Genomic DNA, 56,482 nt, shown 5'->3' on the forward strand with positions numbered 1-56,482 from the left:
GGTCTCTATCCGCCGCGCGCGTCTAGAAACTTGAGGAAACCTGTCCCTAGTACGAGAGGACCGGGACGGACGAACCTCTGGTGTGCCAGTTGTCCCGCCAGGGGCACTGCTGGTTAGCTACGTTCGGAAGGGATAACCGCTGAAAGCATCTAAGCGGGAAGCCTGTTCCAAGATGAGGTTTCTCACCACCATGAGTGGTTAAGGCCCCCTACAGACCATGGGGTTGATAGGCCAGAACTGGAAGCCTGGTAACAGGTGTAGGTGACTGGTACTAATCGGCCGAGGACTTACAACAACACTCAACACCACAAAGACGTTGAGTAATAAAATTTGTTGCTCGCATCCACTATGACACTTCTGAAACAACACACAACAATAAACAAACCCGTCGTGTGTGGGTTTCACAATGTTTCGGCGGCCATAGCGGAGGGGAAACGCCCGGTCCCATTCCGAACCCGGAAGCTAAGCCCTCCAGCGCCAATGGTACTGCACCCTAACCAGTGTGGGAGAGTAGGACACCGCCGAGCACAATTTGAGCTACGGCCCTGTATTCGATACCACTTCGAATACAGGGCCGTTGGCGTTTGAACGCCGAATCCGTACTCTTTTCGTTGCGGGATCGGCGAACATGGATGGTCCCGTGAGAACCGACCACCCGAAAGACTCCGAGGCATAGATTGGCTGGCTATGAGTGACCGTGACCGTACCCCACGTCGTGATGCCGGACAGCGTCGTGACGGGGGTGACCGCCGAGACGGGGGTGCTCGTCGCGATGGTGCGCCCCGCCGAGAGGCCGCTCAGGATCGGTACGGCCGACAGGGTGCGTCACGACGGGACGGCGGTAACCGGGGCTCGGCACGTCCGGATCGTGGGACCCGGGGGACCGGCTCGGCCGGCCGGCCAGATGAACCGGCGCTGCCCGAGGACGTCGCCGCGTCGGATCTGGACTCGGAAGTTCGTCGAGATCTGCTCACGTTGGACAAGACGAATGCGGAGAACGTGGCACGGCACCTGGTGATGGTGACCCGTCTGCTCGCCGACGATCCGGCAGCCGCCCTCCTACATGCCCGGGCCGCGCGCCGTCGTGCCGGCCGGGTCGGGTTGGTTCGTGAGACCCTGGGCATCGCCGCCTACAGTGCCGGTGAATGGCAGGAAGCGGTTTCCGAACTCCGTGCAGCTCGCCGAATCACCGGTAACCCGGGTTTGTTGCCGCTGATCGCTGACGCCGAACGTGGCCTGGGTCGACCGTCACGGGCGATCGAGATCGCTCGGAGCGACGACGGGCAGGCATTGACCGGTGAGGATCGCACCGAGATGCGGATCGTGGAGAGCGGCGCGCGCATCGACCTCGGAGAGGCCGACAAGGCCGTCGTCACCCTGCAAAACGAGGATCTTTCGCCCGGTCGGGCCGGCACGCCGGTCGCCCGCCTGTACTACGCCTACGCATCTGCGCTGCTCGCCGCGGATCGCGCCGACGACGCAGTTACCTGGTTCATGAACGCAGCTGCGGCAGACGTCGAGGACGTGACTGACGCCGAGTTGCGGCTGGTGGCGCTCGCCGAAGGCGACCTCGGCGACCAACCGGACGTCCAGACCGTGAAGGAACCGAGCGACAGCGACCGGGTCGGCGGTGGCGAGGTCGAGCGTGAAGCGGTCGTCAGTCGGCAAGGCGATTTGATCACTCCCGAGTCACACGCCGGAGAGCTCGGAGAGACCGTTGTGACGGACGAGTCGGCGGCAGCGGAGCCCGACGTCGCCGCCGACATGCGGGTCGCCGCCGCGGCCGGTCCGGTGGATCAGCCTGCCACGGAGGGGGTGTCGGAGCCGAGCGGATCGCAGCCCGCGGCCGACTCGCTGGTGGCGCGCTACGACGCACTTCTGCTCGACCTCGACGGCACCGTCTACGCGGGGCATCGTGCACTACCCGGCGCGCGGGAGACCCTCGGCGAGATCGACACCGCACGGTTTTTCGTGACCAACAACGCGAGTCGCCGCCCTGCCGAGGTGGTCGACCACCTCACCGACCTGGGGTTCGAGGCCACCTCGGACCAGGTGGTGACCAGCGCGCAGTCGGCGGCCCGACTGCTGGCCGAACATCTTGCGCCCGGTTCACGTGCACTGGTGATCGGTACCGACGGCCTTGCCCAAGAGGTCCGCGAAGTCGGTATCGCGGTCACCCGCAGTGCGGCCGATCGTCCCGCAGCGGTGATCCAGGGGCACTCTCCGCAGACTGGTTGGGCCGAGCTTTCCGAAGCGGCACTGGCCATCGACGCCGGCGCCCTCTGGATTGCCTGCAACACCGATGCCACGCTGCCGTCGGAACGTGGCAAGCTGGTCGGCAATGGCTCGATGGTCGCGGCAGTGGCCAATGCCACCGGTAAACAACCCCTGGTGGCCGGTAAGCCCGCAGCGCCGCTGATGGCCGACGCCATCGCCCGCAGCCGAGCGACTCGGCCGTTGGTCGTCGGTGATCGCCTCGACACCGATATCGAAGGGGCGCATGCCGTCGGCCTGGACAGCGTCCTGGTGCTCACCGGCGTGAGCTCGGCGACCGATCTGCTCAACGCGCCCCCCGAACAGCGTCCGACGCATGTCGTCGGGAATCTGACGGACCTTTTCGCAGCGGCGGACACCGTGCGTATCGGTGCCCACGACGGATGGGACGTTGCGATCAACGGGACCGTCGTCACGGTCAGGTCGACCGGGAGGGGTGAGCCCCGCAGTGTGCTCCCTGCGCTCGCGTGGGCGGTGTGGTCGGCTGCCGACGAAGGGGCGCTCGATCTCTCCGAGTTGTCCGTGACCAGCCCGGACTCCGACGTGTTGAGTGTCTTGGAAGCGGTCGGAGTCAAGGCCGTGCGATAGCCTGGGAGCCGCGATGACCGAACCCCACCTGGAGAGCGCCGACGGACACCGGGCCGCTACGCCCCGCCCGGCCCCGAACATGATGCCGCGCGCTGTCGGCTCCACGATTGCAGCCGATGAGACCAGCGAAACGCGGGATCCTGCGTCGGTGACCGGTGCCGTCGGCGCGATCCTCGAGCAGGTCGATGAGATCCGACGAGCAACCGGCGATCGCTTCGATCTGGCCGCGCTCGGGCAACAGGCCGACTTACTCGAACACGCCCACGACGTGCTCACCACAGCGCTCGAGGATGTCGATCCTCGATGAGGCACTGATCCGTGGCGCCACGTGCACGACTTGACGCCGAGCTCGTCCGGCGCGGTCTGGCCCGGTCGCGCGAGCAGGCGAGGACGCTGATCGCCGACGGGTTGGTCAAGGTCAACGGTGTGCTCGCGGCCAAGCCGGCAACCAATGTGGGCCGTGACACGCCGATCGTGGTGGCCGACACCGTCGGTGAGGACTGGGCGTCTCGCGGTGCCCACAAACTGTTGGGTGCTCTGGAGGCATTCGAACCATCCGGGTTGACCGTGCGTGGCCGGCGCTGTCTGGATGCCGGCGCCTCTACCGGTGGGTTCACCGACGTACTGCTGCGGCGCGGCGCGGAACACGTCGTCGCCGTGGACGTCGGCTACGGACAACTGGTGTGGCGGTTGCAGAACGATCCGCGGGTGACGGTGCACGACCGTACCAACGTGCGCCATCTCGACCCCGAGGACATCGGCGGTGCGGTCGACATGGTGGTGGCCGATCTGTCGTTCATCTCACTCGGGCTGGTGTTGCCGGCACTCGCTCGTTCGGTCCGGGCCGGTGGCGATCTCGTCCCGATGGTCAAACCGCAGTTCGAGGTCGGCAAGGACCGGGTGGGTGCAGGTGGCGTGGTGCGGGATCCCCAACAGCGTGTCGACGCGGTTGTCGGTGTGGCGCGTACCGCCCGCGATCTCGGCCTCGTAACCCGCGGTGTGGTCGCCAGCCCCCTGCCCGGGCCGTCGGGAAACGTCGAGTACTTCCTCTGGTTGCGTCGGGAAGATGCGCAGCGACCCGGAGCTGCCGCAGCCGGCGACCGACCCGACACCCACCGGCCCGGCGCCGACCCGGTGGCTGGCGATAGGGTCGGAGTTCGAACAGACGTGACGCATGGTGCCGACGACGCCATCGTGTCCGGGCCCGACGCCCCAGAGCTCATCGACACCGCACTGATCGAGATGATCACCCGGGCCGTCGCGGACGGGCCGCGCTGACAGACGAAGGGACCACTGTGGCCAACGAGGAGGTCGCCGGCCGGGGGGAGCATCGGGAGTTCCTGGTGGTCGCCCACACCGGTCGCGAGGTCGTCACACAGACGATGGATGCCATCGCGCGACACTGTGCTGCAGCCGATGTGCGGTTGCGGGTCGTCGACTACGACACGCGGCACGCGGCCGATGAACCCGCTCCCACGAAACCCGGCCGCGAACGGCCGACGAGTCATCCTGTCGATCCCGAACACCTGCGCAATCTCGGAGCCGCGGTCCGGGTGACCACACCGGAACCGGCATCGGCCGAGGGCTGTGAGGTGGTGATCGTCCTCGGTGGCGACGGCACCTTCCTGCGCGCTGCGGAACTGGCTTATCCGGCACAGGTTCCGGTGCTGGGTATCAATCTGGGCCACATCGGCTTTCTGGCCGAGGCGGAGGCCAATCGTGTCGATGCCGTCATGCAGCAGCTCATCGCGGGTGACTACCGGGTGGAACCGCGGATGACCCTCGATGTGGCGGTGATAGACCCGACTCAACCCGACGCGCCGGTCGCGCGGACCTGGGCGCTCAACGAGATCGCCATCCTCAACCGAACCAACAACGGCGTGCTGGAACTCGTCACGGAGGTCGACGGGCGTCCGGTCTCCGCGTTCGGTGCCGACGGCGTGCTGGTGGCGACCCCGACCGGGTCGACGGCCTATGCGTTCTCGGCCGGTGGGCCGGTGATGTGGCCGGATCTCGAGGCCATCCTGGTGGTGCCGAGCAACGCTCACGCGCTCTTCGCCCGTCCGTTGGTGACGAGCCCGCGATCGCAGATCGCGGTCGAGATCGACAAACGTGGCCGCGCCGGTGTGGCACTGTGCGACGGGCGACGCCGGATCGACGTCTCCGCGGGCGCTCGCGTCGAGGTGGTCCGCAGCGAGCGGTCGGTGTTGTGGGTGCGCATCGACTCCGACCCGTTCACCGACAGACTGGTGACCAAATTCGATCTGCCCGTGACGGGTTGGCGAGGGAGGCAGGCCTGACGTGCTGGAAGAACTGTCGATCGAAGGCCTCGGCGTCATCGAGCGGGCGTCGGCACAATTCCACCCGGGCTTCACGGCGCTGACCGGCGAGACAGGCGCCGGCAAGACCATGATCGTGACGAGTCTGCACCTGCTTTCGGGCGCGCGGGCCGACGCATCGCGGGTGCGATCCGGCGATGCGAAGGCCACCGTGGAAGGTCGGTTTCGCCTCGCGACGCCGGATGGTGCCGACCGAGGCGCGACGGTGGATCCGGTGGTCGACGAGATCCTGGAGGCGTCGGGAGCCGATGTGGACGAGGACGGCACGCTGATCGCCATCCGATCGGTTGGCACCGACGGCCGTTCGCGGGCACACCTGGGCGGTCGGTCGGTGCCCGTCGGTGTGATGGGCCGGATGACCAATCAGCTGCTCACCATCCACGGCCAGAACGATCAGCTCCGACTGATGAAGCCCGAACACCAGCGCGCGGCGCTCGACACCTTTGCAGGGTCGCCGGTGCGCAGTGCCGTCGACGCCTATCGAACCGCTCGCCAGGCGTGGATCGGGATTCTCGATGATCTCGACGCCCGCCGCACCGACGAACGTGAACTCGCCCAGGAGGCCGATCGGCTCCGGTTCGGTGTCGATGAGATCGCCGCGGTGGACCCGCAACCCGGTGAAGACGCGGAACTCGCCGCCACGATCCACCGGCTCACCGATCTGGAGAGCATCCGGACCACGGGTGCGCACTCGCACGCGATCGTCGCCGGCGACGACGGCTCCGTTGTCGACGCGCTCGGTCAGGTGCGCAGCCTGCTCGAAGCGGCCGGCGACGAGTCGCTGCGCGGCCTGCTTCCGCGCGTGAGCGAGGCGCTGACCGTGATCACCGATGTCGGCGAGGAGCTGTCGGCGTTCCTGTCCGACCTGCCCGCCGACGCCGAGGAACTCGACAAACTGCTGACCCGGCAGGCAGACCTGAAATCATTGGTCCGGAAGTATGCGCCGGACATCGACGGGGTCATCGCGTGGCGTGACAGTGCCGCCACTCGGCTGGCCGAGATCGACGATCCCCAGCACTCCATCACCGAGCTCGAGTCCGCCGCCGCGGCTGCCCGCGACAAGGTCACCGAGGCCGCTGCCAAACTGGGGCGCCGTCGGCGAACCGCTGCCAAGTCGATGGCCGCCAAGGTCTCCGCGGAACTCGGCGGACTCGCGATGGGTGACGCCGCGCTCGCCGTGGAGGTCGCCCCCGAGCCGGCCGCCGACAACGATCGACTGGCGATCGAGATCGACGGCGTACGAGCGCATGCCGGTGCATCGGGTGCCGACCGCGTCGAGTTCTCCTTACTCGCCCACAAGGGCGCGACGCCGTTACCCATCGCGCGATCTGCATCCGGTGGCGAGCTCTCCCGTCTCATGCTCGCCCTGGAGGTTGTACTCGCTGCCCCGACCAGTGGATCGGTGATGGTCTTCGACGAGGTCGACGCGGGCGTCGGCGGTCGTGCGGCAGTCGAGATCGGGCGTCGGCTGGCGCGTCTCGCCCGAGCGCACCAGGTGATCGTCGTGACCCACCTTCCGCAGGTGGCGGCTTTCGCCGACAATCACCTGGTCATCGGAAAGAACGCGGCCAAGGGCAAGAACCGTCCGCACAGCAGCACAGTGCGCACCCTGGATCGCGACGAGCGTGTTGCCGAACTCGCGCGCATGTTGGCCGGGCTCGGCGACTCCGACACCGGCCGCGCACACGCAGAGGAACTCCTGGCCACCGCGGAGACCGAACGCACGTCGGTCGCCGCGGAGTAGCGATCCACGGCTCCCGGCGAGTCGTTGCAGATGTTGCTCGTGTGACAAAAGTTGCAATTGTTGCGGCGCGCCTCCACGATTTCGGCGTCTTGCGTGTCGATCATGAGCGTCATGAAGATGCCTGCACTGCTCGCCCGCACCACCACCGAACTGCCTGGCGTCACCGGAATCGCCAGGATCGACAAGAACACTCGGCGCCTGCTCGACCGTGTCGGTCCGGGCGACATCGCCATCCTCGACGAGATCGATCTCGACCGGGTGACCGCAGACGCGCTCGTGCAGGCGAATGTGGTGGCGGTGGTCAATGCCGCCCCGTCGATCTCGGGTCGGTATCCCAACCTCGGTCCGGAGGTTCTCGTGGCCTCGGGGATCGTATTGCTCGACAACGTCGGCGATGAGGTGTTCAAGCGGGTGAAGGACGGCGCGAAGCTGCGCGTCGACAACAACCGACTCTATGTCGGTGAGCGCAGGCTTGCGATGGGAACCGAACTGGCCGAGCACGACATCGCCGATATGATGATCGAGGCCAAGACCGGGCTGGTCGATCATCTGGAAGCGTTCTCCGGCAACACGATCGAGTTCATTCGAAGTGAATCGCCGTTGCTGATCGACGGTGTCGGCGTCCCGGATGTGGATGTGAATCTGGCGGGACGGCACGTGGTCGTGGTGGCCGACGGCCCCGACCGCGCCACCGACCTCAAGTCGCTCAAGCCGTTCATCAAGGAGTACTCGCCGGTGCTCGTCGGGGTGGGCGCCGGCGCCGACACCCTGATGAAAGCCGGCTACAAGCCCTCGCTGATCGTCGGCGACCCCGAGGAGATGAAGACCGCAACCCTGAAATCGGGCGCCCAGCTTGTCCTGCCGGCCGACACCGACGGCCACGCCCCGGGCCTTGCCCGCATCCAGGACCTCGGTGTGGGCGCGACGACGTTCCCAGCCGCCGGGGGTGCAGCCGACCTCGCATTGCTGCTCACGGACTACCACGGCGCAGATCTGATCGTGACTGTCGGCTACGGCGGTACGCTCGACGACTTCTTCGACCGTTCACGACGGGAGAGCAATCCGTCGACCTTCCTCACCCGCCTCAAGGTGGGTCCGAAACTGGTTGACGCGAAGGCGGTCGCCACGCTGTATCGCAGCCGGGTGTCCGGTGCGGCCATCGCATGCGTGATCCTCGCCGCGCTGATCGCCGTGATCGCGGCGATCATGTTGTCCAACATGGGTCCTGAGATCATCGACTGGTCGGTAGCGCAATACCACCAGGCCGTGGACTGGGCCCAGGGAGTGTGGAACAGGTAGTCGATGATCTCACTACGCCAGCACGCGATCTCCCTCGCCGCGGTCTTTCTGGCGCTGGCGTTGGGACTGTTCCTGGGATCGGGATTCGTCGGAGACCGGGTGAACTCGTTGACCGGCGCCTCCCGGGACCGCATCGGCGATCTCGAGGCCGAACGCGATCACCTGAACGAACAGCTCAACGCCGCCAACAGCTTCGACGCGGCGGTCGCGCCCCGTCTGATCAGCGGTGCGCTCGCCGATCAGTCGGTCCTCGTGGTGACCGCACCGAACGCCGCGGATACCGATGTCGATGCGGTCAAGGAAGCACTGTCGACGGCGGGTGCACGTTTCGCCGGGCAGATCGCATTGACCGACGAACTCGTCACCGATCAGAACGCGGAACAACTGCGCACCATCGTCGATCAGACCATACCCGCCGGCACGACCCTGCGAGCCGAGCTGACGGACTCAGGCGGCCGCGTCGGGGACCTACTCGGTGCACTGCTGTTACATCCCGAGGGACGAACGGCGGCCGACGCCGCCGACATCAGGCTCGGATTGCAGGCGCTACGGGAGGGTGGCTTCATCGCCGCAGCCGACCGGACGATGTCGGGAGCCGACCTTGTCGTGGTGGTGACCGGCGATGCGCTCGGCGACGACGCGGGTGCACAGGGCCAGCTGGTGGCCCGGACCGCGGCGGCCATGGCCGCCCGTGGACAAGGCGGTGTCCTGGTGGGGCGCGCGGGCTCGGCCGAAGGTGGGTCGCCGATCGCGGTGGTGCGCTCGGATCCGGCGTTGGGCAACGCGGTGTCGACCGTGGACAACGTCGACCAGCAGACCGGGCTGATCACGGCGGTGTTGGCGCTGGCCCAGGAGTCCGACGGGCAGACCGGCGCCTATGGCACCGGGGCAGGCGCCCGGGCGATCACCGTCGGGGCAGCCCCGGGCCCGGCCGCGTGAGGGCAGATCGGTGCCGAGCCGGTGTCGTGGCAGTCGAACCGTCCGCGAGGTGTTACCCTGGAGTCCCGTAGGTAATCAGGGTTTTCTGGCCTGGATCGGCCGACGGGAGACGCATTTTGCGACCACTGCGCCATATGCACGATGGCACCAAACACATCTTCGTGACCGGCGGTGTCGCGTCGTCCTTGGGTAAAGGACTGACCGCATCGAGTCTCGGGCAACTGCTCACCGCACGTGGCCTGCGCGTCACGATGCAGAAGCTCGACCCGTATCTCAACGTGGATCCGGGCACCATGAATCCGTTTCAGCACGGCGAGGTCTTCGTCACCGAGGACGGAGCCGAGACCGACCTCGACGTCGGCCACTACGAACGATTCCTGGACCGCAACCTGTCACAGTCGGCCAATGTGACGACCGGGCAGGTCTATTCGACCGTCATCGCCAAGGAACGTCGCGGGGAGTATCTCGGCGAGACCGTTCAGGTGATCCCGCACATCACCGACGAGCTCAAGGCCCGGGTGCTCGCGATGCGCGAGCCCGGGGAAGACGGCGAGGCCCCCGACGTCGTCATCACCGAGATCGGCGGCACCGTCGGTGACATCGAGTCGCAGCCGTTCATCGAGGCGGCCCGACAGATCCGTCACGACGTCGGTCGTGACAACGTGTTCTTCCTGCACGTCTCGTTGGTCCCGTATCTGGCGCCGTCCGGCGAACTCAAGACCAAACCCACGCAGCATTCGGTGGCCGCGTTGCGCAATGTCGGTATCCAACCCGACGCGCTGATCCTGCGATGCGATCGGGAGGTCCCTGAGGGGCTCAAGAAGAAGATCGCATTGATGTGCGATGTCGAGATCGAAGGTGTGATCTCCACCCCCGACGCCCCGTCGATCTACGACATCCCCAAGGTGCTGCACCGGGAGCAGCTCGACGCCTATGTGGTCCGCAAACTGGGTTTGCCGTTCCGCGACGTCGACTGGACCGAATGGGGTGAGCTGCTGCGGCGGGTGCACGATCCGCGAGAGACGGTGACGGTCGCCCTGGTCGGCAAGTATGTCGACCTGCCCGACGCCTACCTGTCGGTCACCGAGGCCATCCGCGCCGGCGGTTTCGCATGGAAGGCACGTACCGAGATCAAATGGGTGCCTTCCGATGAGTGCGCGACCCTGGAAGGCGCGCAGGCCGCGCTCGGTGACGTGCACGCAGTGCTGATCCCAGGCGGTTTCGGTATCCGGGGCATCGAGGGCAAGGTCGGTGCGATCGCATATGCCCGCAAGCGCAAGATCCCGCTGCTGGGATTGTGCCTCGGCCTGCAGTGCGTGGTGATCGAGGCCGCACGCAGCGCGGGACTCGATGGTGCCAGCTCCGCCGAGTTCGACCCCGACACGCCCTATCCGGTGATCTCGACGATGGCCGATCAGACCGAGGCGGTGGCCGGAGAGGCAGATCTTGGCGGCACGATGCGGCTCGGTGCCTATCCGGCGCACCTGGAGCGGGGCAGCGTCGTGGCGCGGTCGTACGGTGCCACCGAGGTATCCGAACGTCACCGTCATCGCTACGAGGTGAACAACTCCTATCGGGACAAGATCGCGGCGGCGGGTCTGGTTTTCTCCGGCACCTCACCGGACGGACACCTGGTGGAGTTCGTCGAGTACCCGAAGTCGGTGCATCCGTTCCTCGTGGCCACTCAGGCGCACCCGGAGCTCAAGAGCCGGCCCACCCGGCCGCATCCGCTGTTCCGCTCGTTCATCGAGGCTGCCCTGAAATACAAGGCCGAGGAACGTCTGCCTGTCGATCTCGGCGACTACGACGACCAGTCGGCCGACGATGCTGCTGCGATCGACGAGATATCGGGTACCGAGCTCGCCGGCGCAGACGAAGTCGGTGACCGGGAACCCAGCGCTTGAGCGGCAGGGCTGCGGCCGACGGCCCAGACGCGCCGGGCGGCCACGAGTTCGCCGTGCGGGGCACCCGCACGGTCTACGACGGTGCGATCGTGACCCTGCGCGTCGACGACGTGCAGATGCCGGGAGGCCGTGTCGCCGAACGTGAGGTGGTGGAACACTACGGCGCGGTCGCCGTGGTGGCACGTGACGAACAGGGACGCATCGCGATGGTGCGCCAGTACCGGCATCCGATCGGTCGGCGACTGTTGGAACTTCCGGCCGGTCTGCTCGACGCAGGCCCCGACGAGACGCCCCTGGAGGCCGCGCAGCGCGAACTAGCCGAGGAGGTGGATCTGGCCGCCGACCGTTGGCAGGTGCTCGTCGATCTGGCGCTGTCCCCGGGATTCACCGATGAGGCGTTGCGGCTCTACCTCGCCGAGGGTGTGCGGGTCGTCGATACCGCAGAGCGCCACGACGAGGAGGCCGACATGGCGGTGGAATGGGTAGCGCTCGACGACGCGGTCGACCGTGTGCTCGCCGGAGAGATCGTCAACGCGACGAGTGTCGCCGGGATCCTCGCGGTCGCCGCCGCCGAGGCGCGCGGCGCCACGCTGCGTGCGGTCACCGCGCCGTGGCCGGACGAACCGACGGCGCTGCGCGAGCGCCGGCCCACGCGGTGAGTGCTGCCACCGTGCCCACCGACACCGCCGCCGAGCACGTAACCCGTTATCTGGACCATCTGACGGTGGAGCGCGGGGCGGCGCCCAACACGGTCAACTCCTACCGACGTGATCTCGCGCGCTACGAGCAGTTCCTGAACGCACGCGGGATCGACGGACTCGACGAAGTGGCCACTGATGATGTCCGCGAATTCCTCGTCGAACTGCGGCGCGGTGACCCCGACGCCGGGCTCAGTCCGCTCGCCGACAGCTCCATCGCGCGAACGCTGGTGGCGGTGCGAGGGTTCCACAAGTTCGCGACTGCCGAGGGCATCGTGACCACCGACGTCGCACACGCGGTGCGTCCGCCGCGTCCCGCGCGTCGGCTACCCAAATCACTGCCCGTCGACGACGTGCTGGCGATCCTGGAGTCCGCCGGTGCCGACGATCAGCCGCGCGGACTTCGGGATCGAGCGTTGCTCGAGTTGCTCTACAGCTGCGGCGCGCGCATCTCGGAGGCGACCTCGCTGGACGTCGACGACATCGACACCGACTCCCGGGCGGTGCGGCTGCGCGGCAAGGGGGGCAAGGAACGGGTGGTGCCCGTCGGTGGTCCCGCGGTCGAGGCCCTCGAGGCGTACCTCGTACGTGGCCGTCCCACGTTGGTCCGCCGATCGGAACCGGCACTGTTCCTGAACGTGCGCGGAGGGCGGCTGTCGCGGCAGAGTGCGTGGCAGGTGCTCGTCGACGCGGCGCAACGGGCCGGACTCGACACCGCGGTGTCGCCGCACACGCTGCGCCACAGCTTCGCCACCCATCTGCTCGACGGTGGTGCCGACGTACGTGTGGTCCAGGAGCTCCTCGGTCACGCCTCGGTGACGACCACCCAGGTGTACACATTGGTGACGGTGAACACCATGCGTGAGGTGTACGCCACGGCCCATCCGCGGGCCCGGTGAGCGCCGATCGGCAGGACGCCCTGTTTTCCATCGGCGATGCTCCGCAGGATCAGGCATCCGACCCACTAGGCTGGCAGGAACGCGTTGCGGTCGAGAAAAATGAAGGGAGCTGCGGACACGTGAGCACCCCGGGGGCACCGCGGTCAGCCGCCCACGAGCAGTACCGCATACCGGTCTCGCCGTCGCACGACTCGGACGAGGACGCCGAGCACCACAACGAGATCGGGCCCACCGGCCGCCCGTACCGGGAGATCCCGGATCCGAGACCACTCGACCGGCACGGTCCGGCCACGGTCGTCGCGGTGTGCAACCAGAAGGGCGGCGTCGGCAAGACGACGTCGACGATCAACCTCGGCGCCGCCCTCGCGGAATGCGGGCGACGGGTGCTGCTGGTGGATCTCGACCCGCAGGGCGCGTTGTCGGCCGGGCTCGGCGTGCCACATCACGAACTCGAGCAGACCGTCTACAACCTTCTCGTCCCGCCGCAGGCGGCAACCGACGATGTCCTGATGCGTACGCGTGTCGAGGGCCTGGATCTGTTGCCGAGCAACATCGACCTGTCGGCCGCCGAGATCCAGCTGGTCACCGAGGTGGGCCGCGAGCAGTCATTGGGACGTGCGCTGCATCCGGTGCTCGACCGTTACGATTTCGTCCTCATCGACTGTCAGCCGTCGCTGGGGCTGCTCACGGTCAACGCGCTGGCCTGCGCGGACACCGTCATCATCCCGATGGAATGTGAGTACTTCAGCCTGCGCGGGCTCGCCTTGCTGACCGACACTGTGGACAAGGTGCGCGACCGGCTCAACCCCCGACTGACCTTGGGCGGCATTCTCGTCACCATGTTCGACGCCCGCACGCTGCATTCGCGTGAGGTGATGTCGCGAGTCGTCGAGGTATTCGGCGATGCCGTCTACGACACGGTGATCAGTCGCACTGTGCGGTTCCCGGAGACCAGCGTGGCTGGTGAACCGATCACCTCCTGGGCGCCCAAGTCGGCGGGCGCGAACGCGTATCGTGCGCTGGCGCGCGAGGTCATCGCCCGCGACGACGAATCGGCATGACCGACGGCTCGCCCGGTGCCGACCCGGCCGCGGTCGAGACCATCGCAGCCGACGTCAGCGATCCGGCCGCCGCCGATCGGCTGCCCAGTCGACCGGAAACGGCGCCCAGTCAACCGGATACGGGGGGGCCTGAGGGGTCCGAGGAGAAGCCGACCGGCTTCCAGGTGCGCCTACCCAACTTCGAGGGTCCGTTCGACCTGTTGCTCAACCTGATCAGCCAGCATCGCCTCGACGTCACCGAGGTGGCCCTGCACGAGGTGACCGACGACTTCATCGCCTACACGCGTGACCTGGGCGCCGAGGTGGGACTCGAGCAGACCACCGAATTCCTGGTGGTCGCCGCGACCCTGCTCGACCTCAAGGCCGCTCGGCTGCTGCCGTCCGGAGAGGTCGACGACCCCGAGGATCTGGCGTTGCTCGAAGCGCGCGACCTGCTGTTCGCCCGCCTCCTCCAGTACCGCGCCTACAAGCAGGTGGCCGCTCTGTTCGGCGAGCTGGAAGCAGCAGCGCTGCAACGCTATCCGCGTTCGGTGTCGCTCGAGAAGCAGTTCGAGGAGCTGTTGCCCGAGGTCACGCTCGGGGTGGACGTCCGCGGATTCGCCGGTGTGGCCGCGTCCGCGTTCACACCCCGCCCCACACCGACTGTCGGATTGGATCATCTGCATGACAGCCATCGGGTGTCGGTTCCCGCACAAGCCCGCCGGATCGCCGATCTGCTCACCGCCCACCCCGGTGCATGGCTGACCTTTCACGACCTGACCGTCGAATGTGCCGACGGGCTGGAGGTGGTCGGAAGTTTCCTGGGCCTACTCGAGTTGTACCGCGAGCGGGCCGTCGCGTTCGAGCAACCCGAGGCCCTCGGCGACCTGCGGGTCAGTTGGACAGGGGACCGCACCGTGGAGGAATTGAGTATGGACACCGCAGAGGACTACGGATGACCGACCAGACAGACGCCGCCGCGGACCCGGCGACCGAGCAGGCACTGTTCGCCGAGAACGCCGAACCCGCGCTCGCCGATGCTCGTCTACGATCCGCCCTCGAGGCGGTTCTGCTGGTGGTCGACACCCCGGCGACCGTGGCGGAACTCGCCTCGGCGGTGGATGAGGATCCGGCCCGCGTCCGAACGATGGTGACCCGGATGTCAGAGGAGCTCACCACTGCCAACAGCGGCATGGATCTGCGTTACGCCGGTGACGGTTGGCGCTACTACACGCGAGCCGAGTACGCGCCGTATGTCGAGCGGTTGTTGCTCGACGGGGCCCGGTCGAAGCTCACCCGCGCCGCCCTGGAGACGCTGGCAGTGGTCGCCTACCGGCAGCCGGTGACCCGAGCGCGGGTGAGCGCGATCCGCGGCGTCAACGTCGACGGTGTGATCCGTACCTTGGTTGCCCGCGGCCTCATCAGCGAGGTGGGGGCCGACCCGCAGACCAGTGCGATCACATATGCGACGACCGAATTGTTCCTCGAACGCCTCGGGCTGGCATCGCTGTCCGAGCTCCCGGACCTGGCTCCGCTACTTCCCGACGTCGACGTCATCGACGACCTCGATGACGAGATCTCGTCGGATCCACGATTCGCCAAACTCGGTGCTCACCGGTCAGACTCGACAGAGAACATCTCGTCCGGATCGGACGTCGACGACCGGTCGGCGCCCGATTCGGGCACCGACGATCAGGATCGATGACATGGCATCCGCTAGCCGAGACGGCACACCGGGCCCGCGCAAGAAGTCGGCGCGCGGTCAAAACACGGGCAAGACGACCCGCAAGGCCGGCGCCAAGGGCGCAGGGGCCAAAGGTGCGGCCAAACGAAACCCGCAGGTCGCGGGTGGCTCCACGAAGAAGACCCACCGCAAGGGTTCGTCGAAACCCGACGTGACGTCGGGCAAGGTGCGGCTCAACAACGCCAAACCTGCACGACATCAAAACGTCGACGTCCAGGCCACCGAATCCGGCGCCACCTACGTCAGCGACGGTGTGCGGTTGCAGAAGGTTCTCGCTGCGGCCGGGGTGGCCTCGCGGCGCGGGGCCGAGGAACTCATCGCCGCCGGGCGCGTGGAGGTCGACGGCGAGGTCGTCACCGAACAAGGCCTGCGCATCGACCCGGACACCGCGGTGATCCGGGTGGACGGGGCCCGCGTCATCATCGACGAAGACAAGCAGTACCTGGCCCTCAACAAGCCCAAGGGCTGGCAGTCGACGATGTCCGACGATCAGGGTCGACCCTGCGTCGGCGACATCGTCGCCGAGCGGGTGATGGCCGGGCAACGGCTGTTCCACGTGGGCCGGCTCGACGCGGACACCGAGGGGTTGCTGCTGCTCACCAACGACGGCGAGCTCGCGCACCGACTGATGCATCCCTCTTATGAGATCCCGAAGACGTATCTGGCCACGCTGCGCGGCGAGGTGCCGCGTTCGCTGGGCCGCGTACTCAAGGGCGGCGTCGAACTCGAAGACGGGCCGGTGTCGGTCGACTCGTTCACGCCGGTCGAGGTCCACGAGGGGCAGTCGTTGGTGCGCATCACATTGCATGAGGGACGCAACCGCATCGTGCGTCGGATGATGGAAGAGGTCGGTTTCCCGGTGACCGCGCTGGTACGTACTCACGTCGGCGCTGTCGCGTTGGGGGAGCAGCGCCCGGGCAGTCTGCGTGTGCTCGGGAAGAACGAGGTCGGCGCGTTGTACAAGGCGGTCGGACTGTGAGCGAGGCAACGGTGCGCGGCGGCGCTCCGGGTGACGGCGACGCAGCGGGCACACGTGTGATTGCTCTCGACGGGCCGGCCGGCACCGGCAAGTCGACGGTGTCCAAGGCACTCGCCGATCGGGTGGGTGCGCGAGTCCTCGATACCGGTGCGATGTACCGGGCCGCCACCCTTGCGGTATTGAATGCCGGTGTGTCGCTGCAGGACCTGCCTTCGATCGAGGACGTGGTGCGTGGCGCCGACATCCGTCTCGACATCGCCGACCACGGCTGCGTGAGTTATCTCGACGGTGTCGACGTCTCTGCGGCCATCCGTACCGATCGGGTGACCGACGCCGTGTCTGCGGTATCTGCGGTTGCGGCGGTGCGCACCAAACTCGTCGCGGTCCAACGCCGAGAAGCCCAGGGCGCTTTCGTCGTGGTGGAGGGCCGCGACATCGGCACGGTGGTCTTCCCGGACGCCGATCTGAAGGTGTTCCTCACCGCGACGCCCGAGGCGCGAGCGGTCCGTCGGCACAAGCAGAATGTCGCGGCCGGTCGACCGAGCGATTACGACGAGGTGCTCGTCAGCGTCAATAGGCGTGATCACCTCGACTCGACGCGTGCCGTATCACCGCTGCGGCCCGCAGACGACGCGGTGATCGTGGACACCAGCGACCTGACCCTCGACCAGGTGATCGACACTCTCGGCGGCCTGGTCCGCGACCGGATCGGAGTGCAGTCGTGACCGAACACAGTGGCGTGGGGGAGGAACTCACCCTTCCCGGTGACGGAACCTGGAATGACGAGTCCGATTGGGAGCTCGGCGATCTCGGTGCCGACGGGCAGCTGATCGACGCCACACCGGTGCCGGTGGTGGCCATCGTCGGACGCCCCAACGTGGGCAAATCGACGTTGGTCAACCGTATTCTGGGGCGTCGCGAGGCAGTGGTCGAGGATATCCCCGGCGTGACCCGGGACCGCGTGTCCTATGCCGCGAGCTGGTCGGGTCGACGATTCACCGTGGTCGACACCGGCGGCTGGGAACCCGATGCCAAGGGGCTGCAGCAGGCGGTGGCCACCCAGGCCGAATACGCCATGCAGACTGCCGACGCCATTGTGTTGGTGGTCGACGGAACGGTCGGCGCCACGAGTACCGATGAAGCCGTCGCGCGGGTGCTGCGCCGGTCGAAGACGCCGGTGGTGCTGGTGGCCAACAAGATCGACAGTGAACGTGCCGAAGCCGATGTCGCCACGCTGTGGTCGCTGGGACTGGGCGAGCCGTTTCCGGTGTCGGCGGCACACGGCCGCGGCGCAGGGGATCTGCTCGACGTGATCCTCAACATGTTGCCCTCGACACCACGCGAGGCGCCCGCACTGGGCGGCCCACGCCGTGTCGCGCTGGTCGGAAAACCCAACGTCGGCAAGAGCTCGTTGCTGAACAAGCTCGCCGGCGCCGAACGCTCGGTGGTCGACAACGTCGCCGGCACGACCGTGGATCCGGTGGACGAGTTGATCGAACTCGGCGGTGAGACATGGCAGTTCGTCGATACGGCAGGCTTGCGTCGCAAGGTGCGCACCGCCAGCGGGCACGAGTACTACGCGTCGCTGCGAACACGCGCCGCCCTCGACGCGGCCGAGGTCGCAATCCTGCTCATCGACGCGTCGGAGCCGATCACCGAGCAGGACCTGCGGGTGCTGTCGATGATCATAGAGAGCGGCCGGGCGCTGGTGATCGCATTCAACAAGTGGGATCTCGTCGACGAGGACCGGCGTTACCAGTTGGACAAGGAGATCGACCGCGACTTGGCGCGGGTGCCGTGGGCGCGGCGGGTCAACATCTCGGCCAGCACGGGACGTGCCGTGCAGAAGCTGGTGCCGGCACTCGACGGGGCGTTGGAGTCATGGGACAAGCGGATTCCCACCGGCCGGTTGAACAACTGGCTCAAAGAGGTGATTGCCGCAACACCGCCACCGCTGCGTGGGGGGCGGCAGCCGCGGGTCATGTTCGCCACCCAGGCCGCGACCCGGCCGCCGACGTTCGTGTTGTTCACGACCGGATTTCTGGAGGCCGGCTACCGTCGATTCCTGGAACGTCGACTGCGCGAGGAGTTCAACTTCGACGGTTCGCCGGTGCGGATCAACGTCCGGGTGCGCGACAAGCGCGAGCAACGCCGCAAACGCTGACCGTGCACGGCTACGGCCGGTGGGCATGCGATACTGCCACTCGTGCTCATCATCGGAATCATCCTGTTCGGAATGCTGATCGGCGCGGGTGCGCAACTCATCCTCGGGAAGGGCGCCAAGGGGATCGACTGGGGTCTGGCCATCGTTGCCGGACTCGTTGGCTCCTTTGTCGGTGGCCTGCTCATCAGCCTGCTGTCCGGTGACGGTCTGAACTTCCGGGCCAGCGGAATCATCGGCTCCATCGTCGGCGCCATCCTGATCACGGCCGGCTGGATGTACGCCAAAGGCCGCTCCGCGGCAAACTGATCTGTCCATCCGGTCAGCATCGTTCCGCAGCGCTCTGACCAGGCGATTGGATAGAAACGGTGCTTGTCGGCTAATGTCATCAAGGCCCCGCTCGCGGGGTAACGGGCTGTGGCGCAGTTTGGTAGCGCACTTGACTGGGGGTCAAGTGGTCGCAGGTTCAAATCCTGTCAGCCCGACCATCAGGAACCCCTTCGACCAGCGTCGGAGGGGTTCCTTTGTATTTGTGTGGCCTTGTCTCTCGGGCCCCTTGTCTCTCGGGCCCCTTGTCTCTCGGGCCACAGCGCGCTGCGGTCAGCCCCGCCAGCCCGGCGTCACACCTGCCGACCCGCAGCCCAGACGGTCGAAGGCCGCGGCCGACTGGTAGTACCGGCCGACGGGGAGGTAGTGCCCCATCGTCGCCTTCTCCTGTCCGGGGGTCGCGCGCTGCACCGAAGCCGGGAAGCTCGGGTCGGGCAACATGTTGCGGAGCAACACCATCGTCTGCTGACGGCCACCGGCCGGTAGCCAGGTGACCCCGCATTCGGTGGTGGCGGTCGACGGGCGGGCGTCGACGGCAGAGATCACGATCGTGTAGTAGCCGAACTCGTCGACGGGGATCTCCTCGTCGTGGGCGCAGCCCAGGTACCCGGTGGTGGGGAGATCCTCGGTGCAGATCGACCAGTATCGGACCTGGCCGGTCCCCATGGTCGGTGTGCCGTCGGCGGTGCGCGGCGCGGTCGGCGCCCGGCCACGCAACACCAGTACCGGGCCGAATCCGGCGTCCGCGTTGGAGACGACGTACTTGTTGTCGGGGTTGTCGAAGAAGCCGCCATCCCCGAAGCGGTCGGCGAGGGGGCCGATGACCTGGCCGCCGACGGTGCGTCGGGCCACGCCGTCCGCGACCGCCTGCGCGAGCCCGGTGAACTTTCCCCAGCCCGGCGGATCGTCGCCGTAGGTCCCGGCCGGGTCGGTCACCGCGGCAGTAGGCGCCCGGCCGAGGTCGGAGATGCCGGTGTCCACTGCGGTGGGTGCGGCGCCGGGACACGGTTCGAGGGTGCGGCGCGCGCCGCCGGCCTCCACCGCGACGAGATTCGGGAGCGGGACACCGCCGGCCTGGTCGGCACCGTCGTCCGGCACGTAGACGCGCCAGACCACGATCGCCAATCCCGGCGGTGAGGTACGTAGTCCGTCGGCGCTTGTGGTGTAGAGGGTGTTGTCCGGGCGCCCGGCCCGTGGCGCGGCGCCGTCCACGAGCCGCACGGTGAAGTCGCGGTGCGCCGAGGTACGGTCGGCGCCCGGCAGATACGGGTTGACCCCACCGTCATCGGGGCCGATAGCGGTGTCATACAGCCCGTCCACCGACTGGGTCGTGGCCGAATAGGTGGTGACCGAGAAGTACCGGGCATGCGGATACCGGCCGCTGATCTCCACGTGGCCACCGGTGGGGATGCGGACCACACTGGCCCAGTACGACGCCGCCGAATCCGGGAAGGCGATGTTGTTGGCGTCGGTGGCGAACTTCGTCGGCCACGCACAGCCGACGAGCCGCGGCAGATCCGCCTGGGCGGTGGTCGGCGGCGCGAGGATCGTCGCCACGCCGGCAACCGCGAGTGTGCACAGCCACCGGAGCAGGCCATGGGTCGGTCGGCGGCGGTGGGGGCAACTCACCTTGGTCATCGTAGGGCCCAGCGACTGGCTGCGAGGATCTTCGTCGTGCCGGCCGCCGCAGTGCGGTCGAGGCGTTCGAGCAGCTCGGCGGTGAGGCGATCCGATGACGTCGTGACGGTCGCCATCGGATCGCTTGCTAGGGTCGCCCCTGGTCGGCAGGCGTTCTGCTCGGCCGGTCCAGCCCCAGCCCGGCACTGAGGGCACCTCGTTGCCGCTGCATTCTTCGATGAGGCCATGAAAACGCATAGAGCGCCCCGATACCCGGTTCATCTCCGACGACGATCTCGACGTCGCCCCCTGGCGACTGAGGCTGGAGCGGTGGATCGAATCACCGCGCGTGCAGTGGTTTGTGGTCGGGGTGATCGCGTTCAACGCCGTGGTACTCGGTGCGCTGACGACTTCGTGGGGCCGGGGGAGTGGGCATTGGGTCCTCAGCCTGCTGGACAACGCCTGTCTGGCGATCTTCGTCTGCGAGATCTCCTGCAAGCTGATCGCGGTGGGGCCCAGGTTCTTCCGGTCGGGATGGAACATCTTCGACTTCGTGGTGGTCGCAGTCTCACTGGTCCCCGCCTCCGGCGCGAGCAGTGCGCTGCGCGCCATTCGGGCATTACGGATTCTGCGACTGGTGTCGGCGTTCCCGCAGATGCGTCGGGTGGTGGCCGCGGTGTTCGCCGCAGTACCCGGGATGATCTCGATCATCGCGTTACTGGGTCTGGTCTTCTACATCGCCGCGGTGATGGCCACCAGCATGTTCGGCGAGAAGTTCCCCGAGTGGTTCGGCGATCTGGGTGCCTCGGCGTACACGCTGTTCCAGATCATGACCCTGGAGAGCTGGTCGATGGGTATCGTCCGGCCGGTCATGGAGGTCTACCCGTGGGCGTGGGCGTTCTTCGTCCCGTTCATCGTGCTCAGTGCGTTCACCGTGCTCAATCTCTTCCTGGCCGTCATCGTCGACTCGATGCAGGCCATCCAGCGCAGGGACGATCCCGACGCCGAGTCGAGCGAGGCCGCCGGTACCGCGACCTCGGCCGCACCGGCCCTATCCGGAGAGGAGACGGCCGAACTACGGCAGGAGATCGCCGACCTCCGGACGACGATCACCCTGCTACACGCCGAACTGCGGGCCGGTGAAGACGACCGCCTCGCGGATCCGCGCTGAGCAGGCGGTGCCGGTGTGGCACGCCCTTGACGAGCGCAGCTGACCCTCGTCCGGCCGGCCAGCCCGGATAGAACGTGAGGCCGGCGGGATTTGCCAGAATGGGCGGGTGCTCACCCCGGACGACATCCGCAACGTCGCATTCGCCAAGCCACCCATAGGCCGACGTGGCTACAACGAAGACCAGGTCGACTCATTCCTCGACGACGTCGAGACCACCATGCGCGAACTCTACGCACGGTTGGCACGCTACGAGGGGGAGCGGCCGACGTGACGTCGACACCCGGGAACTCCCGACCGACCACGTGGCGCGAGATCGTCGCCGCAGATCCCGGCCACTCCCACCGCTATCGCGAGCGATTTCGTGAGCTCGCGGCACGTGGCCAGGACATCGACGGTGAAGCACGTCTGATCGACGCCATGGTACGGCGCGGCGCGCATGTTCTGGACGCCGGGTGCGGCGCCGGACGGCTCGGTGGATACCTCCACGCCGCAGGGCATTCCGTGGTGGGTGTCGACGTGGATCCGGTGCTCATCAACGCTGCCCGCACCGACTACCCGGGCCCGACCTGGCTAGTCGGTGACCTCGCCGAACTCGGTCTGCCCGCAGCCGGGATCGACACCGCGTTCGACATGATCGTCAGTGCGGGAAACGTCGTCACCTTCCTCGCCCCCGACGACCGACGCACGGTCCTCGCCCGGTTCGCCGAGCATCTCGCGCCCGACGGGCGCGTCGTGGTCGGTTTCGGAGCGGGCCGAGGGTACGCGTTCGACGAGTTCCTCGCCGACGCCGCCGCCGGAGGTCTGGTGAGTGAGGTGTTGCTGTCGGCATGGGATGTCCGGCCGTTCACAGCGCAATCCGATTTCCTGGTTGCGGTGCTGCGGCGTTCCGCACCGTGATCGCGCCCAAACTTTCGCAACTTGTTTTACTTGTTTCGCCCTTGTAGGTCCATACAATGGAGGGCATGCCTGCCACGACCACGCCCGGTGACGACCGCACCACGACCCGGCGGGCGTCTCGGGCCGAGAATTCGTCAGCTGGGCACCGGGGTCGAGCAACGTCGACCGCTTTCACGGAGGCTCTGAGTGACACACTGAGCAGTGTTCCCAAACCCGCCCGCGACAGTTTCCTGCGCAGCGTCACCGGCGACGACCAACTCGACAGTTCCCTGTGGGGACGGGGTCCGTCGGCGACGCAACGCAAGCAGGCGGCGCTGGAGAATCTGCGCCGACAGTTCGCCGCCCGGTCGGCGGTGCTCGAGTACTCGCTGACCCGTGCCGAGGCAGCTGACCTGCTCGAGGTGTCCGAGCAGGCGGTACTCGACCGCATCAAGTCCGGCGACCTGCTCGGGTTGAAGAAGGGCCGGGAGTGGCGGCTTCCGCTGTGGCAGTTCAACGCCGGCTGCGCCCACGGCTTCGTCCCCGGGCTGGCACGGCTACGGAACTCGTTTCCCGGCGGTGTGGTGTCGCTGACCGAGTGGGCAGCCACCCCCAACGTCGACCTCGACGGCGCGACGCCCACCCAGGCGTTGGCCGCCAACCGGATCGACGACGTGATCGCGGTCGCGGCCACCAGCACCTCGGCGGCGTGGTAGCCGCCCTTGCGGCACCCGTTCGCCCGGTCAGCGGGGGACGGGCCTGGACTTGGCGATGGCGTGACCCGACCCCGGCCCACCCGTGGTATTGGTGTCGGATCTACCACGTGTCCGGACACACGTCGGACGGTGCCGCGCACAGGACGTTCGGTCCGCTTTACCGACTCGACCACCACATCCCGACCACGTCGGGTGGCGCGCGCAACTGCCCGGACGATCGATCGATCCTCTACGTGGCCGGCACTCTGGCCACGGCATTCGGCGAGGTCTTCGGTGATCTGCGGGCCGCGGCCGTCTGCCCTAATCACCGGGTGGCGCTGGTGAAGCCGACGTCGTCGATCACAGTGCTCGATCTTCGAGGCGAGGGGGCGGCCATGCGGATCGGCGCTCTTCCGTCGCTGGCGACCGGTGACTATCCGCGCGTACGGACACAGGAATGGGCTCGAGCGATCTTCGAGGATCAGCCCGTCGCGCGTCGGGAGGTGCGTGGTGTCTACTACCACGCCGCCCACTCCAACGGTCGCGCTCTGGCGTTGTGGAACACCGACGATCACGTCGAGGTCGTCTCGGCCGCTGACGGTCGGGCTCAGGACTTCGCCCTGAACTCCGCGAGTATGTGGCCGCGGGTCGTCGAGGCCGCTGTGTCGCTCGGGATGCAGGTCGTCCTCGTCGAGCGGTGTCCGCGCTGTCGGTGATGCTCGGCCGACACCGGTCAGACCGCCACACCTCGCCTCCCGGCGCGCAGCTGATAGAACACAGCCATGACGGCCACCAAGTCGATCCTGCTCTTCGTCCTCGCCGCTCTGCTCGAGATCGGTGGCGCGTGGCTCGTCTGGCAGGCGGTGCGCGAGCACCGCGGCCTGTTGTGGGCCGGGCTGGGCGTCATTGCCCTGGGCGCCTACGGTTTTGTCGCCACCCTGCAACCCGACGCGAACTTCGGGCGGATCCTGGCCGCCTACGGTGGGGTCTTCGTCGCCGGCTCCCTTGCCTGGGGAATGGCGCTCGACGGCTATCGCCCCGACCGCTGGGACATCGCCGGGGCGGCCATCTGCCTCGTGGGTGTCGCAGTGATCATGTACGCGCCCCGCGCGTCCTGACGTGCTGCGGCGCCCGGTGGAATGACGAAGGCGACGCCGACGTTGTCGATTGGCATGAGCGATCAACCAGAACTCAGCCCCGAGGGCTGGGTGCGTGACCAGACCGAGAAGATCCTGGAACAGGGCACCACGGACGGCGTCCAGATCATGGATCGTCCGATCGTGCTGTTCACGACCACCGGCGCGAAATCGGGCAAGAAGCGGTATGTCCCATTGATGCGGGTCGAGGAGGACGGCAAATACGCGATGGTCGCGTCCAAAGGGGGCGCACCCGGGCACCCGTCGTGGTACTTCAACGTGAAGGCGCATCCGCAGATCACGGTGCAGGACGGGACCGCCGTGCGAGAACTCACCGCGCGTGAACTCGACGGCGCGGAGCGTGAGCACTGGTGGGATCTGGCGGTGGCCGCTTATCCGCCGTACGCGGAGTACCAGACCAAGACCGACCGACGGATCCCGGTGTTCGTGCTGGAGTGAGCTGACACCCCGGAGTCGACTTGCTGCTCCCAACGCCTTTGACCCCGCGAAAGGCGTTGGGAGCAGTTGCTTGTCAGCCGAGCTTCGCCAGCCGCGTCCAGGTGTCGACCACGGTGTCCGGATTCAGCGACATCGACTCGATACCTTGCTCCAGTAACCATTCAGCGAGGTCGACGTGATCGCTCGGACCCTGCCCGCAGATACCCACGTACTTGCCGCGCGCCTTGCATGCCGAGATCGCCGCGGCGAGCATGTGTTTCACGGCCGGGTCACGTTCGTCGAACGAGTCGGCGACGAGCGCGGAATCACGGTCCAGGCCGAGCGTCAGCTGCGTCATGTCGTTGGAGCCGATGGAGAACCCGTCGAAATGGTCGAGGAAGGCGTCGGCGATCACCGCGTTGGACGGCACCTCGCACATCATGATCACTTCGAGTCCGTTCTCGCCGCGGCGCAGGCCGTGCGAGGCGAGCAGCGAGATCACCCCTTCGGCTTCGGCGAGCGTGCGGACGAACGGGATCATGATCTTGACGTTGGTCAGGCCCATCTCGTCGCGGACGTACTTCAGGGCCGCACACTCCATGGCGAAACAGTCCGCGAAGTCCTTCGACAGGTACCGCGACGCGCCGCGGTAGCCGATCATCGGGTTCTCCTCGTCGGGCTCGTAGAGTTCGCCGCCGACCAGCTTCGCGTACTCGTTGGACTTGAAGTCCGACATGCGCACGATCACCGGGTGCGGCGCGAACGCGGCGGCGATCGTCGCCACCCCTTCGGCCACTCGGTCGACGAAGTACGCCCGGGGGCTCTGATAGGCCGCGATCGCCTCGCCGATCTGCTCTTTGAGTGGTCCCTCGAGGGTCTCGAAATCGAGCAGGGCCTTGGGATGGATTCCGATCTGGCGGTTGATCACGAACTCCAGGCGGGCCAGCCCGACACCGTTGTTCGGGAGGCGGGAGAACGCGAACGCCTGCTCCGGTGTGCCGACGTTCATCATGATCTTCGTGCTGATCTCGGGCATCGCCTCGATGGACGACTCGGTGACGTCGAAGTCGAGCAATCCGTCGTAGACGTATCCGGTGTCGCCCTCGGCACACGAGACGGTCACCTCGCGGCCGGCCTCGAGTGACCGCGTGGCCCCGCCGGATCCGACGACTGCCGGGATACCGAGCTCACGGGCGATGATCGCGGCGTGACAGGTCCGTCCGCCGCGGTTGGTCACAATGGCGCTGGCGCGCTTCATGATCGGCTCCCAGTCGGGGTCGGTCATGTCCGCGACCAGCACCTCGCCGGCCTGGAACTCGTGCATCTGTTCCACCGACTCCAGCACCCGGACGGCTCCCGCGCCGATGCGTGCGCCGATCGCCCGACCTTCGACGAGGACATCGCCGGTCTCGTTCAGCCGGAACCGTTGCTGGCCGGTCACCGCCGCCCGCGACTGCACCGTCTCCGGGCGCGCCTGCAGGATGTAGAGCTCGCCATCCACGCCGTCCTTGCCCCACTCGATGTCCATCGGGCGCCCGTAGTGCTCCTCGATCAGCAACGCCTGGCGGGCGAGCGCCTCGACCTCCGCGTCGGTGAGGCTGAGGACGCGGCGATCGGCGGCGTCCACATCGACGAACTCGGTCGTCCGGCCCACCGAACGATCGTCGGTGTAGATCATCTTGGTGGCCTTCGACCCGATACCGCGCTTGAGTACGGCCGGACGGCCGGCGCGCAACGCCGGCTTGTAGACATAGAACTCGTCGGGGTTCACCGCGCCCTGGACGACCGCTTCACCCAGGCCGTAGGAGGACGTCACGAACACGGCGTCGGCGAAACCCGACTCGGTGTCGATGGTGAACATGACTCCCGACGTGCCGATGTCGGAGCGCACCATCTGCTGCACGCCCGCCGACAGGGCGACCGCGTCGTGCTCGAACTCGTGGTGCACCCGGTAGGCGATGGCGCGGTCGTTGTACAGCGATGCGAACACTTCGCGCATCGCCTGCAGGATCGCGTCGATCCCGCGCACGTTGAGGAACGTTTCCTGCTGTCCGGCGAACGATGCGTCCGGCAGGTCCTCGGCGGTCGCGCTCGATCGCACTGCGAACGACGCCTCGTCCGATCCACCCGACAACTCGGCGAACGCGGTCCGGATGTCGTCCTCGAGGTCGGCGGGGAACGGCTGATCCATCACCGCCGCCCGGATCTCCTTGCCGGTCGCGGCAAGTGCCTGCACGTCGTCGGTGTCGAGGCCGGCCAGACGCGCGCTGATGCGGTCCGCCAGGCTGGTGCCCGCGGCATCGGGTTGATTCACGAACCGGCGATATGCGTCGGCGGTGGTCGCGAACCCGTTGGGGACCCGGACCCCGACGTCGGTCAGGTTGCGGACCATCTCGCCGAGAGACGCGTTCTTCCCGCCGACCTGCTCGAGGTCGGCGAGGCCGAGGTCGGCGAACCACCGGACATTGCTGTTCATGAACTGACTCCTCAGTTGTCAGGGTGGGGCCTGCGGGCGAGCACCTGCAGGATGAGGGTGGACATCTCCTCAACGGATTTCGCCGAGGAGTCGATGACGGGTAGGTCGTGCGTGCGGTAGAGCTCCTCCGCGCGTTTGAGTTCGTACGTACACTGCCGCAGCGACGCGTATGTCGAATCCGGGCGACGCTCCGTCCGGACCGCGCTGAGGCGGGCCGCGGTCGTGATGATCCCGAAGCACCGGTCCTGCAGGTGCCGGATCGGACGTGGTAGGTCGGTGCTGACGAGATCCTCGTCGACGAGCGGATAGTTCGCGACGCGCAGGCCGTGCTGCAGCGCGAGGTACATGGTCGTCGGGGTCTTGCCGCACCGGGATGGCGCCACCAAGATGACGTCCGCCTTGTCCAGCGTGCGCACACTCTGGCCGTCGTCGTGCTCGATGGCGTACTCGACCGCCTGCATGCGAGCGTTGTAGCGCTTGACGTCCCCGACACCATGCAGACGGGCAGGTGTCCGGGCGCCCCGGGTTCCCAGGATCGCCTCAACTTGCTGCATGTGCATGTCGAAGAAATCGATCAGGGGTGCCCGGGTCTGTTGCAGTTCGACGCGGACGTCGTCGAGTGCAGCCGTGACGAAAACGAGTGGTGTCATCCCGCGGTCCACGGCCGCATCGATCCTTCGCACGACCTCGCGGGCGTCGTCGGCGGTGGTGATGAACGGGATCAGCGTCCGGTCGAAGCGATGATCGGGAAAGTGCAACAGCAGAGCATTGCCCATGGTCTCTGCGCTGATCCCGGTGCTGTCCGAGAGGAAGAAAACCGGGATCAGGTCACCGGTATACGTCTCACTCACTCGGTCATTTCCCATCGGCCGACGTCACGTTGTGCCCTCTATCGTGGCGCAGGCGTTTCGTCGGCTGTCGGGCAGGTCGCTTTACCAGCTGTTGGTGTGCCCGTTCACGGCTGTTCGGACCCGGCGACTGCTCTCACATATCGCTGCGAGATCAGCTGGAGACGGGGGATGAGTTCGGCGGGGGACTCCACCGTGAAATCCATCATCAGCATGCCGATATACGCGGCAACGGTGTCGAGGCTGTCGGCTCCGGTGACCAGAACACAACGGTGCTCGTCGATGGGTTCGACGGCTCCGACGGCCGGGTTGATCCGCGCCAGAACGTCCTCGGCGGGGGCGTCGACACGAAGACGCGCATGCACGTTCCAGCCGCTCTCGGCGATCGTGCGCATCGCGAAAGCCGTGTAGTCCCCGCCGGGCAGCGGCTGAGGGTCGAAGCGGCGTCGCGTTGGCATCCGCAGGCCCATCCGGTCGATTCGATACGTCGTCCAGGTGTCCGTGCGGGGATCCCGGGCGATCAGATACCACCGGCGTTGCCAGCACAGCAGGCGGTACGGCTCCACCAGCCGGGGTTGATCGTCGTAGTCGAAACGCAGCCATTCGACGTCGCGGATGGCCGCGGCGATGGCCTGCAGGACCGACGTCTGGACGTGCGGGTCGGGGGCATCGGTGCCGGTGTTCTCCGGTCCGTGCTCCACGCTTGTACGGATCGCGTCGATGGTGGGCCGCAGCCGCGCGGGGAGAACCTGCTCCAGCTTCGCCAGAGCGCGGGTCCCGGCCTCTTCGACACCTGCGATCCCCACGGCTGCGCGCAGTCCGACAGTGACCGCGACGGCCTCCTCGTCGTCGAGCAGCAGCGGTGGCAACCTGCCTCCGGAACCGAGCCGATACCCGCCGGCGGCGCCCCGGGTCGCGTCGACGGGATACCCCAGCTCACGCAGCCGATCGATGTCATGCCGGATGGTGCGGGTCGAGACGCCGAGACGGTCGGCGAGTTCGGTACCCGAACATTCCCGGTGCGTTTGGAGCAGGGAGAGGAGTCCGAGCAGGCGCGCGGTGGGATCGGCCATCAGAAATCCTCGTGACTCGGGTCGCTATTAGGAACATATCCTACCTAATTGAGGAATACCGTCGTGACATGACCACAACAACGCTCACCGTCCAACCGTTCACCGTCTCCGTCTCGGATGCCGAAATCGCCGACCTCGACGATCGCCTTGCCCGTACCCGCCTGCCCCAACCGTCGCCGACCGACGACTGGGACGCGGGAACCCCGAATGACTACCTGCGCGAGGCCGTCGATGCATGGCGCAGCTTCGACTGGGCCGCAGCAGAATCCCGGATCAACGCGGTCCCGCACTTCACCACCGAGATCGACGGACAGATCATCATTTCATCCATGTCCGTTCCGCCGAGCCGGACGCCACCCCACTCGTGCTGGCGCACACCTATCCCGGCTCGAGCGTCGACTATCTCGACATGATCGACCTTCTCGTCGACCCGGTCGCCCATGGCGGTCGTCCCGAGGATGCGTTCGACATCGTGATTCCCGACGCCCCGGGATTCGGGTACTCGCAGCCGGTCGCCGCCGGGTGGACCACAGCCCGGGTGGCCGCCGCGTACGACACCCTGATGCGTGGCCTGGGCTATGAGAACTACGGAATCCACGGCTCCGACAACGGCGCGCTCATCGCGCGAGAACTCGGGCTTCTCAACCCCGAAGGCTTTCTGGGACTACATGTTCTGCAACTGTTCTCGTTTCCCTCGGGCGATCCGGAAGAATTTGAGAAGCTCGAGCCGGCCGCCTACGCCGGCCTCGAACACATGCAGTGGTTCCAGTCCGTCGGAGGCTACAACACGATGAACGCCTCCCGGCCCCAGACCGTCGCGGTGGGTCTCAGCGACTCGCCGGTCGGGTTGCTCGCCTACAGCGAGCTGTTCAACTCGTTCGGCAACGGAACCTCACTGGTCCCGCTGCAGACGATCCTGCTCGAAGTCAGCGTCAACTGGTTCGCCAATGCAGCGTCCGGGATGAGCCGCAGCTACCTCGAGAACGCGCGGGCGTCGGCCGAGCCGCGGGTGAACGCCGCACCCACCGGTGTTGCGGTGTTCGCCAGCGACTTCCAGACGATCCGCGTCTTCGCCGAACGCGACAACTCGAACATCGTGCACTGGAGTCGGTTCGACGAAGGTGGGCACTTCGCCTCACTCGAGCGGCCGGACCTGGTCGCCGGTGACATCCGGGAGTTCTTCGCGCGTCTGCGATGAGTGACGGTGCCGTTGAGCGACCGTGAGCTCTCGCGCGATCTCCTTGTTGGAGTATCGATCGGACACCTCAGTCGACCGCGTGCCGCAGGTACCCGTACAGGGCCGCGCGATATCCGCGCGTATAGCTCGGTTCCTCGTCGTCAGGATCCGGTTCGACCGCCATCGTCGAGGACGCATGGTGCCGCGCCCACGGCGGCGGAAAACCGCAGAGCCGCTCGTTGGCGTCCTCGAAGCCCTTCTGAAAGAGGTCCGGGTCGAGGTGCCCGTCGAGTTCGTGGTCGACGATCGGGAACGACGTGGGCAGGCGGGTGACGACGCCGTGGGGGGTGACGATGTCCAGGTCGAGCGAATCCTCGTCGCCGCGGGTCATCAGGCCGACCGCCGTTCGGCCAGTGTGCGGTACAGCGTGGCACGACTGACGCCGAGCGCCGCCGCGATCGTCGGCATGGGCTGCCCTTCGGCGCGCATCCGCTCCGCGACTGCGATCTGGTCGTCACCGAGGGCCCGGGGTCGTCCGACGGACGGGCCACGGTTGCGTCGGGACGAAACGGTTGGCGCGCGGTCCGGCCGGAGTTCCTCGTCGAGTTCAGCGAGCGAGGCGAGCACTCCGACGATCATCGCGCCGGCCGGGTCGTCGGTGTCGAGACCCTCACGCAGCGACCGCAGACCGATCTGTCGCTCGGTGAGATCGCGCGCGGTCGCCATCACCTCGGGTGCGGATCGGCCGAGTCGATCGATACCGACGACCACGGTGATATCGCCGGGGCGTGCGTAATCGAGCAACGCCGTGAAGCCGGGTCGCCGCTGCATGCGGGTGATCGCAGCGAACACGTCGCTGTAGATCCGCGCCGGTTCGACTCCCGCGTCGGTCAGCGCGTCGATCTGCGATTCCAGTGTGTGGGCTGCGGTGCCCGCACGCGCGTACCCGAGCAGCATGCCTGGGTATCCGCTCACCTCGTCCGGCTTCATGGCCCGAACTCTATCTCAAAATATCTCAAAACCGTCTCGCGACGCGCCGCGGCGTTTTTGAGATGTCTGTTGTTCTTCGCTGGAATCGCTAGTAGGACATCACACCATGCCGTTCGCGAGTCTCAGAACGTCGAATGAACGGTGGGTCATTATGAGACTGATATGAGACGAGCGCATCGCGATCGAAGGTTTCGGCCGCGGTCCGCGGGCGGGCCGGGTGCCGGACATACGAGTTCGGCATTCTCCCGAGATCGGGCATCTGTCGGCGTAACGTCGAGGGCACGCTGCAGCCAGGGCGAATCGAACGAAAGGCGCGGTGCTATGGGTGAGGAGCAGGCGGCAGACGACCCGCTGTTCGATTTCATCGATGAGATCCTGCGGGGGCATTTCGGACCCGAGTACAGCTCCGACACGACGACGGACCGCCGCCATGTGGAACAGCTGCTCACCGACGACACCAGGCGTCGGGTGGAGGAGTCCCGGGCGGCCGCCGTCGAATGGGGACGAGCCGAGGTCGCCGGCGAGGTGGTGATCGCGTCGGACCGGCTGGTGATCACCTCGCACGGACTGGTGTATGCAGCGGGTATGAGTTCTTCGGGCGGGCACCAACCGCTCTATTACCTGGCCACCCCGGTCGAACTGTTCGAGTCCATGGTCGAGCGCGTCGACGCCACATCGCTGCAGCGTGGCTCCATGGCGGCCGTCGACGACCGGTTCGGCCATGAACTGTCGTTTCCGTGGCCACTGGACACGGGTCTCCGGCATATGCTCGATGCCCACCACGCACTGCACCTGGACCTGGCCGAGCACGAGGGCGCAGTCCCGTCGGCTGACGCGTAGTCGTGATGTCCGGCTCGAACGGCAGCGGGAACGGGAGGGGTGTGCGCGGAAGGCGGAGATGGATTCTCGCGCGCGTGATGCTCGCACTTGTCGCCGCGGCGACGGCTCTGGCCGGTTGTGGCGCGTCGGGTGGCGGCGCCGGATCGGGCACTTCGTCATCGACGATGCCGGACGACGCGGTGGTCATCGACGTGCGTACCCCGGCGGAGTTCGAGTCCGGTCATCTGCGCGGCGCCCGCAACATCAATCTCGCATCCGGCGACTTCGTCGAGGTGATCGCGGCACTGCCGGTCGACGTGCCCTACGTGGTCTATTGCCGTACGGGAAATCGATCGGCCCAGGCCGTGGAGATCATGAGATCGACTGGCTTCGCCGACGTCACCGACGCCGGCGGTCTCGACGACGCGCAGGTGAGTACCGGTCTACCCATCGAATCCAGCTCGCCTACCCCGCCCGGTTGATCGTCGACGCGAGCGGGTGGCGGTCAACCGATGGTCAGCGGAACGCGCAGCCGCTGGTGACCCCGAACCGCTTGAGGATCATCGCCGCCGGGCAGAAACCCGTGACGCTCGATTGCAGCAGATTCAGCCCGACGAAGCCGACGAGCAGCAGCCACCACGGCGAGAACGCGGCGCTCAAGATCGCGCCGAGCAGGGTCATCGTGCCCGCGATGGCGAAGACGCCACGGTCGATGTTCACGGTCCAAACCTCCATGTGTATGCATCAGGGTCGCCCTCAATAATACCCAGGGGGGTATATAAAAGCCCGTGACAGCGACGGATATCACACAATGGCGGAGATGTTCAGATGTGCGCGGGCGGCACTCGGACAGCGGCCATTCAGGCCTCGCTCTCCCTGGAGCGGGCGATGATCACCGGAATCCGAGCTGCGTTGACCACCGCGGCGCTCACCGATCCGAGGAGCATTCCGGAGAAGCCACCGTGGCCGTGGCTGCCCACGACCACCAGTTGCGCCGACCGGGCGTGATCGAGGAGGCCCACGGCGGGTGACTTGGCGACGATGGGTATGGAGACCGGGCGTACGGTGACCTCCGGGTACTTCCGTCTCCAGACGGCCAGATGCTCTTCGAGGACTTCGGCCGCCTTGTCGGACAGATTTCGCCACTCGATCGGCGCCCAGTTCAGGGTCGGGATGTTGAGCCGGCTCATGTCGCTCCAGGTGTGTACGGCCACCAACTCGACCCCGCGGCAGGCCGCCTCTTCGAACGCGAGGCCGGTCGCCAGCTCGGAAGTCGGTGATCCGTCGACTCCCACCACGACCGGGGACTGATCCGAGACCCCTTCGGGCGGTTCCTCGTCGTGGATCACGGCGACCGGGCAACGCGCGTGGTGGGCGAGTCCTGAACTCACCGAGCCCAGCACGGCACCGGCCACCCGTGATTGGCCGCGACATCCGACGACCACCAGCGCCGCGTTCTCGGACAACTCGGTCAGCATCGGCACGGCCGGACCGTGCATCACTTCAGTGGTGATCTGCAGCTCACCTGGCGCGGCAGCCTTGTGGGCGATCTCGCGCGCATCGTCGATCACCTTGCGGGCGTTGTCCTCTTGCCAGCGCACGACGTCGAGATTCGCGAAACCCTCCGGCCAGGGTTCGGCCGGCATCACGATCGGGGCAATGACGTGGACCAATGCCAAGGGCCGGCCACGCATCTGGGCATCGCGCGCCGCCCACTCGACGGCCGCGATCGATGACGGCGACCCGTCGAGTCCGACGACGACGGGGCTTGTTCGGGCATCTGGCATGACGACCTTCTCTCCGTGCGCGGGCAAAGAGTCGCGGTCGCAGATGCAGCCACGACAAGTATCAGATTAGGAGATCGGCATGTCCGACACCGGAGGCTTCGGGCCCGGGCCGGAGGGCACTTGTGCCCGGGTGGCGGCGCGGCGACCGTTGCCCTGTCGGGTGGCTTCGGTATGGTCCTCCGGGTGAATGCGAGCCCAGCTGTGAAGTCCGTGAACGCACGCCTCGCCGAGGAACTGGCCGTCGCCGAAGGCCAGGTGGCCGCCGCGGTGCGGCTACTCGACGAGGGCTCCACCGTGCCGTTCATCGCGCGCTACCGCAAAGAGGTCACCGGCAGCCTCGACGACGCGCAACTGCGCACGCTGGACGAGCGGCTCCGCTATCTGCGCGAGCTCGACGAGCGGCGTGATGCCGTGCTCGCGTCGATCGACGAACAGGGCAAGCTGACCGACGAACTGCGCGCCGCGCTGCTCGGCGCGGAGACCAAGGCGCGCGTCGAGGACATCTACCTGCCCTACAAGCCGAAGCGTCGCACGAAGGCGCAGATCGCCCGAGAGGCAGGCCTCGAGCCGCTGGCCGATCGCCTGCTCGCCGATCCGGGGCTGGTTCCCGAAGAGGTGGCCGCCGAGTTCGGCAACGACCAGGTCGCCGACGCCGCCGCCGCCCTCGACGGCGCCCGGCACATCCTCATCGAACGCGCTGCCGAGGACGCCGAACTCGTTGGGGCCATCCGCGAGAAGTTCTGGGCCGACGGCGCGATGCGGACCGCGGCACGTTCGGAGAGCGCGGCGTCGTCGCCGGCCGCCCAGAAGTTCCGCGATTACTTCGACTTCACGGAGCCATTGGACTCGATGCCGTCCCACCGGGTGCTTGCGGTACTGCGCGGAGAGAAGGAAGAAGCGCTGTCGTTGACCCTCGACGGGGGCGAGGACGACGCGTACGAGGCGATGGTGGCCGCGACCCTGGGGATCGATGCCGCCCACCCGGGCGCGGCGACGCCCTGGCTGGTGACGACGGCGCGCTGGGCGTGGCGGACGAAGCTGATGATGTCGGCTTCGATCGAAGCGCGGGTGGCCCTGCGTCAACGCGCCGAGGCCGACGCGGTCACCGTGTTCGCGACGAATCTGAAGGATCTGCTCCTGGCGGCACCGGCGGGAACGCGTCCGACGTTGGGCCTCGACCCCGGCTTCCGCACCGGCGTCAAGGTGGCCGTCGTCGACGGCACCGGCAAGGTTCTCGACACCTGCGCCATCTATCCCCATCAACCGCAGAAGCAGTGGGATCAGGCCAAGGCGACGTTGGCGGCCCTCGTCGCCCGCCACGACGTCGACCTGGTGGCCATCGGCAACGGCACCGCTTCGCGTGAAACCGATGCGCTGGCAACGGAATTGATCGCCGAGATCCGCAAGGCCGGTGGCCGGGCCCCGGCCAAGGCGGTGGTGAGCGAGGCCGGTGCCTCGGTGTACTCGGCGTCGGAGTACGCCTCCCGCGAACTGCCCGACCTCGACGTCTCGCTGCGTGGTGCGGTGTCGATCGCCCGGAGGTTGCAGGATCCGTTGGCGGAGTTGGTGAAGATCGATCCCAAGTCGATCGGGGTCGGTCAGTATCAGCACGACGTGGCACCGGGCACGCTGGCGCGGAGTCTGGACGCGGTGGTCGAGGACGCGGTCAACGCGGTCGGGGTAGACCTCAACACCGCGTCGGTGCCGCTGTTGTCGCGGGTCTCGGGAGTCACTCCGGGGCTGGCCGCCGCCATCGTGGCGCATCGTGACAACACCGGGCCGTTCCACAGCCGCCAGGGACTACTCGATGTGCCTCGCCTGGGCCCGAAGGCGTTCGAGCAGTGTGCGGGCTTTCTCCGGATTCGTGACGGCGAGGACCCGCTGGACTCATCCGGTGTCCACCCGGAGGCATACCCGGTGGTGCGCCGGATTCTCGATCGCGCCGGAGTGGGGATCACCGAACTGATCGGTAACGCCCGCACGTTGCGTGGGCTGCGCCCGGGCGACTTCGCGGATGATCGATTCGGCATCCCGACGGTGACCGACATCCTCGCCGAACTCGAGAAGCCGGGCCGCGACCCGCGACCGGCTTTCGAGACGGCGACATTCGCCGCCGGCGTGGAGAAGGTGGCCGATCTGAAGCCCGGCATGATCCTCGAGGGGATGGTGACCAACGTCGCGGCCTTCGGGGCCTTCGTCGACGTCGGCGTCCATCAGGATGGGCTTGTGCACGTGTCGGCGATGTCGGACAGATTCGTCTCCGATCCGCACGAGGTGGTGCGGTCCGGACAGGTGGTGAGGGTCAAGGTCCTCGACGTCGATGTGGACCGCAAACGAATCGGTCTCACCTTGCGGCTCGATGACGAGGTCGGCGCCGGATCGGGGAAAACAGCCCCGAAGAAGGCCGGTGGACGACGGCCTCAGCGGGGCCAGGGCAACGAATCCCAGCGCAACGGGTCCCAGCGCAACGGGTCCCAGCGCGATCGGTCCGGTAAGCGCGGTCGGGACTCGGGCCGCGGCAGCCGTGCCCAGCCCAACGGCTCGATGGCGCAGGCGTTGCGCGACGCCGGTTTCGGGCGCTGAGTCGTAAATCGTGTCCACTATCCGGGCACGCGGCGCAAGTCGGTGCGCAGCAGCATCACGTTGTAGTCACTCCAGCGTGACGCGTTGAAGTACAGCTCCGGGGAATCGCCCTGGAGCGCAGGGGAGTCGGGCAACATCATCGGGCCGTAGACGACGATGGTGTTCGGGGCGACCAGGTAGCGCGGTGCGCTCCACGGTCCCTGCGGGTGTTCGGCCGTGCGCATCCGGATGCCGTTGTCGCCGTCGAGCATCACGTACCTGTCGAGATATGGGCTCCACGCCACCGACAATTCGGTCACCGGCTGCGGCACAACCTGCGACTGCACGTCGGGCATGTCGGCGAGTGCAACCCAACCGGCTGCCTCGCCACCCCAGTACTCGTAGCGGTCGAGATCGAGGATGTCGGCCGGCTTGAACCGGGCGAGGAAGGCGGCACCGAAACGGCCGTTGGGAGTTCCGAACTGGTAGATGTAGTCCTTCTCGCCGGCCACGTCCGGCCGACCGCGTACATACGCGTTCTGCTGGAACTTGCCGTTGTTGTACTCCACGGTCGGCAGTGCGGCCGGTAGCGCCAGCGAGATCGGCGAGTTGATCCGGATGGTGTCCTGGTCGGTGTGCCAGGTCTGACCGTTGTCGTCGGAATGTGCGATCGCGGAGAAGTTGGTCACCCAGTTTCCGGCCGATCCCCACGAACGAACTGACATGTAATTGATGAACTGTCGATGTCCCGAACCCCAGGGCAGCGAGATCGCCGCGGTCGGGATCGTGGTCACCTCGATTGCGGAGATGCCCAGGGACGGAATGAGTTCCTGGGCGTAATTCGGTTCGCCGGCGGCGATGACCGTGCCCGACGTCGGGTCACCGGCCACTCCGTCGGGCACTCGGATCCCGTCAGACAGACGGTGGTCATCCGACCGCAGCAGCACATTGTGGCGCCACTGCTGACCCAGCGCATTGCAGTTGCCGAAGGTGTCGCCGAAGGCCATCAGGGTCTGCCCGGTGCCGTTGTCCCAACTGACACCGAGATCGGTGCCACTGATCGCGAATCGGCTGAAAGTGCGGTTGGGGCTCAGGGGGCCGGTGACCCAGGCGATCGATCTGGTGCTGACGCCGAAGTACGGCGGCAGGGGCCCTTGCGGGCCGATGTTCGGAATATCCGAGCTGCCCAGGGAACCGCTGGAACCGAGGGAACCGCTCGATCCCAGTGACCCGGTATCGGGGACGCTCGAGCCGAATCCGCCGTTGCCGCAGGGCGCGGCGCCGGCGACGCCGGCCCCATGGCCGGTGGCCAGTACGCATGCGGAGACGGCGAGGGCCCCGACCATCGCGAGCCGCGCAGTGCGCGTGAGTCGACGCCGCACGAGACCTCCCCGTCCATGGGTCTGTTACTGATGTGATCAGTGTTACTGGTGGGGTAATTGTGACCCAGGGGATGACGAAATCGAAGACGTCCCACGGTCACGATCTGGTCTCGCAACAACTACACCGAGAACTGGCAACCACACAGGCCATTTCCCATGTGATTGACAGTTCCCCGGGTGAATACCGTCAGCTGCGAAGGGCGACCGCGTCGCGCAGCGCGATGAGGTCACGCAGAACGGCCGCGCAATCGGTCTCGAACTCGGCGTCGGAGAGGTCACGTCGACGAACCGTGAACACTACCTCGGCGCCTTCGGGGTGGGGAAGAACGCGCAACGGGTTGTGCACGACGGCGCCGTCCGGCAGTGTCACCTCGTGGTCGAGGACGCCGAATGAGTTGATCGGCGTGAAGTCGACGCGTACCTCGCCCATTGGCGATCGGACCACCAGGGTGTCGCCGTCGCGGCGGACGTCGGAGGCGAGGCCACCGGCCCACTGCGGAAGATTCGCCGGGTCGGCGGCATAGGCGTAGACCTCGTCGGGAGAGCTCGAGACGACGACCGAGATGTGTCGACTGCCGGTGTCGTTCATCACTCCGAGGCTACCCCGACGCGTGGGGACGACACGTTAGGGTGACGATATGCCGATCCTGAACAAGGACATGACGCTGTGCATCTCGCTGGCCGGACGTCCGTCGAACATCGGAACCAGATTCCACAACTTCCTCTACGACGAACTCGGCCTCAACTTCATCTACAAGGCGTTCACCACCGACGACATCGACGGTGCGATCTGTGGGGTCCGGGCCCTCGGGATCCGCGGATGCTCGGTGTCGATGCCGTTCAAGGAGGCAGTCATCCCGCTCGTCGACGAGATGGAGGAGTCGGCGTCGGCCATCGAGTCGGTCAACACGATCGTCAATGATTCGGGACGCCTCGTCGCGTCCAACACCGATTACGAGGCCGTCGCCGCACTGATCGACCGTCATGCACTGCCGACGTCGGCCTCGGTGGCGATCCGCGGGTCGGGCGGCATGGCCAAGGCAGTGGTGGCGGCCTTTCGCGGTGCCGGGTTCGACAACGTCACGGTGATCGCACGCAATCCGGACACCGGTGCCGCACTGGCTGACCGGTACGGCTATCGATTCGCGTCCGAGGACACCGGATCAGGCGCGGCGATCCTGGTCAACGTGACCCCGCTCGGCATGCGCGGCAGCGACGAGGACACCCTGTCTTTTGCTTCCGCCCAGATCGACGCAGCCGACGTCGTGTTCGACGTGGTCGCGTTCCCCGCCGAGACCCCGCTGATCCGCGCCGGACGCGCTGCGGGCAAGAGGGTGATCACCGGAGCCGAGGTGATCGCGCTGCAGGCGGCACGCCAATTCGAGAGATACACGGGAGTCGAGATCACCGCGGACCAGGTGCGACGAGCTTCCGAATTCTCGCGCGCCGCAACCTGATTCGGACGCCGCCTCAGTCGCTGATCACCTCGCGTACACGCGCCTCGAGGCGATCCACCGTGTCCACGTCGATACCGAAGTCGTGTGCGAGGACGTCGAGTATCTCGCGTTCCGACGCCAACTCTCGTTTGGTGCTCGTCCCGTCCGCCCGGTGAATCGACAGCAGACGGTTGCGCAGGTTCCAGCGAGCATCGTCGACGACGAGACAGGCCGACACCGTGGCGCGGAAATGGGAGTCGGGATGGGTCGAGGCAAACCAGCTGCCGACCACACCGTCGACCGCGGCGCGCGGGCGTTCGTCGAACAGGTACAGCGGCTGCCACCGGCCCGCCACTCGCGACTCCAGCACGTGCAGGTCAGCCTCGGGCCACACTCCCACGCGGAAGGGCTCGAGATCGGTGGGCTGCTCGTCGCCGATGGTGAAACGCAGTGGCGTGGTGGGGGTCTGCCCGCCGAAACCCACGTCGACGAGGTGGCGGCTACCGTCATCAGGAACCGTCACGGCCAGCAGCTGATGCGTCTCCGCGGGCAGCGGTCCCGGTCCCTTCATCCACACCACCCGGCCCGCGAGCTGATCGACGCGGAAACCGAGCGCGCACAGCACAGCACGGAACAGCCCGTTGTGCTCATAGCAGAACCCGCCGCGTCGCCGCCGAACGAGCTTGTCCTGCAGGCTCTCCGGGTCGAGATTGGCCACCGGGATCCCGGTGAGCGGATCGAGGTTCTCGAACGGGATGTGCCGAACGTGCGCGGCGACCAAGCTCGCCAGAACGTCGGCCGTGGGCCCGGGCACGCAAGGGTGACCGATTCGATCGAGGTAACCGTCGACATCGACCGTGCTGGTGTCCATGGCATCCATGGTCGCATCCCGCCCAGCGGATTCCGCATCCGTGCCCCGTGGCCGGGTATCCTCGCGTAGGCAGGCGGATGCCGCGCCTCACGGTGACCGACAGGACGGTGGCGAGATGGGCAAGATCCGGGTGACCGGGAAGGTGCGGGTGACCGGCAAGGTCCGGGTCACCGGCCTCGACGAGCTGCGCCGACGATTCACCAGACCAGCCCAGCGGCCGACACCGCCCGAACGCTGACCGCCCCGAACGCTGACCGGCCCCGGACACCCAGCCGCGCGCGGAGGATGTCTCGTCCGGAGCTGTGTGCGCTGATCAGGCCTGATCGTGCGCATGCAGGACGCTCGGCCCGGCCACGTTCGCGCCGAGTGTTCCCACCCGGCGGCGGAGTTCGCGGTCGGCCGTCACCACGAGTATCGGCCGATTCACCGCAGTGGCGACCAGGTCGACGATCCGATCGTCGCCGGAACCGGACGCTGCGACGGTGGCCACCGTGGGCACCGACGTGACGGTTCGGGCCTTACCCTCCACCACCATCAGCACCTCGACCGGTCCGGGCATCCCCGCCACACCGGTGTCGGCGAGGCCGACGAGTCGATCACGCAACCGCTCGGTCGCCCCGTGCCGGTCGCGCCACCAACCGTCGGGTCGCGAACCGACGACATTGGCGGCATCGACGACGATCAGCGGCAGCTGTTGGTCGGACATGCCAGTAAATCTAGTGTCGCGGGACATCAGTGTCCGAAAGCGACCCCGTGGCAAAACCGGTTCTCCGGGTCGAGAGCGGACTTGATTGCGTTCAGTCGGCGGAGGTTGGTCTGACTGAATGCACTCGCCGACCGTGCGGCCTTCTCGTCCCCTTCGAGGAAGTTCAGGTAGGCGGCACCGGTCACATACGGAGCCAGTGCCTGGCGGGTCAGGCGCTGGGCGGACTCCACCGCGAGACCCACGTGCGGGTCGGGGACCACCGACCCCAGCTCGAGCAGGAAGGTGCCCTCGCGGCCGCGGTCATTGGGCGCCGCGGATGCGCCGCGGGCAACCGCCGCGCCGGCATGGCGTATCTCGGCGAACAGGATCAGCGGCAGGGTGCCCGGAGCGGGGAGTACCCGATCCACCAGGATGTCGATGGCTGCATCAGGCAAGTCGTTCATCCACTCGGTGGTGACCATGGCCGGCATGGGATCGGTCGGATCCATGCTGATGGCGTCGGCCGCGGTGAACGGCATCTCCGCCCACATGTCGATCTCGGGGGTCTTCCACCGACGCCACTCGTCGATGATCTCGGCTCCGACGGTCAGATCACCGGACCAACAGCCGCGAACGAGGGTGAAGCTCTTGCCGCGCAGGGGTTCGGGCACGATGTCGAGCGGCGGGAAGTTCATCAGGCTGATAGCCGAGGTCAGGTCGTCCGGTTGATGTGGTGCCCACTCGGCAAAACGCCGCATGATCTCCGCGGCGTCCTCGGCCGGATAGAACAGGTTGCCCGCATAGACGGTGCTCACCGGGAACAGGTCGATGACGATGTCGGTGACGACGCCGAGGTTGCCGATGCCGCCGCCGCGTAGCGCCCAGAAGATGTCCGGATGACTCGTTGCACTGACCCGCAGCGGGTTGCCATCCGGGGTGACCAGGTCAAACGAGCGCACCGCGTCAGAGCACAATCCGTATTTGCGGCCGAGCCATCCGAATCCACCGCCGAGGGTGTAGCCCACCACACCGACGTCGGTGGTGGAACCGAGCAGCGGCGCCAGCCCGTGCTGCTGCGCGAGTTCGAGAACAGGGGCCCACTTGGCGCCGGCGCTAACCGTCGCCGTACGCGCCACCGGATCGACGGTTACGTCGGTCATCGTCGAGGTGTTGATCAGCAGTGCGTCGTGGGCCGGTGTGCCCGGCCCATGGCCGGTTGCCTGGATCGCCACCCGCAATCCCTCGTCCGCGGCGAACCGGACGGCCTCGACGACGTCGTGCCGGTTGGTGGGTACCGCGATCACCGCCGGCCGGTGATCGGTCAGCAGATTGAAACCGGCGCGCGCCTCGTCATAGCCGGGCTCGCCGGGAAAGTACACGTCGCCGGCGATGCGGTCGGCAAGCTCGGTCGGCCCGTCGGTTCGGGGTCGGACGGCGCGGTTGGTCGGTCGGGTGGACTGAATCGTCATCGGGGTTCCTCACTGTGTGCCGGATGTGCGGCGAACTGGTTATTCCGGATGACCACAACTCTCGCCGTCGCCCCTTGAGGGACACTTGGAGCCGGCTTGGGGTGACGACCGCAAGTCACGCGGGTCAGTTTGCGGGAGCGTGGTGGACGACAGCCGATCAACCCACGGGGTCGCCCGGGTACGGCGAGTAGCCGAGGTCCATGGCGAACGCGTCGATCCGCTCGCACAACGCGGTGCTCTGCTGGCGAGTCGCCACCCGGCGGGCCTCGGCCAACGTGTCGCGAACCATCGCGGACGGCTGGTCCGTGGCGTGCTGGAACTCGGCGCAGACCAACAGCCGGTGGGCATCCGGATATCGCTGGCCGGTGCGTTCGGCAAAGGTCTGTGCGTGCTCGAGCAGCACCGGCACATCCTCGAATCGGCCGACCGAGACCAGTGCCTCTGCATACAGTGCCCACCACAGGCCGGCGCCGGTGCGCTGTTCGGCTCGCGGATCGTGCAACCGCACGATGTGTTCGAGCGCGCCCTCGTCGGCGTCGCTGACCGCGCGCGACCACCAGTAGATCCGCTCTGCGGGCATTCGCAGGTATTCCAGCGCACTGTGGCCGGAGGAGCCCACGAGCCGTTCGCCCACCTCGCCGACCCAGTCGGCATCGCCGACGAGCGCACCGGCGGTGACGGCGAAGATCGCGGTACCCAGGTACGACATCGGGTCCTCGGGGCCGTTGTCGATCTGCTCGAACAGTGCACGGCCGTGACGGGGTCCCACATGCATGGTCGCGGTGAGCCCTGCGAAACCGCTGCCGATCATCAGTTGATCGGCCTGTATCCCGTCCACCGCGCGGTCGAATGTGATCTGGCTTTCCAGCAGTCGGTGGGCGTCGCCGATGTGCCCGCGGTCGAACAGGTCGATGGCGGCAGCTTGGGAGGCGAGATGGTGCACCACGGGCCGCTCACTGTGTCGCGCTCGTTCTGCCAAGGCATCGGCGTAGCGGCGGGCCGGCCGGATCTCGGCGAGTTGGGAATGCGCGGCGAACCGCGCATAGTTCAGGCGGGCGAGCAGCGCGTCGTCGTGGGCGCGCTCACCGAGTTCGCGGGCGCGGCGTAGGAGTTCGCGATCGGCTGCGAAGTAGCCGTTTCGGGCGACATCGCCGGCGAGCATCGTGCTGATTGCTTCGAGTTCCATCGGTTCGTCGCCGATCGACCGGGCCAATTGTGCGGCGTCGGTGAGCCTCCGGTCCGCCGCATCGAAGTTGTAGCTGCGCAGGGCGATGTGCCCGGCTTCCAGGAGCGCACGGGCGGTTCGGGTCCGGTCGGCCAGGGGGCCGGCCGCCCAGAGGTGGATGGCGCGCTGGGTGGCCGTGGTCGCGCAGGTGGCGTGCTCGAGCTGATCGGCGATGGCGAGATGAATACGGTATGTCCGCCCAGTTGACAGCCCGCCGGCGATGGCCTCCCGGATGAGATCGTGGTCGAACCGAAAAGTGAAGGGATCGTCGGCCGTCGCGCCGATCAACCCGGCGGCATAGGCGGGTTCGAGAGATTCGAGCATCCGGTCGGGCGTTGTCTCCGCAGCCCCTGCCAGCAACGACAGGTCCACCTGACGTCCGATCAACGCGGCGACCTCGAGTACGCGTATTGTCTCCGCCGGGAGCGGGCCGAGCCGTTCGCGGACCACGTCGCGCACGCCGGCCGGCACCGCGCCGTCGGCCATCGAGCCTCTGTCGGCCAGGATTCGAGCCAACTCACGGACGAAGAATGCGTTTCCGCGCGTCCGTCGCGCAATCGTGGCCACGGTGCCCGCCGTTGGCCGTTCCTGGGTTTCCCGCTGTACCAACGCCGCGATGTCGTCGTCGGATAAGGGGCCCACCTCGATGCGCCGGTGCTCGGGCAACCGTGCCACCGCCGCGAGCGCATCGACGACCGCGCTGCGATGGACCCGCGTCCGCACCGACGCGAAAAAGGTGACCCCGGGAGTGCCGCGGGCGGCCATGTGCGCGAACAGTTCCAGCGACGCGCTGTCGGCCCAGTGCAGATCGTCGAGGACGATGATCAGCAGGTGATCGAGCGCGACTCGCGTGAGCATGTCCGCAGCCTGGTCGTAGAACCGGAATCGAGCGGCGGCATCGGGCATCTCGCGTGGCGGTGGGATGACCGTGGTGCCGTGGGTGACCATCCGGCCGAGATCGTTGTCGAGCAGCGCCGAGCGGTCATCGTCGGTCATCTCGGGTAGGACGGCCCCGAGGATCTGCACCCACGGCCACATCGACGGTGCTGCGGCATCTTCGGTGCACCGCCCCCACAACACCGTGACGTCGGCGGCACCGGCGGCGCGCCGGGTCGCCTCGGCGATCAGCGCGCTCTTGCCGGCTCCGGCATCACCTTCCACAACGACGATGCCACCGGGCCCCTGCAGGGAGGAGAGCACGGTGCGATGGGCAGCCGCGAGTTCGTCGGCGCGGCCGATCAATGCCGCGGGCGCCGATGCCGGTGTTGCTGGTGTGGTGGTGATCGTGCGGCCATGCGGAGCGCGCACACCCGAGTTGCGGGCGGTGCTGCGGATGCCGGGGGTGGCGGTCGAGCGCCGAGATGGGGCGGACTCGAGGTGTGGTGCGTGGTCGAGAATGTCGCGTTCGAGCTCGCGCAATCGTGGGCCCGGGTCCACGCCGATTTCGTCGGCGAGATGGCGCCGGGCATCGGCGATGGCGGCCAGCGCTTCGGACTGACGCCCGAGGCGGTACCGCGCGGTGGCCAGCAATACCCACAGGCCCTCGTCGAGCGGTGCACGGCGCACGGCCTGCTCCAGTTCGGGCACAATTGCCCGGTGCTCGCCGAGCGTCAACCGCAACTCATAGGAGAACTCACGGGCCTCACCGACGGTGCGCTCGAGGTGCGCCGCGGCCTCATCGCGGAAGGTCAGACCTTCGAACTCCGGGAGCAGCGGGCGATACCCGGCCAGGGCAGCCCTCAGATCGCTTGCCGCGCTCTCGAGGTCGCCTCGGCGCTGCTGCTCGTGTGCTGCCGCGATCGCAGCGTTGAGCGCGCGGACGTCGACGTCCGCGTCGCCGGCGATGAGGACGTAACCCGTGCCACGGGTGACGAGCACCGTCGACGGTGAGCGCGGCCGTCGGCCGGGTTCGAGGGCCTTGCGCAGACCAGAGACATAAGCCTGGACGGACACCTCGGCCCGATCCGGTGGCGTCGCACCCCAGATCCCGTCGATCAGTCGATCGACGCTCACCGCATTGCCCTCGGCAAGCAGTAGCTGGGCGAGGATGGCGCGTTGTTTGCGCGTGCCGAGTTCGGCGGGCTCGGAATCGATCTGCGCGCCGAGGCCGCCCAGGACCGTGTACGCGAGCCGAGCCATCAGCGCGAGTGTAGACGGGAATTGTGGCCACGCCTTGTATCGGTGAACTGCCCGACTACGCTGGCGCCGTGTCCGTTTCCGCTTCTCAGTTCGTGCGCTGTTCGGTCGGCGAGACGAGGCCCTGATGGGTTTCACCACCGAAGAGCTGATGCGCTGTCGCGACAAGGAGGTCGCCGACCTGGTGGGGCCGGACTGTCGCCTCCTGTTCGTCGGGATCAACCCGGGATTGTGGACAGCGGCCGTGGGCGCACATTTCGCGCGTCCGGGCAACCGGTTCTATCCCGCGCTGTACCGCGCCGGGATCGTCGACCGGTTGATCGACGCGTCGGCCGGCATGTCCACCGACGATCGTGATCTCCTGTGCCGCCGCGGTGTCGGGATCACGAATGTGGTGGCTCGCGCCACGGCGACGGCGGCCGAATTGTCGGCCGACGAACTGACATCCGGTGGGCGTCGGCTGCGGGAGCGGGTCGCAGAGATCCAGCCGGTCGTCGTCGCTGTGGCGGGTATCACCGCATACCGTTCGGCTTTCGGCGTGCCGCGGGCGGTGGTGGGCCGGCAAGAGGAGCGCTGGGATGGGGCACAACTGTGGGTGGTGCCCAACCCGAGTGGACTCAACGCGCACGAGACCGTCGATTCGTTGGCGGCAGCCTACGCCGCGCCTGCACGCGCTGCGGGGCTGGTCGGCTGAAACCCCAGACGCCGACTCGGCCGACCGGAGCTCAGATGTCCGATGCGGAGATGAGTCGCTGACGGACCGAGAGCAGTTCCATCTCGGGACGGCCACCCGCGAACCGCTCGACGTTGTCGAGCACCTCGAGGACATGGGCGCGGTCGGCGGCGACCATGCCCACACCGATCAGCGTCCGACGGTGGGCGTCGAGATGGCCGACCTCGGCGGCGGAGACACTGAACCGGCGACGAAGCTCTGCGACTACGGGGCGCACCAACGACCGCTTGTGTTTGAGCGAGTGCACATCTCCCAGGAGATAGTCGAACTCGGCGAAACCGATCCACATGGTGGGGCCAGTGTAGTTCCGGGTCAGAAGCCACGCCGCCGCGGGTACAGGCGTTCGGCAAGGGCGTGTTTCTCGGACACGCGTCGAGCACGTGCATCCTGGGCGAACCCTCCGGCGATCGGACGATCCGGGATGACCTCCGGATCGGCGACGACGGTCCACCGTGAGCCGGCCGCGGTGAGCGACCCGTGCTTGGCGGCGTAATAGTCGGGCCGAGGTATCACGGCGACCCCGGAGTCACCGGCCGCGGCCGCGACCAGGTGGGGGTGGAAGCGGGTGCTGATCCACGTGTTGCCCAGGCCGGCCGGCATACCCCGATGCCAAACATCCAGGAAGGGGACGGTGCGGGCGCCGTGCAGGCGATCGCCGAGGCGCACCACGATGTCCCGGTCGCGGCCCGGAATTCCTTCGACCACGGTGACCGCGTCGCCGGGGACGTCCCAGGCGTCGAGCGTGGCGTGCACGAACTCCGCGAGCGCAGGCGCACCACGGTGACCGTGCCAGGCGAAGTCGTCGGTCAGATCACCCTGGATGCACAGCGTCACACCGCCGTCGGGCGTCATGGACTCCGGTTTCTGCAGCGTGCCGGCATCATCGATCGTGAGCCAGGCATCGTCGCCGGTCTGTCGCAGCGCGGGCGTCGGCGCAAGTGCGTCGGCAGACGCGGCATCCCGGACATCGAAGACGTCGAACTCAGCCACCGCCTTCTCGAGCACAGACCACGCCGGTTCGGGCGCCCGCGGCAGCAGTCCCTGCCCGCTGGCGTAGGCCGCGACGCCAGCGGTCCGCGCCAATTCGGCGATCGCTGCCACCAGCGAGACATGATGGGGCCATACGGCATTGACGTATCCACCGCCGAGGAGGTGGACCGATGAGGCTCGGCGGAAAACGTCGACGCCCTCGGCGAGGCGGGGCGCCGGTCCGAACCGGGTCGCGGCGTCGGCTACCCAGACCCATGGCGTGTCGGGATCCGGCCCATCGGTGCGCGTGCGATTCGACGCATACTGCGTGAGCTGCCATAGGGTGTCGACGAAGACGGCCCGAGGATGGATGTCGCGCAGCAACAGTCCGGCCTGACCGGGGCTGTGACAATCCAGTACCACCCTCGCCCGAGGGCGGGTGCGGGCCAAGTGGCGCAGCCAGCCTCGGGCGATCAGTTCGTCGCCGTAGTTCGGCCAGCCGGCCGGAGAGACGAGATAGATGATCTCGTCGTGTCCGCGGCGGACACCGAGGCGATCGCGGATGGCAGCAGGCACACCGGGCACAGGCACCCACGGGATGTTACCCACCCGCTCCGATCACCGGGGCAGGTCGTCAGTCATCGCTGCCGAGCATGTCGGCCACATGGTCGGGGACGTACTTCGACAGCGATCGTGGCGGACGCCGGTAGTTGCCGGTGTCGACCGGCTTCTTGGGCAGCTCCACCTTCGGCCGGGGCACGTCCTCGTAGTCGATGGTCGAGAGCAGATGGGAGATCATGTTGAGGCGGGCATGCTTCTTCACATCGGATTCGACGACGAACCACGGGCACGTCGCGGTGTCGGTGTGGACCATCATCTCGTCCTTGGCCCGGGAGTAGTCCTCCCATCGGTAGACCGCCTCGAGGTCCATCGGGCTGAGCTTCCATTGCCGGACCGGATCGTCGAGTCGGGACTTGAACCGCTTGAGCTGCTCATCGTCGGACACCGAGAACCAGTACTTGCGCAACAGGATTCCGTCGTCGATGAGCATCTGTTCGAAGATCGGTGTCTGACGGAGGAAGCGCGTGTGCTCCTCCGGTGTGCAGAAGCCCATCACTTTCTCCACACCGGCCCGGTTGTACCAGGATCGGTCGAACAACACGATCTCGCCGGGCGCGGGCAGATGGGCAACGTAGCGCTGGTAATACCACTGACCGCGTTCGCGATCCGTCGGCGCGGGCAGAGCGGCAACTCGCGTGACACGGGGGCTCAGGTATTCGCTGATGCGTTTGATGGTGCCGCCCTTGCCGGCGGCGTCGCGTCCCTCGAAGATCACCACGACGCGGCTACCGGTTGCCCGTACCCACTCCTGCAGTTTCACCAATTCGGTCTGCAGCCGGAACAGTTCGGCCTCGTACGCCTTGGTGGAGAGCTTCGGCCTTTTCGCGGCCTTGTCGTCCTTCGCCTTCTTCGCCATTCACAGAGGATGCCACGGACACCGGTCGCGGGCGATGACACCGCGCCAGCGCCGCAGGTGCGGTGTCGGTCAGGCCGGCAACAGATCTCCCACCGCTGAGATCTCGGCGGTGAGTTCGGCCACCGATGCGTCGATGCGGGCTCGTGAGAATTCGTTGATCTCGAGCCCCGAGACGATTTCCCATCGCCCGCCGACCGGGCGAACCGGGAATGAGCACACCACACCTTCCGGAACTCCATACACCCCTGGGGAGGGGAGTGCAGCCGAGGTCCAGTCGTCGCCCTCGATGCCCAGCACCCAGTCGTGGATGTGGTCGATGGTCGCACTGGCTGCCGACGCCGCCGACGATGCCCCGCGCGCCTCGATGATGGCCGTGCCACGGGTGGCCACGGTGGGGATGAAATCGTCGATAAGCCACGCGCGGTCGGCCGCGAAATCAGCTCCGCTGCGCCCGGCGACCCGGGCATGGAAGATGTCGGGATACTGGGTGGGGGAGTGATTGCCCCACACCGAGACCCGGCTGATGTCGCGCGCCGCGCAGCCGGCACGGCGCGCCAACTGCGCGATCGCGCGATTGTGGTCGAGGCGGGTGAGTGCGGTGAACCGCTCCGGTGGGATGTCGGGGGCGTGCGCCGTGGCGATGGCGGCGTTGGTGTTGGCCGGGTTGCCGACCACGATGACGCGGAGATCTGGCGCGGCAACGTCGTTGAGCACCCGGCCCTGTTCGGCGAAGATGGCGGCGTTGGCCTGCAGCAGGTCGGCCCGCTCCATCCCCTTGGTCCGGGGCTTGGCACCGATCAGGAGCGCGAACTCGGCGCCATCGAAGGCGGCCCGCGGGTCGTCATAGATGTCCACCGAGACGAGTTGCTCGAAAGCGCCGTCGTCGAGTTCCATCGCGGTGCCCTCCGCGGCCGAGACCGCATGCGGCAACTCCAGCAACCGCAGTCGAACCGGACGATCATGGCCCAACATCGCGCCGGCGGCGATCCGGAACAGGGCGGCGTATCCGATCTGCCCTGCGGCACCGGTCACGGTTACTACGGCGGGGGTGGTCGATGACATCGTGTCCTCTCGTCAGAGTTCTCACAAAGGAAGGTTGCTCAAAATCAGGGCAGTGGCTGATGAGGGACAAGCGGGGTGCGATTCGTCGATGGCCTACGCAACGGCGGGTGGCCCGACGCTACTTACCGATCCTCGAGCAGGATCACCGTGTGCACCGGGCTCGACAACGTGAGGATCGGGCCGAATACGCGCCAGACCAGTGGGACCGACGTGAAACGGGCCAGCCACTCGTCGGCGTCGGCACGGGGTGGGGGACAGGCCATCATCGTGGATGCGAGCCGGCCGATCCGGAGTCGGTCACCGGTGACGGCCACGCTGCCGGCGTGCGAGTTGCATCCGGCGTCCATACCGACACGGTGCGCGTTGTCGAAACCGATGACCACGGGGCCACCACCCGGGATGGTGCCGCCGATCACGGTGACAGATGTATATGTGCGACCGGCGAGCAGGGCATACGGGTCGTCGAGCGGCAACGGCGGCACCGGCGCCGGTCGGATGGGCGCGGGAGGCACCGGCGCGGGTGCCGCTGCGGCCGGCCCGGCGACGAGTGGCTGCGCCAGGATCGCGCTACACAGGAGGAGCATCGGCGCAGATCGGCGCCGATGCCGACCCCGGGGCTCGCGGTGCGGTTCGGTGCACTCGACCGCGTCCGAACCGATGGGGCCGCGCGTCGCCGATGGTGCCTTCACCCCGATGAGTGGCATGGTTCCACGGTACCCAACCGCGACGCCGTTCGCGGGTGGTGACGGCCGGTGATGTCGGCGAGACGACCGGTGGGTGTCGGGCACCGCAAGGCCCCGGTGTCGAGCACCGAAGCGGCGAACGCGGCGCGTACCGTGGACGGCGACCTCGGGGCCGCCCCGCGGTGGATTCGCGCGTCCGCGGGCGTGCCGCCATCGAGACCCGGCGCTCCGACCGCTACCCATGCCCGACAGGCACGAGTCAGGAGAAGTGTTCGGTGGGAAAGCTGACCAACAGCATGTGGCGCCTTCTGGGCTCCCAGTCATCGCGAAATCAGTCGAAGTCCGTCGCACTGATCAAGGACGCAGACACCCACACCTCCTGGGCCGCCGATCTCGCCGACGATGAGTTCGCGGCACAGGCCCAACAGCTCGACATAGGCTCGAAGCCCGCCGACCGTGCGAGGTTTCTCGCGCTCGTCCGGGAGGCCGCAGATCGCTCGCTGGACATGCGGCCGTTCGACGTTCAGTTACAGGGCGCGCTGCGGTTGCTCGAGGGCGACGTGGTCGAGATGGCCACCGGTGAAGGCAAGACACTGGCCGGTGCGATCGCTGCCATCGGGCATGTTCTGCAGGGCCATCGAGTGCATGTGATCTCGGTCAACGACTACCTCGCGACCCGTGACGCGGAGTGGATGGCGCCCTTGTTCGCGGCGTTCGGTCTGGTGGCCCGGGCGGTCTCGGAGAACTCCGATCACGAGGAACGCAAGGCCGCCTACGCCGCCGACATCACCTACGGTTCGGTCAACGAGATCGGATTCGACGTGCTCCGCGACCAACTCGCACTGTCGCCGGATGACCTGGTGTCGCCGAAACCCGACGTGGCGATCATCGACGAGGCGGACTCGGTGCTGGTCGACGAGGCGCTCATCCCGCTGGTGCTGGCCGGGTCCACCGAAACCGAGGTACCCGATCAGGCCATCCACGATGTGGTCGCACGCATGAAGAACAAGCACTACGAGGTCGACACCGAGGGGCGAAACGTGACCCTCACCGAGGAGGGCGCGTCCTTCGTCGAGGAAGAGCTCGGTGGTATCAACCTCTACGACGAGGACCACGTCGGCACCACCCTGGTGCACATCAACATCGCCATGCACGCCCACTATCTGCTCGAGCGGGACGTTCATTACATCGTCCGCGACGGTGGCGTACACCTGATCAACGCCTCGCGTGGCCGTGTCGCGCAGCTGCAACGCTGGCCCGACGGCGTTCAGGCCGCGGTGGAGATCAAAGAGGGGCTCAGCCAGACCGATTCCGGCGAGGTCATCGACACGATCACGGTGCAGGCCCTGATCGGACGGTACCCCTCGGTGTGCGGCATGACCGGCACCGCATTGGCCGCGGGCGAGCAGTTCCGGCAGTTCTACGACCTGCTCGTGTCGCAGATCCCGCCGAACACCTCGAACATCCGGGTCGATGAACCCGACCGCGTGTACGACACCAAGGCGAACAAGGTCGAGGCGATCGTCGGCTACGTCAAAGAGGTGCACGAGACCGGACAGCCGATCCTGATCGGCACGCACGACGTCGCCGAGTCCGAAGAGCTGGCGTACTTCCTCGACAAGGCAGGTGTGTCGACGGTGGTGCTCAACGCGAAGAACGACGCCGAGGAGGCGAAGATCATCGCCGAGGCGGGCGCGCGGAACGCGGTGACCGTCTCCACTCAGATGGCCGGCCGTGGCACCGACATCCGGCTCGGCGGTTCCGCAGACGACGCTGCCGCGCGAGAGGAAGTGGTGGAGTTGGGTGGGCTCTGTGTCATCGGGACCGGACGGCATGACACTCAGCGTCTGGACAACCAACTGCGGGGACGCGCCGGCCGTCAGGGTGATCCGGGCCGCTCGGTGTTCTTCTCCAGTCTCGAGGATCCGGTCGTGACAAGGAATCTGGCTTTCAAACGAGACCCCGTCTCCCAGTCCGAGGACGGCTCGATGGGAGCCAAGGGAATAGACCTCATCGAACAGGCGCAACGGGTCGCTGAAGGTGTGATGCTCGAGTTGCACGCCAACACCTGGCGCTACAACAAACTCGTCAATCAGCAGCGCGACATCGTTGTTGCGCGGCGGATGGAGATCCTGACCACCGACACCGCGCTGGACGAACTCAGCGCACGTGAACCGGACAGGTATGCGCAACTGACGGGTGCAAAGACCGCCGAGCGGAGCGCTCAAGAGTCGAGTTCCGAGGGGTCGAGCCCTCAAGAGTCGAGCCCTCAAGAGTCGAGCCCTCAAGAGTCGAGCGCTGAGGGGTCGAGCGCTGAAGGGTCGAACCCCGATCGCTCGGCGACCGCGGAGGGGACGACAGCCGAGGCGGCCCCGATGCCGCCGGTCGAGCCGGTGGACCGCGAGGTCCTCGTGCAGGCGGCACGCGAGATCATGCTGTATCACCTCGACCGGGCATGGGCCGATCATCTGGCGTTCGTGTCCGACGTCCGGGCGAGTATTCACCTGCGTTCGCTCGGCAAGGAGAGCCCGCTCGACGAGTTCCACAAACTGATCCTCGACGAGTTCGCCGGTCTGCCCACCGAGGCCGTGGACAAGGCGTGCGTCACCTTCACCTCCGCGACGATCACCAACGACGGTGTCGATCTGGGGACCGCCGATCTGCATCGCTCCACCACCACGTGGACGTACATGGTGCACGACAACCTCTTCGCGTCGGGCGGCGCGAAGACCCTGCAGGGCATCATCGGCATCTTCCGGTGACCGGAGACACGGACGGCCGCGGTGATCCCCGAGCGCAGGCCGAGGCCACCACCGTCGCCGACGATCGATGGTTGACCGTTCCGAACGCACTGAGCGTCTTACGGCTCGCGCTGATACCGGTGTTCATCTGGCTGTTGCTGGTCGAAGAAGCCGATGGCTGGGCGTTCGCGATCCTGTTGTTCTCCGGTTTCTCCGACTGGGCGGATGGCAAGATCGCGCGTTGGCTCGACCAGTCCTCACGGATCGGCGCATTGCTCGATCCCGCCGCCGACCGTCTCTACATCGTCATCATCCCCATCGCGTTCGGAATCCGAGAGTTCGTGCCGTGGTGGCTGATCGCGGTGATCATCGCGCGCGATCTCGCATTGTTCGCCACGGCACCGCTGTTGCGTTCACGTGGCCTGGTGGCATTGCCGGTGCTCTACATCGGCAAGGCGGCCACTTTCGCCTTGATGAGCGCGTTTCCGTGGCTGCTTGCCGGACAATTGGATTCGATCATCGGCACCATCTGCTATCCCATCGGGTGGGCGTTCATGATCTGGGGCGTCGGGCTGTATCTGTGGTCGTTTGTGCTGTACGGGTATCAGACAGTGCTCGTGCTCCGACGGATGCCTCCGCAGAACGCCGCCGCAACGTAACCTGAATTTCCGAAGAGTCGCCGCCGCGTTGGTGCGACAGACCAGAAAGGTGCACCGTGACCGAAACCAATGTGCCCGCCGGCCTGCGTTATACGGCCGAACACGAATGGGTGGAGAGGACCGGGCCGACCAGTGTTCGGGTGGGCATCACCGATTTCGCACAGGACGCGCTCGGTGACGTGGTGTTCGTGCAGCTGCCGGCCGTCGACGACGCCGTGGAGTCCGGCGAGTCCTTCGCCGAGGTCGAGTCGACCAAGAGTGTCTCGGACATCTACGGGCCTCTGGAGGGTACGGTGTCCGAGGTCAACGGCGAGCTCGAGACGGCTCCCGAATTGGTCAACTCGGACCCGTATGGTTCGGGATGGCTGGTCGTCATCAGCGTCGCCGATGAGTCCGCTCTGGACGCGGCGCTGGCCGACACTCTCGACGCCGACGGCTATCGCGCGGTCATCGAGGGCTGATTCGCCGCACATGTGGTGGTGAATCACAAGCCGGTGACGCGGCCGGTGTCGGCGGTCGGTCGGCTCGACGCATACGACTATGATCGTCGGTGTCGTGATCGACTCGATCGCCCGTGTGGAGGCCGCGACACGGTACGGTTACTCACAGCAGATCCGGCCCGCCGACCCGAACGTCGTCGGCCGGACCGGAGCCCGAGGTGGACGATGACGGACCGGCATCGTCGGCGTGCGGGACATGCGACTCGCGTGTCGCCGCGAGCCGTGACATGCCGGTGACGCCGAGATCCGCGGGCACCGAAACAGACGAAGGAGAAGTGGTGAGCGAAAACGACAAGGACCTCGAGGCGCCGGTGGAGACCACATCGGTTTTCCGGGAGGAGTTCATCTCCGAACTCGACGCCGGGGCGACCACCTCGAGTGAACCTGCCGATACCGGGGTCGAGAGGCTCTCTCCCGGCACGGCGCTGCTTGTCGTCAAGCGCGGCCCCAACGCCGGCTCGCGATTTCTGCTCGATCAGCCGACGACGTCGGCGGGTCGGCATCCTGACAGCGACATCTTTCTCGACGATGTGACGGTGAGCCGTCGCCACGCCGAATTCCGCCTCGGTGACAACGAGTTCCAGGTAGTCGACGTGGGCAGCCTCAACGGCACCTATGTCAACCGTGAGCCGGTGGACACCGCGCAGCTGAGCAATGGCGACGAGGTGCAGATCGGCAAGTTCCGTCTCGTGTTCCTGAGCGGTCCGCGCGACGGCCACGCCGGCGCCTGACGCCGTGACGGCGTCGTCGGCAGGTCAGCGCGGCGAAGGATCGATGTCGATCGGCTCGGTCCTCGCCTTGTTGCGTGAGGATTTCCCGGACGTGACGATCTCCAAGATCCGCTTCCTGGAATCCGAGGGTCTGATCACTCCCGAGCGGGCGCCGTCGGGTTATCGCCGGTTCAGTTCGGCAGATGTCGAGCGATTGCGATTCGTGCTGACCGCACAACGGGATCGGTACCTGCCGCTGAAGGTCATCAAGGAGCAACTCGACGCGATCGACAGCGGCGACGGCGGTCCGGGTGGCGCCACCCGGCTGATCTCCTCGGCTCGCGGAGCGGTGGCGCCGGCCACCGACTTCGGTTCCCGGGGCGATCGGGTGTCACGCGAGGCCCTCATCGAGCGCACTGGTGTGGATGCGGCATTCGTGACCGAGCTACAACGCAACGGCCTGCTGTCGGCCGGTCCGGCCGGATTCTTCGACGAAGACGCCGTGCGACTGGTCGAGGCTGCGGCGGCGCTGGCCAATTACGGTCTGGAGACGCGGCATCTGCGGGCGTTCAAGGTCTCCGCGGACCGCGAGGCCGGCTTGGTGGCGCAGATCGCGAACCCGATCGCCAAGGGCAAGGGAACCGGGGCGCGGGATCGCGCCGAGGAGTTGGTCCGTGAGATCGCTGCTCTGTCGGTGACGTTGCACACCCAGCTGGTCAAGGCCGCGGTCCGCGACGTCCTGGACTGATCTGTCGATCCCGGACCGATCTGGGCTCGGGTGGCCGCCACGGTCGGGTCATGCGGTGTAGCGTCGTGTTCAGTGATCGGCAGGCGCGAGGGACTGCCTTCGAGGAGCCACCGACCGATCATCCGGCGATCATGAGGAAGCGGGTGCGAGATGGGCGAAATGCGAGTCGTGGGCATTCGGGTCGAGCCGCCGCAGAGCCAGCCGGTGCTGCTCCTGCGTGAGGTGGATGGTGAACGGTATCTGCCGATCTGGATCGGACAGAGCGAGGCCGCATCGATCGCCTTGCAGCAGAAGGGTATCGAGCCGCCACGTCCGCTCACCCATGATCTGATCGTCAACTTGATCAACGACTTCGGCAAGACGCTGCGCGAGGTCCGCATCGTCGACATGCAAGAG

57 protein-coding genes, 1 tRNA gene, 2 rRNA genes and 1 pseudogene (1 of these 61 cut by a window edge) are annotated in these 56,482 nt (G+C 67.1%); 41 read left to right on the plus strand and 20 right to left on the minus strand.

Features of this window, described 5'->3' with window-relative positions:
* From ACIGKQ_RS21630 to ACIGKQ_RS21725, 20 genes are all read left to right on the plus strand, one after another.
* Positions 1 to 296, plus strand: a 23S ribosomal RNA gene (locus ACIGKQ_RS21630); the annotation flags it as partial.
* A gap of 114 nt (positions 297 to 410) precedes the next feature.
* Positions 411 to 527 (plus strand): 5S ribosomal RNA (rrf, locus tag ACIGKQ_RS21635).
* A 160-nt stretch (positions 528 to 687) separates the two neighbouring features.
* The gene (locus tag ACIGKQ_RS21640; protein ID WP_235724281.1) at positions 688 to 2,862 is read left to right on the plus strand and encodes an HAD-IIA family hydrolase; all 2,175 of its coding nucleotides are present in this window, start codon (positions 688 to 690) and stop codon (positions 2,860 to 2,862) included.
* Positions 2,863 to 2,875: 13 nt separating this feature from the next.
* Positions 2,876 to 3,169 (plus strand): hypothetical protein, encoded by a 294-nt coding sequence (locus ACIGKQ_RS21645; RefSeq protein ID WP_235724280.1) that lies wholly within the window; start codon positions 2,876 to 2,878, stop codon positions 3,167 to 3,169.
* Between the two features lie 11 nt (positions 3,170 to 3,180).
* A complete protein-coding gene (locus ACIGKQ_RS21650; RefSeq protein WP_235724279.1) occupies positions 3,181 to 4,140 on the plus strand; it encodes a TlyA family RNA methyltransferase in 960 nt (319 codons plus the stop codon).
* A 17-nt stretch (positions 4,141 to 4,157) separates the two neighbouring features.
* Complete coding sequence (locus tag ACIGKQ_RS21655; RefSeq protein ID WP_235724278.1) at positions 4,158 to 5,162, plus strand: NAD kinase; 1,005 nt, start codon at positions 4,158 to 4,160, stop codon at positions 5,160 to 5,162.
* Position 5,163: 1 nt separating this feature from the next.
* Positions 5,164 to 6,945 (plus strand): DNA repair protein RecN, encoded by a 1,782-nt coding sequence (recN, locus tag ACIGKQ_RS21660; RefSeq protein ID WP_235724277.1) that lies wholly within the window; start codon positions 5,164 to 5,166, stop codon positions 6,943 to 6,945.
* 111 nt (positions 6,946 to 7,056) lie between these two features.
* Positions 7,057 to 8,244 (plus strand): putative cytokinetic ring protein SteA, encoded by a 1,188-nt coding sequence (gene steA, locus ACIGKQ_RS21665; protein ID WP_235724276.1) that lies wholly within the window; start codon positions 7,057 to 7,059, stop codon positions 8,242 to 8,244.
* Between the two features lie 3 nt (positions 8,245 to 8,247).
* Entirely contained in the window at positions 8,248 to 9,183 is a 936-nt protein-coding gene (locus tag ACIGKQ_RS21670) for a copper transporter (RefSeq protein WP_266061489.1), read from the plus strand.
* Positions 9,184 to 9,317: 134 nt separating this feature from the next.
* Complete coding sequence (locus tag ACIGKQ_RS21675; protein ID WP_235724274.1) at positions 9,318 to 11,087, plus strand: CTP synthase; 1,770 nt, start codon at positions 9,318 to 9,320, stop codon at positions 11,085 to 11,087.
* Positions 11,084 to 11,746 carry an NUDIX hydrolase gene (locus ACIGKQ_RS21680; RefSeq protein ID WP_266061488.1) on the plus strand — a complete coding sequence of 221 codons (663 nt, stop codon included), beginning with the start codon at positions 11,084 to 11,086 and terminating at the stop codon, positions 11,744 to 11,746. The genes ACIGKQ_RS21675 and ACIGKQ_RS21680 overlap by 4 nt, the downstream gene beginning before the upstream one ends.
* A gap of 11 nt (positions 11,747 to 11,757) precedes the next feature.
* Entirely contained in the window at positions 11,758 to 12,684 is a 927-nt protein-coding gene (xerD, locus tag ACIGKQ_RS21685; RefSeq protein WP_396574936.1) for a site-specific tyrosine recombinase XerD, read from the plus strand.
* A 119-nt stretch (positions 12,685 to 12,803) separates the two neighbouring features.
* A complete protein-coding gene (locus ACIGKQ_RS21690) occupies positions 12,804 to 13,745 on the plus strand; it encodes a ParA family protein (RefSeq protein WP_235724272.1) in 942 nt (313 codons plus the stop codon).
* On the plus strand, positions 13,742 to 14,683 hold the full coding sequence (locus ACIGKQ_RS21695) for a ScpA family protein (protein WP_235724271.1): 942 nt from the start codon (positions 13,742 to 13,744) through the stop codon (positions 14,681 to 14,683). Before ACIGKQ_RS21690 ends, ACIGKQ_RS21695 begins: the two co-directional genes overlap by 4 nt.
* Positions 14,680 to 15,429, plus strand: a complete 750-nt coding sequence (scpB, locus tag ACIGKQ_RS21700; RefSeq protein WP_396574920.1) for an SMC-Scp complex subunit ScpB — start codon at positions 14,680 to 14,682, stop codon at positions 15,427 to 15,429. The genes ACIGKQ_RS21695 and scpB overlap by 4 nt, the downstream gene beginning before the upstream one ends.
* A 1-nt stretch (position 15,430) precedes the next feature.
* Positions 15,431 to 16,447, plus strand: coding sequence for a pseudouridine synthase (locus tag ACIGKQ_RS21705; protein ID WP_396574921.1), 1,017 nt, complete (start codon positions 15,431 to 15,433; stop codon positions 16,445 to 16,447).
* A complete protein-coding gene (cmk, locus tag ACIGKQ_RS21710; RefSeq protein WP_235724268.1) occupies positions 16,444 to 17,172 on the plus strand; it encodes a (d)CMP kinase in 729 nt (242 codons plus the stop codon). Before ACIGKQ_RS21705 ends, cmk begins: the two co-directional genes overlap by 4 nt.
* On the plus strand, positions 17,169 to 18,611 hold the full coding sequence (gene der / locus ACIGKQ_RS21715) for a ribosome biogenesis GTPase Der (protein ID WP_266061483.1): 1,443 nt from the start codon (positions 17,169 to 17,171) through the stop codon (positions 18,609 to 18,611). Before cmk ends, der begins: the two co-directional genes overlap by 4 nt.
* A 42-nt stretch (positions 18,612 to 18,653) precedes the next feature.
* Positions 18,654 to 18,917: a GlsB/YeaQ/YmgE family stress response membrane protein gene (locus ACIGKQ_RS21720; RefSeq protein ID WP_235724266.1), complete on the plus strand. Its 264-nt coding sequence runs from the start codon at positions 18,654 to 18,656 to the stop codon at positions 18,915 to 18,917.
* Positions 18,918 to 19,019: 102 nt separating this feature from the next.
* Positions 19,020 to 19,096: transfer RNA gene (locus ACIGKQ_RS21725), tRNA-Pro, on the plus strand.
* Positions 19,097 to 19,208: 112 nt separating this feature from the next.
* Here the strand turns inward: ACIGKQ_RS21725 and ACIGKQ_RS21730 are convergent.
* Positions 19,209 to 20,564, minus strand: coding sequence for a hypothetical protein (locus tag ACIGKQ_RS21730; protein ID WP_396574922.1), 1,356 nt, complete (start codon positions 20,562 to 20,564; stop codon positions 19,209 to 19,211).
* Positions 20,565 to 20,901: 337 nt separating this feature from the next.
* Between ACIGKQ_RS21730 and ACIGKQ_RS21735 the strand changes: the two genes are divergently transcribed.
* The 7 genes from ACIGKQ_RS21735 (at position 20,902) to ACIGKQ_RS21765 (ending at position 24,889) form a co-directional block, all read left to right on the plus strand.
* The gene (locus ACIGKQ_RS21735) at positions 20,902 to 21,723 is read left to right on the plus strand and encodes an ion transporter (RefSeq protein ID WP_396574923.1); all 822 of its coding nucleotides are present in this window, start codon (positions 20,902 to 20,904) and stop codon (positions 21,721 to 21,723) included.
* A 106-nt stretch (positions 21,724 to 21,829) separates the two neighbouring features.
* The gene (locus tag ACIGKQ_RS21740) at positions 21,830 to 21,994 is read left to right on the plus strand and encodes a DivIVA domain-containing protein (RefSeq protein ID WP_266061480.1); all 165 of its coding nucleotides are present in this window, start codon (positions 21,830 to 21,832) and stop codon (positions 21,992 to 21,994) included.
* Entirely contained in the window at positions 21,991 to 22,620 is a 630-nt protein-coding gene (locus ACIGKQ_RS21745) for a bifunctional 2-polyprenyl-6-hydroxyphenol methylase/3-demethylubiquinol 3-O-methyltransferase UbiG (RefSeq protein ID WP_266061479.1), read from the plus strand. The genes ACIGKQ_RS21740 and ACIGKQ_RS21745 overlap by 4 nt, the downstream gene beginning before the upstream one ends.
* Positions 22,621 to 22,685: 65 nt before the next feature.
* Positions 22,686 to 23,315, plus strand: coding sequence for a helix-turn-helix domain-containing protein (locus ACIGKQ_RS21750; protein WP_396574924.1), 630 nt, complete (start codon positions 22,686 to 22,688; stop codon positions 23,313 to 23,315).
* Positions 23,316 to 23,422: 107 nt separating this feature from the next.
* Positions 23,423 to 24,010 (plus strand): RES family NAD+ phosphorylase, encoded by a 588-nt coding sequence (locus ACIGKQ_RS21755; RefSeq protein WP_396574925.1) that lies wholly within the window; start codon positions 23,423 to 23,425, stop codon positions 24,008 to 24,010.
* Between the two features lie 66 nt (positions 24,011 to 24,076).
* Positions 24,077 to 24,412, plus strand: a complete 336-nt coding sequence (locus tag ACIGKQ_RS21760) for a YnfA family protein (protein ID WP_396574926.1) — start codon at positions 24,077 to 24,079, stop codon at positions 24,410 to 24,412.
* A 54-nt stretch (positions 24,413 to 24,466) separates the two neighbouring features.
* On the plus strand, positions 24,467 to 24,889 hold the full coding sequence (locus tag ACIGKQ_RS21765; RefSeq protein WP_396574927.1) for a nitroreductase family deazaflavin-dependent oxidoreductase: 423 nt from the start codon (positions 24,467 to 24,469) through the stop codon (positions 24,887 to 24,889).
* Between the two features lie 73 nt (positions 24,890 to 24,962).
* On the opposite strand, the gene ppsA is transcribed toward ACIGKQ_RS21765, so the two are convergent.
* From ppsA to ACIGKQ_RS21780, 3 genes are all read right to left on the minus strand, one after another.
* Positions 24,963 to 27,344: a phosphoenolpyruvate synthase gene (gene ppsA / locus ACIGKQ_RS21770; protein WP_266061475.1), complete on the minus strand. Its 2,382-nt coding sequence runs from the start codon at positions 27,342 to 27,344 to the stop codon at positions 24,963 to 24,965.
* Positions 27,345 to 27,355: 11 nt separating this feature from the next.
* Positions 27,356 to 28,195: a pyruvate, water dikinase regulatory protein gene (locus ACIGKQ_RS21775; RefSeq protein WP_235724257.1), complete on the minus strand. Its 840-nt coding sequence runs from the start codon at positions 28,193 to 28,195 to the stop codon at positions 27,356 to 27,358.
* A gap of 104 nt (positions 28,196 to 28,299) precedes the next feature.
* A complete protein-coding gene (locus ACIGKQ_RS21780) occupies positions 28,300 to 29,265 on the minus strand; it encodes a YafY family protein (RefSeq protein ID WP_235724256.1) in 966 nt (321 codons plus the stop codon).
* Positions 29,266 to 29,333: 68 nt separating this feature from the next.
* Between ACIGKQ_RS21780 and ACIGKQ_RS21785 the strand changes: the two are divergent.
* Positions 29,334 to 29,605, plus strand: a pseudogene (locus tag ACIGKQ_RS21785) (epoxide hydrolase N-terminal domain-containing protein); the annotation flags it as partial.
* Between the two features lie 69 nt (positions 29,606 to 29,674).
* Positions 29,675 to 30,463 (plus strand): alpha/beta fold hydrolase, encoded by a 789-nt coding sequence (locus tag ACIGKQ_RS21790; RefSeq protein ID WP_396574937.1) that lies wholly within the window; start codon positions 29,675 to 29,677, stop codon positions 30,461 to 30,463.
* 67 nt (positions 30,464 to 30,530) lie between these two features.
* On the opposite strand, the gene ACIGKQ_RS21795 is transcribed toward ACIGKQ_RS21790, so the two are convergent.
* On the minus strand, positions 30,531 to 30,833 hold the full coding sequence (locus ACIGKQ_RS21795; protein ID WP_266061472.1) for a hypothetical protein: 303 nt from the start codon (positions 30,831 to 30,833) through the stop codon (positions 30,531 to 30,533).
* Positions 30,833 to 31,399 carry a recombinase family protein gene (locus tag ACIGKQ_RS21800; protein ID WP_235724287.1) on the minus strand — a complete coding sequence of 189 codons (567 nt, stop codon included), beginning with the start codon at positions 31,397 to 31,399 and terminating at the stop codon, positions 30,833 to 30,835. Before ACIGKQ_RS21800 ends, ACIGKQ_RS21795 begins: the two co-directional genes overlap by 1 nt.
* A 354-nt stretch (positions 31,400 to 31,753) precedes the next feature.
* On the opposite strand from ACIGKQ_RS21800, the gene ACIGKQ_RS21805 reads away from it, so the two are divergent.
* Positions 31,754 to 32,272, plus strand: coding sequence for a glucose-6-phosphate dehydrogenase (locus ACIGKQ_RS21805; protein WP_235724253.1), 519 nt, complete (start codon positions 31,754 to 31,756; stop codon positions 32,270 to 32,272).
* A gap of 77 nt (positions 32,273 to 32,349) precedes the next feature.
* The gene (locus ACIGKQ_RS21810; protein WP_235724286.1) at positions 32,350 to 32,733 is read left to right on the plus strand and encodes a rhodanese-like domain-containing protein; all 384 of its coding nucleotides are present in this window, start codon (positions 32,350 to 32,352) and stop codon (positions 32,731 to 32,733) included.
* Positions 32,734 to 32,767: 34 nt separating this feature from the next.
* On the opposite strand, the gene ACIGKQ_RS21815 is transcribed toward ACIGKQ_RS21810, so the two are convergent.
* On the minus strand, positions 32,768 to 32,971 hold the full coding sequence (locus tag ACIGKQ_RS21815; protein WP_235724252.1) for a DUF2892 domain-containing protein: 204 nt from the start codon (positions 32,969 to 32,971) through the stop codon (positions 32,768 to 32,770).
* Positions 32,972 to 33,111: 140 nt separating this feature from the next.
* Positions 33,112 to 34,038: a universal stress protein gene (locus ACIGKQ_RS21820; protein WP_235724251.1), complete on the minus strand. Its 927-nt coding sequence runs from the start codon at positions 34,036 to 34,038 to the stop codon at positions 33,112 to 33,114.
* A 171-nt stretch (positions 34,039 to 34,209) separates the two neighbouring features.
* Between ACIGKQ_RS21820 and ACIGKQ_RS21825 the strand changes: the two genes are divergently transcribed.
* Complete coding sequence (locus tag ACIGKQ_RS21825) at positions 34,210 to 36,621, plus strand: Tex family protein (RefSeq protein WP_396574928.1); 2,412 nt, start codon at positions 34,210 to 34,212, stop codon at positions 36,619 to 36,621.
* Positions 36,622 to 36,638: 17 nt separating this feature from the next.
* On the opposite strand, the gene ACIGKQ_RS21830 is transcribed toward ACIGKQ_RS21825, so the two are convergent.
* Both ACIGKQ_RS21830 and ACIGKQ_RS21835 read right to left on the minus strand, forming a co-directional pair.
* The gene (locus ACIGKQ_RS21830; RefSeq protein WP_235724249.1) at positions 36,639 to 37,982 is read right to left on the minus strand and encodes a DUF4185 domain-containing protein; all 1,344 of its coding nucleotides are present in this window, start codon (positions 37,980 to 37,982) and stop codon (positions 36,639 to 36,641) included.
* Positions 37,983 to 38,169: 187 nt separating this feature from the next.
* Positions 38,170 to 38,571 (minus strand): SRPBCC family protein, encoded by a 402-nt coding sequence (locus tag ACIGKQ_RS21835; protein WP_235724248.1) that lies wholly within the window; start codon positions 38,569 to 38,571, stop codon positions 38,170 to 38,172.
* A 49-nt stretch (positions 38,572 to 38,620) separates the two neighbouring features.
* Here ACIGKQ_RS21835 and ACIGKQ_RS21840 point away from each other — a divergent pair, with 49 nt between their 5' ends.
* The gene (locus ACIGKQ_RS21840) at positions 38,621 to 39,439 is read left to right on the plus strand and encodes a shikimate 5-dehydrogenase (RefSeq protein ID WP_396574929.1); all 819 of its coding nucleotides are present in this window, start codon (positions 38,621 to 38,623) and stop codon (positions 39,437 to 39,439) included.
* A gap of 13 nt (positions 39,440 to 39,452) precedes the next feature.
* Here ACIGKQ_RS21840 and ACIGKQ_RS21845 read toward each other — a convergent pair whose 3' ends face one another.
* The gene (locus tag ACIGKQ_RS21845) at positions 39,453 to 40,298 is read right to left on the minus strand and encodes an arylamine N-acetyltransferase (protein WP_372512389.1); all 846 of its coding nucleotides are present in this window, start codon (positions 40,296 to 40,298) and stop codon (positions 39,453 to 39,455) included.
* A gap of 106 nt (positions 40,299 to 40,404) precedes the next feature.
* On the opposite strand from ACIGKQ_RS21845, the gene ACIGKQ_RS21850 reads away from it, so the two are divergent.
* On the plus strand, positions 40,405 to 40,527 hold the full coding sequence (locus tag ACIGKQ_RS21850) for a hypothetical protein (RefSeq protein WP_266061466.1): 123 nt from the start codon (positions 40,405 to 40,407) through the stop codon (positions 40,525 to 40,527).
* Positions 40,528 to 40,602: 75 nt separating this feature from the next.
* Here ACIGKQ_RS21850 and ACIGKQ_RS21855 read toward each other — a convergent pair whose 3' ends face one another.
* From ACIGKQ_RS21855 to ACIGKQ_RS21865, 3 genes are all read right to left on the minus strand, one after another.
* Positions 40,603 to 40,995: a hypothetical protein gene (locus ACIGKQ_RS21855; RefSeq protein WP_328714548.1), complete on the minus strand. Its 393-nt coding sequence runs from the start codon at positions 40,993 to 40,995 to the stop codon at positions 40,603 to 40,605.
* Positions 40,996 to 41,021: 26 nt separating this feature from the next.
* Positions 41,022 to 42,443, minus strand: coding sequence for an FAD-binding oxidoreductase (locus ACIGKQ_RS21860; protein ID WP_235724244.1), 1,422 nt, complete (start codon positions 42,441 to 42,443; stop codon positions 41,022 to 41,024).
* A 157-nt stretch (positions 42,444 to 42,600) separates the two neighbouring features.
* The gene (locus ACIGKQ_RS21865; protein ID WP_396574930.1) at positions 42,601 to 45,807 is read right to left on the minus strand and encodes a BTAD domain-containing putative transcriptional regulator; all 3,207 of its coding nucleotides are present in this window, start codon (positions 45,805 to 45,807) and stop codon (positions 42,601 to 42,603) included.
* Positions 45,808 to 45,931: 124 nt separating this feature from the next.
* Between ACIGKQ_RS21865 and ACIGKQ_RS21870 the strand changes: the two genes are divergently transcribed.
* Positions 45,932 to 46,498: a mismatch-specific DNA-glycosylase gene (locus ACIGKQ_RS21870; RefSeq protein WP_266061461.1), complete on the plus strand. Its 567-nt coding sequence runs from the start codon at positions 45,932 to 45,934 to the stop codon at positions 46,496 to 46,498.
* Between the two features lie 31 nt (positions 46,499 to 46,529).
* Here ACIGKQ_RS21870 and ACIGKQ_RS21875 read toward each other — a convergent pair whose 3' ends face one another.
* The 5 genes from ACIGKQ_RS21875 to ACIGKQ_RS21895 all read right to left on the minus strand — a co-directional run bounded on the left by ACIGKQ_RS21875 (position 46,530) and on the right by ACIGKQ_RS21895 (position 50,749).
* Positions 46,530 to 46,826 carry a DUF503 domain-containing protein gene (locus tag ACIGKQ_RS21875; RefSeq protein WP_396574931.1) on the minus strand — a complete coding sequence of 99 codons (297 nt, stop codon included), beginning with the start codon at positions 46,824 to 46,826 and terminating at the stop codon, positions 46,530 to 46,532.
* Positions 46,827 to 46,849: 23 nt separating this feature from the next.
* On the minus strand, positions 46,850 to 48,097 hold the full coding sequence (locus ACIGKQ_RS21880; protein ID WP_266061459.1) for a polysaccharide pyruvyl transferase family protein: 1,248 nt from the start codon (positions 48,095 to 48,097) through the stop codon (positions 46,850 to 46,852).
* Positions 48,098 to 48,140: 43 nt separating this feature from the next.
* On the minus strand, positions 48,141 to 48,983 hold the full coding sequence (gene ppk2 / locus ACIGKQ_RS21885; protein ID WP_396574932.1) for a polyphosphate kinase 2: 843 nt from the start codon (positions 48,981 to 48,983) through the stop codon (positions 48,141 to 48,143).
* Between the two features lie 69 nt (positions 48,984 to 49,052).
* Positions 49,053 to 50,045, minus strand: a complete 993-nt coding sequence (locus ACIGKQ_RS21890; RefSeq protein WP_396574933.1) for a malate dehydrogenase — start codon at positions 50,043 to 50,045, stop codon at positions 49,053 to 49,055.
* Positions 50,046 to 50,167: 122 nt separating this feature from the next.
* Complete coding sequence (locus ACIGKQ_RS21895) at positions 50,168 to 50,749, minus strand: META domain-containing protein (protein WP_328714539.1); 582 nt, start codon at positions 50,747 to 50,749, stop codon at positions 50,168 to 50,170.
* 254 nt (positions 50,750 to 51,003) lie between these two features.
* Between ACIGKQ_RS21895 and secA2 the strand changes: the two genes are divergently transcribed.
* From secA2 to gcvH, 3 genes are all read left to right on the plus strand, one after another.
* Entirely contained in the window at positions 51,004 to 53,490 is a 2,487-nt protein-coding gene (gene secA2, locus ACIGKQ_RS21900; protein WP_396574934.1) for an accessory Sec system translocase SecA2, read from the plus strand.
* Between the two features lie 71 nt (positions 53,491 to 53,561).
* Positions 53,562 to 54,128, plus strand: a complete 567-nt coding sequence (locus tag ACIGKQ_RS21905; protein WP_235724285.1) for a CDP-alcohol phosphatidyltransferase family protein — start codon at positions 53,562 to 53,564, stop codon at positions 54,126 to 54,128.
* A 56-nt stretch (positions 54,129 to 54,184) separates the two neighbouring features.
* Positions 54,185 to 54,589 carry a glycine cleavage system protein GcvH gene (gene gcvH, locus ACIGKQ_RS21910; RefSeq protein WP_235724234.1) on the plus strand — a complete coding sequence of 135 codons (405 nt, stop codon included), beginning with the start codon at positions 54,185 to 54,187 and terminating at the stop codon, positions 54,587 to 54,589.
* A 142-nt stretch (positions 54,590 to 54,731) separates the two neighbouring features.
* Here the strand turns inward: gcvH and ACIGKQ_RS21915 are convergent, their stop codons facing one another.
* Positions 54,732 to 54,884, minus strand: a complete 153-nt coding sequence (locus tag ACIGKQ_RS21915; protein WP_235724233.1) for a hypothetical protein — start codon at positions 54,882 to 54,884, stop codon at positions 54,732 to 54,734.
* A gap of 19 nt (positions 54,885 to 54,903) precedes the next feature.
* On the opposite strand from ACIGKQ_RS21915, the gene garA reads away from it, so the two are divergent.
* The 3 genes from garA to ACIGKQ_RS21930 form a co-directional block, all read left to right on the plus strand.
* Positions 54,904 to 55,359: a glycogen accumulation regulator GarA gene (garA, locus tag ACIGKQ_RS21920; protein WP_160904252.1), complete on the plus strand. Its 456-nt coding sequence runs from the start codon at positions 54,904 to 54,906 to the stop codon at positions 55,357 to 55,359.
* Between the two features lie 43 nt (positions 55,360 to 55,402).
* Positions 55,403 to 56,086, plus strand: a complete 684-nt coding sequence (locus ACIGKQ_RS21925) for a MerR family transcriptional regulator (protein ID WP_235724231.1) — start codon at positions 55,403 to 55,405, stop codon at positions 56,084 to 56,086.
* Between the two features lie 150 nt (positions 56,087 to 56,236).
* Positions 56,237 to 56,482, plus strand: partial view of a bifunctional nuclease family protein gene (locus ACIGKQ_RS21930; RefSeq protein ID WP_235724230.1) — the beginning only. It continues 261 nt past the right edge of the window; the window shows 246 of its 507 coding nt (coding positions 1–246); it begins with the start codon at positions 56,237 to 56,239; its stop codon lies beyond the right edge, outside the window.

The organism is Gordonia sp. NPDC062954 (genome assembly GCF_044543825.1).
GTDB lineage: Bacteria > Actinomycetota > Actinomycetes > Mycobacteriales > Mycobacteriaceae > Gordonia > Gordonia tangerina.

Bases quoted from the DNA above. Each gene is read 5' to 3' on its own strand.
- ACIGKQ_RS21835 (WP_235724248.1), bottom strand. From the start codon at position 38,571: ATGAACGACACCGGCAGTCGACACATCTCGGTCGTCGTCTCGAGCTCT.
- ACIGKQ_RS21790 (WP_396574937.1), top strand. From the start codon at position 29,675: ATGATCGACCTTCTCGTCGACCCGGTCGCCCATGGCGGTCGTCCCGAG.
- ACIGKQ_RS21890 (WP_396574933.1), bottom strand. From the start codon at position 50,045: ATGTCATCGACCACCCCCGCCGTAGTAACCGTGACCGGTGCCGCAGGG.
- ACIGKQ_RS21845 (WP_372512389.1), bottom strand. From the start codon at position 40,298: ATGGATGCCATGGACACCAGCACGGTCGATGTCGACGGTTACCTCGAT.
- ACIGKQ_RS21705 (WP_396574921.1), top strand. From the start codon at position 15,431: ATGGCATCCGCTAGCCGAGACGGCACACCGGGCCCGCGCAAGAAGTCG.
- ACIGKQ_RS21850 (WP_266061466.1), top strand. From the start codon at position 40,405: ATGGGCAAGATCCGGGTGACCGGGAAGGTGCGGGTGACCGGCAAGGTC.
- ACIGKQ_RS21695 (WP_235724271.1), top strand. From the start codon at position 13,742: ATGACCGACGGCTCGCCCGGTGCCGACCCGGCCGCGGTCGAGACCATC.
- ACIGKQ_RS21825 (WP_396574928.1), top strand. From the start codon at position 34,210: ATGGTCCTCCGGGTGAATGCGAGCCCAGCTGTGAAGTCCGTGAACGCA.
- ACIGKQ_RS21840 (WP_396574929.1), top strand. From the start codon at position 38,621: ATGCCGATCCTGAACAAGGACATGACGCTGTGCATCTCGCTGGCCGGA.
- ACIGKQ_RS21865 (WP_396574930.1), bottom strand. From the start codon at position 45,807: ATGGCTCGGCTCGCGTACACGGTCCTGGGCGGCCTCGGCGCGCAGATC.
- scpB (WP_396574920.1), top strand. From the start codon at position 14,680: ATGACCGACCAGACAGACGCCGCCGCGGACCCGGCGACCGAGCAGGCA.
- ACIGKQ_RS21855 (WP_328714548.1), bottom strand. From the start codon at position 40,995: ATGTCCGACCAACAGCTGCCGCTGATCGTCGTCGATGCCGCCAATGTC.
- ACIGKQ_RS21925 (WP_235724231.1), top strand. From the start codon at position 55,403: ATGTCGATCGGCTCGGTCCTCGCCTTGTTGCGTGAGGATTTCCCGGAC.
- ACIGKQ_RS21870 (WP_266061461.1), top strand. From the start codon at position 45,932: ATGGGTTTCACCACCGAAGAGCTGATGCGCTGTCGCGACAAGGAGGTC.
- ACIGKQ_RS21860 (WP_235724244.1), bottom strand. From the start codon at position 42,443: ATGACGATTCAGTCCACCCGACCGACCAACCGCGCCGTCCGACCCCGA.
- ACIGKQ_RS21875 (WP_396574931.1), bottom strand. From the start codon at position 46,826: ATGTGGATCGGTTTCGCCGAGTTCGACTATCTCCTGGGAGATGTGCAC.
- ACIGKQ_RS21895 (WP_328714539.1), bottom strand. From the start codon at position 50,749: ATGCCACTCATCGGGGTGAAGGCACCATCGGCGACGCGCGGCCCCATC.
- ACIGKQ_RS21750 (WP_396574924.1), top strand. From the start codon at position 22,686: ATGCCTGCCACGACCACGCCCGGTGACGACCGCACCACGACCCGGCGG.
- ACIGKQ_RS21640 (WP_235724281.1), top strand. From the start codon at position 688: ATGAGTGACCGTGACCGTACCCCACGTCGTGATGCCGGACAGCGTCGT.
- ACIGKQ_RS21675 (WP_235724274.1), top strand. From the start codon at position 9,318: ATGCACGATGGCACCAAACACATCTTCGTGACCGGCGGTGTCGCGTCG.
- ppk2 (WP_396574932.1), bottom strand. From the start codon at position 48,983: ATGGCGAAGAAGGCGAAGGACGACAAGGCCGCGAAAAGGCCGAAGCTC.
- ACIGKQ_RS21805 (WP_235724253.1), top strand. From the start codon at position 31,754: ATGGGTGAGGAGCAGGCGGCAGACGACCCGCTGTTCGATTTCATCGAT.
- ACIGKQ_RS21645 (WP_235724280.1), top strand. From the start codon at position 2,876: ATGACCGAACCCCACCTGGAGAGCGCCGACGGACACCGGGCCGCTACG.
- ACIGKQ_RS21760 (WP_396574926.1), top strand. From the start codon at position 24,077: ATGACGGCCACCAAGTCGATCCTGCTCTTCGTCCTCGCCGCTCTGCTC.
- steA (WP_235724276.1), top strand. From the start codon at position 7,057: ATGAAGATGCCTGCACTGCTCGCCCGCACCACCACCGAACTGCCTGGC.
- ACIGKQ_RS21800 (WP_235724287.1), bottom strand. From the start codon at position 31,399: ATGCTGCTCGGGTACGCGCGTGCGGGCACCGCAGCCCACACACTGGAA.
- ACIGKQ_RS21780 (WP_235724256.1), bottom strand. From the start codon at position 29,265: ATGGCCGATCCCACCGCGCGCCTGCTCGGACTCCTCTCCCTGCTCCAA.
- ACIGKQ_RS21820 (WP_235724251.1), bottom strand. From the start codon at position 34,038: ATGCCAGATGCCCGAACAAGCCCCGTCGTCGTCGGACTCGACGGGTCG.
- ACIGKQ_RS21795 (WP_266061472.1), bottom strand. From the start codon at position 30,833: ATGACCCGCGGCGACGAGGATTCGCTCGACCTGGACATCGTCACCCCC.
- ACIGKQ_RS21670 (WP_266061489.1), top strand. From the start codon at position 8,248: ATGATCTCACTACGCCAGCACGCGATCTCCCTCGCCGCGGTCTTTCTG.
- ACIGKQ_RS21810 (WP_235724286.1), top strand. From the start codon at position 32,350: ATGCTCGCACTTGTCGCCGCGGCGACGGCTCTGGCCGGTTGTGGCGCG.
- ACIGKQ_RS21765 (WP_396574927.1), top strand. From the start codon at position 24,467: ATGAGCGATCAACCAGAACTCAGCCCCGAGGGCTGGGTGCGTGACCAG.
- ppsA (WP_266061475.1), bottom strand. From the start codon at position 27,344: ATGAACAGCAATGTCCGGTGGTTCGCCGACCTCGGCCTCGCCGACCTC.